Here is a 55,475-nt window from a genome sequence, read left to right as displayed (position 1 = left end):
TTCCCGGCCTGGCCCAGGCCTTTCTGCATTGGCGCAGCTGTATCTAGTCTGCCTGCTCCAGCGCCGCCAGCGCCTGCTTGATGTAGCCCATGCCCTTATCCGAATAAGTCAGCGTCATGGCCTGCTGATGCCCCGCGCCGTCCATCTTCAGCAGGGACTTGCGCAGGATCTCGACGATCTTGTCTTCGTGGGCCGGATAAAAAGCCTCGTACTGGTATTGCAGGAACACGAGGCAAAGCGCGTTCTCCATGACCTGCACGTCTGCATCCTGCTTGATGCCCTGCTTCATCAGGATCGCCGCCACGCGCTCGCCATCCGCTTGCGGGTAGCCCGCTTCTTTCATGATCTGTTGTGCGATGCCAGCGTGATGCCGTGCCAGCGCCTTGCGCCACGTCAGGTAGCCAATGCGCCCTTCAGGATAGCTGGCGCGCGTGATTTCCCAGCGGCCGATGTGCTGGCACCGGGATGCCAACATCAGCGGCTCGGACGCGTCGGGCGCCAGCTTCATGACCCAGTCGTGCAGCTTTTGCGCCAGAAACAGTTCCTGCGGACAGGATTGGCCTTCCCACGTAAACGTGTTGGGGTCCTTGGCGTTGTAGTCGTCGAAACGGCGCAGGGTCTGCTGCAGGCGGTCGTTCATGGGGTAGCGTCTTCGGAAAGACCGGCGCGCGAGGGCCGGAGATTGACAGGCGGGATGGAGCCCATCATACCTGCGGCACCCGGCGTCGTGCGCCGTCTATGCCGTTTCGCGCTATCTGCTTGGCCCGCCGTATCATTGAAGCCGCCCTTGCGGTGTGCGACCGTAAAAGGCGTCGGGTCGGTCGACGAGTCTGACCCGACGCGGGCCGGCGCCATCGCTCTCCCGCCATTAAAAATAATGACTGGAGAGACGACAGATGCGACACGCAAGATTACTGGCCGTCACGCTGGCCGCCACGCTGTGGGCCGCGGGCGGCGCCGCGCAGGCGCAGGACGAGCCCTATCCCGGCAAGCCGGTCACCATCCTGGTGGGCTTTCCGCCGGGCACGGCGACCGACACGGTGGCGCGCATGCTGGGAGAGCGCCTCGCGCAGCGCATGGGCCAGCAGTTCATCGTGGAAAACAAGCCGGGTGCGGGCGGCTCCATCGCTGCGGGCCTGGGCGCGCGCGCCAAGCCTGACGGCTACACGCTGATGATCGGCGCGTCCGCGCCGCAGGCGATCAATCCGCACGTCTATCCCAACCTGAACTACGACGCTCGCAAGGACTTTGCCCCGATCGGGTTGATTACCTGGCTGCCGTACCTGTTTGTGGTCAGCGCCGATAACCCGGCCCGCAACCTGACCGACTTCCTGAACACCGTGAAGGCCAAACCGGGGCAATACACCTACGGCACCACCGGCGTCGGCACGACAAGCCACTTGGTGACGTCCGTGCTGCTGTCCAAGGCCGGCGCGACGATGGTGCATGTGCCATACAAGGGCAGCAGCCAGGCGCAGACCGACATCGTGGGCGGACGCACGTACGCGACCTTCGACACGATGGTGTCGTCGCTGGCAATGGTGAAGGCGGGCCGCCTGAAGGCACTGGCCGTCAGCACGCCGGAGCGCGTGCCCACGCTGCCCAACGTGCCAACCGTCGCGGAGCAAGGCTTTCCGGGCTTTGACATGGGCGCCTGGCTGGGGCTGATTGCGCCCGCCGGCATACCGCCCGCCATTCAGGAAAAGCTGGCACGCGAAATGAACGCCGTACTGGGCGATGCCGCCGTGCGCGACAAGCTCGCGGACCTGGGCGCGCAGGTGCGCACCACCGAATCGCCGGCGCGGTTCGGCGCGATGATGAAATCCGAGTACGAATCGTGGGGCAGCGTGGTCCGCGAATTCAACGTAAAAGGCGCGGACTGACAGGAGGAACGGCAACCATGAACACAAAAGCAGAAATGAGCCCCCAGGAATGGGACACTCGCGTCCAACTGGCCGCATGCTACCGGCTGGTCGCGCACTTTGGCATGAGCGACCTGATCTACAACCACATCACCGCCCGCATCCCGGACACCGACGACCATTTGCTCATCAACCCCTACGGCATGATGTATGACGAGATCACCGCGTCCAGCCTGGTCAAGATCGACCTGGCCGGCAACATTCTCGATCAGCCGTCCGGTTATGGCATCAATGCCGCGGGCTACGTGATCCACAGCGCGGTTCATGGCGCGCGGCACGACGTGGCGTGTGTCATCCACACGCACACGCGGGCGGGCATGGCCGTATCGGCGCTGAAATGCGGCCTATTGCCCCTGACGCAGACCGCAATGCGGTTCGCCAGGATTCCGTATCACGACTACGAGAGCGTGGCCATCGACCTGGACGAACGCAAGCGCCTGGTCGCGGATCTGGGATCGTCCGACGCGATGATCCTGCGCAATCACGGGCTGCTGGCCGCGGGGCCGTCGATTGCGCAGGCGTTCAATACGCTTTATTGGCTGGAAATGGCCTGCAAGGCGCAGGTAGATGCGTTGAGCTCGGGGCGTGAGCTCTGCCTGCCGCCGCCCGAGGTCATCGAGAAGACATGGCTGCTGTACCAGCCCGGCACCCGCCGGCCGTTCGGCGAACTGGAATGGCCCGCCATGCTGCGCCTGATGGATCGCAAGGATCCCGGCTACAAGGCGTGAGAATCGCCGCGCGGCACAAGCTCGCTCCCTGCTGCGTGGCTCACGCTCGCCGGCAGGATGGCGCCCAGGCTGGTGCGCACCTCCAGCAGATACGGCGCGTCCGCTGCCAGGCCACGCGCGATCGCATCGTCCAGTTGATCGGCGCGCGTCACGTATTCGGCCTGCAGCCCGTACGCACGGGCCACCAGCGCAAAGTCGGGGCTGGCCAGGTCCGTTCCCACGTATCGCCCCGGGTACGTGCGGGCCTGGTGCAGGCGGATCGACCCGTAGCAATTGTTGTTGGCGACGATGAACAGGATGGGCAGACCGCGCTCGGCGGCTGCGGCCATCTCGTTGCCCGTCATCGCGAAGCCGCCGTCGCCTGCCATGCACACGACCTGCCGCTTCGGATCGCGCAACTGCACCGCGATGGCCGCCGGTGTGCCGTAGCCCATTGCGCCCGACTGCGACGCCAGCAGCCGTTGCGGAAATGCGAAGGGAAAGTGGCGGTACACCGGCGCGGCGAAGGTGCCGGCGTCCAGGCAGATTGCAACGTCCGCAGGCGCCTGCGCTTCCAACGCCTTGACCACTGCGACGAAAGGAATGCCGTCGTCCGCGGCCTGACCTGCCGCTTGTGGCCATGCCGCCGTCTGTTGCCGTATGGTGCGCAGCGTGGCGGCCCAGTCGTCGCGCGCCAGTCCGCCACCCGTGGCGGGCAACCCGGCCAGCGCCGCCGCCGTGGCTGCGGGATCGGCCACCAGCCCCACGTCGGCCGCGAAGTGCTGGTTCACGATATGCGCATCGGGATAGCAATGCACCAGCGTCTGCCGCGGCCGCGGATGCGCGGGAAAGGTGTAGCCCTGCGTCGTGATATCGCCCAGTCGCGTGCCAAGCGCCAGGATCAGATCACTGCCATCCAGCGCCGCCACCTGCGCGGCCGGCGTCGCCAGATCGAGATCGCCCGCATAGAGCGGATGCGTATTGGGAAACAGATCGTGCTGACGGAACGAGACCGCCACCGGAATGGTGTGGCGTTCCGCCAGGCGCATCAAGGCCTCGCGACCGCCCGGGACGTTGAATCCGCCGCCGGCGATGATGAGCGGCCTGTGTGCGCGCGACAGCAACGTGTGGATGCGTTCCAGCCCGTCGGGAGCCGGTTGAGATGGGCTCTCGGGCATCGCCGTCCAGTCGTGCTGGTCCACGATCGCCTGCTGCACATCCTCGGGCACCACCATCACCACGGGGCCCGGCGTGCCCGCCATCGCCACCCGCACGGCCTTGAAGGCGGCCGGCGCCAGTTCCTCGGGCGTGGTCACCTCGACCACCCACTTGGCCATCGAGCCAAACATCTTCTGATAGTCGATTTCCTGGAACGCTTCCTTGCGCACGTCCTTTTTCGGCACCTGACCGATCAGCAGAATCATCGGCGCCGCGTCCTGCTGCGCGGCATGCACGCCGATCGCGGCGTTGGCGGCGCCCGGGCCCCGCGAGACCATCACCACGCCGGGGCGCCCGGTCAGGCGGGCGTCGGCGCAGGCCATGAATGCGGCGCCGCCTTCGTGGCGGCAGGTCACCACGTCGATGCCGGGAAAGTCATGCAGCGCGTCCAGAACGCCCAGATAGCTTTCGCCGGGCACCACAAACACGCGGTCGATCGCGTTGGCGGCCAGCACCCGGATCAACGCGTGGGCGGAGGTGTTCGGTGTTGCGGATGCGGTCATGTGGGAACCCCCGGCAGGAAAAGGTCCAGGGCATTCTAGATTGGCATCCCACGCCCAACTAGGCATACTCTGGCAACCAGATATACAAGAATGAGACAGCGGCGCGCGCAGCGGCATGGGCGCCCCCCGCTCCGGAGACGATGGACCTACGCAAGATCGAAAACCTGATCCACGTCGCGGATCTGGGCAGCTTCTCACGCGCCGCATCGGTGCTCGGCATCGCTCAGTCGGCGCTTGGCCGGCAGGTGCGCAAGCTGGAAGACGAATGCGGCTGCGCCCTGCTCTACCGCAACGGGCGGGGCGTCTCGCTGACGCCCGACGGCGAAAAGCTGCTGGACAGGCTGCGTCCGCTCATGCGCCAGATGGACCACGTGGTGACCGAGTTCCACAACGACCAGAAGTCTCCGTCCGGCCAGGTGATGCTGGGGCTCACGCCCACGCTCTGTCACATGGTGGGCATGCGGCTGGTGGCCGAGGTCTGGCGGCGCCATCCGCGCATCCAGCTCAACGTCATCACGGGTTACAGCGGCTACGTGCATGAATGGCTGACCAATGCCCGCGTCGACATCGCCGTGCTGCACGACGCGCGGCGGTCGCAGCACATCGCCGTCTCACCGCTGGCCGAACTGGACCTTGCGCTGGTGTCCCCGCCGCAAGGCCTGTCGCCCGCCGCGCGTGCGATGCCGGCCATCCCGTTTTCGGCGCTGCGCGACCTGCCGCTGGCGCTGCCCACGCGCAATCACGGCCTGCGCCGCACGCTCGAACACGCCGCCACGCAGGCCGACATGCCACTGAGCGTGGCGTTCGAAATGGATGCGCTGGAGCTGATGAAGGACATCGTCGTCGAAGGCCTGGCGCACACCGTGCTGGCCCTGCCCGCGGTAATGAATGAAGTTGCGTCCGGCAAGCTGATCGCCCGCCGGATCGTGGAACCGGGCCTGTCCACGCGCCTGATGGTGGCGACGGCTTCAAGCCGTCCGTTGACGCAGGCCGTCAAGATCGTCCAGACAACGCTGCACGAGGTGTTGGCTGCCATGACGCAGGCCGAGCCGTATCGCGACAGCCTGCGGATGTGCGACGAGTAATGCGGCAGCGCCGCGCCTATCTCGGCAGTGCGGGTGCGGGCGTCAGCGGCCCTACGGGCATTTGCCCAGGCCGGGGCGGCATCGGCGGCAGCCATGTCCGGGTGGGCGCCTTCAGCCCGGGCTGATCCTGCGGCCGCGCGGGTGTTGCCGCGGGCGGCGGGTAGCGGGAACCCGGACACGAGGTGCCCACACAGTCCCGATTGATCTTGCCCGGGTCCACGATGCGCGGGCAGTCGGTGCCCAGGCAAGTATCCGGCAAGGTACGGGCGGATGCGGGCGGAGATGGCACAGCCGGAAGCGGATCGCGCGCCAGTACGGGCGCGGCGGCCAGCGCCGACAACGCACCAGATGCCCAAATCAGCGCTGCGGCGAACAAGGATTTCATTGACTGAGCCCCACGGAATCGGTCCAGGCCGAAGCCTGGACGCAATTCCAGTGTGCTCCCGAACCCCTACTCTGGCAAGGCGGGGCCGGACCCGATCAATCCAGGCGGATGTCGGTGCTGGCCACGACCTTGGCCCAGCGCGCGCGCTCGCTGCTGAAGAACTGCGCAAGTTCGGCCGGGCTCTTGGTGACGATCTCGGCGCCCTGCTCGTTCAACTGCGCCGTCACGTCCGGCTGGGTGACGATCTGCGCCATCAGCATCTGCAGGCGGGCCGCCACCGGGTCGGTCATGTTGGACGGGGCCATCACGCCTTGCCACGTGCCGGACTCAAAGCCCTTCACGCCCTGCTCGGAGATGGTGGGGATGTCCGGCACCAGCTTCATGCGTTCGCTCTTGGAAATCGCGATCGCGCGCAGCTTGCCGGACTTGATGTGCGGCAGCGTGGCCAGCAGCCCGTTCATGATGATCTGCGTCTGGCCGCCGATGGTGTCGGTGACGGCCTGCGAACCGCCCTTGTACGGCACGTATTCCCACTGCGCGCCGGTGGCCTGCTGAACCGCGACGGCCGCCAGGTGAGGCGCGCTGCCGATCGCGGTGACGGCGAAGTTGATGCGTTCTTTCTTGGACAGCTCGACCAGATCCTGCACAGTCTTGGCCTTCACGTCCGGGTGTACGGCCAGCACGTGCGGCGAATACGCCAGCATGCCGACGGCGCGCAGGTCCTTGGACGGATCAAAGGTCAGCTTCGTGTAGACGGACGGGCTGATCGCCAGCGCGCCGACGTCGCACAAGAGGACCGTGTGGCCTTCGTTAGCCGACTGCACCACCAAACCGGCGCCCAGGTTGCCGTTGGCGCCGGGCTTGTTCTCGACGACCACGGTCTGCTTGAGCACTTCGGCCAGCCGGGGCGCCAGGATGCGCGCGATGATGTCCGACGAGCCGCCGGGCGGGTAAGGCACGACGATGCGCACGGGCCGCGTCGGCCATTCCGCCGATTGGGCCCATGCCGGCACCAGGGGCGTCAGGCAAAGCGCCGCGGCGCTGCCCAGGAACTGTCTCTTGCTCGGGTTCATGCTGTCTCCACACTGTTTGGTATGTGTGTTGAAGTGTCCCGCGGCCTGGTGAGGCCGCGGTGGGGATGTGCCTATGCCGCGCCGCGGGTCTCCACGTACAGGGCATAGAGCGAATGGCTGCTCGCCATGAAGAGGCGGTTGCGCTTGGCGCCGCCAAAGCAAAGATTGGCGCAGCGTTCCGGCAGCCGGATGTGGCCGATGGCCTTGCCCGCGGGGTTGAACACCATCACGCCGTCCAGGTCCTCGGCTTTGGCGTCGGGCGAGCCGTTGCTGCCCCAGCCGCACCACAGGTTGCCGGCCTCGTCGCACTTGATGCCGTCGATGGCGCCGGGCCCTTGCGCGTCAACGTGCAGGCGCTTGTTGGACAACGCGCCGTCCGCGCCCACGTCAAAGGCCCAGATCACGCGATTGGGCTGGTGACGCGATTCGACGATGTACAGCACTTTCTCGTCGGGCGAAAAGCACAGGCCGTTGGGACCGGCCAGATCGGCAAGCGCCAGCGTCACACGGCCGTTGGCCGGATCGATGCGATAGACGGAATGCGGCAGCTCGGGCGTGGCCTTGTCGCCTTCCCAGTGCCCGCCGATGCCGAAGGGCGGATCGGTGAACCAGATGGCGCCATTGCGCTGGCACACGATGTCATTCGGCGAATTGAACGGCTTGCCGTCAAAGCGGTCCGCCAGCACCGTGATGCTGCCGTCGTACTCCGTGCGCGTGACGCGGCGCGTCAGGTGTTCGCAGGCCAGCAGGCGGCCCTGGCGATCCCGCGCGAGCCCGTTGCTGAAATTGGACGGATGGCGAAACACGCTGGTTTGGCCGGTGGTTTCGTCCCAGCGGATGATGCGGTTGTTGGGTATGTCCGAGGCGAGCAGATAACGCCCGTCGCCAAACCACACCGGACCTTCCAGCCAGCGGAAGCCGGTCGCAAGCTGCTCCACGCTGCTGCTGTAGATGCGGTACTTGGCGAATTCCGGGTCCAGGATCCGGACCGAGGGATCCGGGTAGCGCTGCTGCGGGGTGAAGCTGAAAGACTGCGCGTGCACCAGACTGGCAGGGGCCAGTGCAAGCGCGGCGCCCAGCATCCGGCGCCGGCCGGCCTGGACTTGCGGGTCAATTTCCATCGGCTGTCTCCTCTCAGTGGTTTTATTCTGCGATGGCGCTACGGACGGATTGGGTCCCCGATCAGGTCACGGGGCCCGGGTTGAACAGCGCCAGGGCGTTGTGCAGCTTGAGTTTTTCCGCACAGGTCTGCTTCTTGCCGCTGGCCACGTCCAGCATCATCTGAAAGAGCTGCCAGCCCACTTCCTCGATCGAGGCCTGGCCGGTGGCGATGACGCCGGCATCCACGTCCATCAGGTCGTGCCAGCGGCGCGCCAGCGCCGAGCGCGTGGCGACCTTGATGACCGGCACCTGCGCCAGCCCGTAGGGCGTGCCGCGGCCGGTGGTGAAGATGTGCAGGTTCATGCCGGCAGCCAGTTGCAGCGTGCCGCAGATGAAGTCGCTGGCGGGCGTGGCCGCAAAGATCAGGCCCTTGCGTGTCAGGCGGTCGCCGGGCGACAGCACGCCATGAATCGGCGAGGAACCCGACTTGACGATCGACCCCATGGCCTTTTCGACAATGTTGGACAGGCCGCCCTTCTTGTTGCCGGGACTGGTGTTGGCGCTGCGGTCGGCCATGCCGCGCTGCAGGTACGCGTCGTACCAGGCCATTTCACGGATCAGCGCGTCCGCGACTTCGGGCGTTTCGGCGCGGGCAGTCAACTGGTCGATGCCGTCGCGCACCTCGGTGTTCTCGGAGAACATCACCGTGCCGCCTGCGCGCACCAGCAGGTCGGTGGCAAAGCCCACGGCCGGGTTGGCCGTCACGCCGGAAAACGCATCGCTGCCGCCGCACTGCACGCCAACGGTCAGGTCCGACACCGGGCAGGTTTCGCGCTGGCGGGCGTTGAGCTTCTGCAAATGGCGCTCGGCGGTGCGCATGATGAGCTGGATCATCGAATCGAAGCCGATGTTCTCTTCGTCCTGCAGGACGATGGTGTCCACGCCGTCGCCGCCCATGCCCTCGCCGGCACGGATGGGAATGGCGGTGGGCGCCAGCAGGCGGTCCGGCTGCAGCTTTTCACAGCCCAGGCTGACGACCATGGACGTGCCGCCGAAATTCGGGTTGCGGGCGATGTTGTGCAGCGTGCGGATGGGAATGGCCGCGCCGGGCGCGTCGATGGCCACGCCGCAGCCGTAGGTGTGCTCGATGCCCACCACGTCGTCCACGTTCGGGTACAGCGGCAGCAGTTCGCGGCGGATGCGCGCGACCGCGTGCTCGACGACACCCTGCACACACTGCACCGTGGTGCTGATGGCAAGAATGTTGCGCGTGCCGACGGTGCCGTCCGCGTTGCGGTAGCCCTGAAAGGTGTAGCCCTCGAGCGGCGGCAGCGGCGCAATCCGCGTGGAGACCGGCAGGTCTTCCAGCGTGCGGGCCGTCGGCATCGTAGTGACGCGCTCGTTGATCCAGCTGCCGCGCGGCAGCGCCTTGGCGGCGTAGCCGACCACCACGTTGTAGCGCCGGACCTCGTCGCCCTCGGCCAGATCGGTCAGGGCAACCTTATGCCCTTGCGGCACGGCGTCGACCAATTGAAGCCCATCGGGCAGAACGGTTCCCGACGGCAATCCGCCATCGTTGGCCACGATGGCGACGTTGTCGTCGGGATGAATCTTGATGAGAACGGGCGCCTGCTCGACTGCAACCTGCATGATGAATCCTTTAGCCTGATGGATGCCCCGCTGCGGGCACCGTACGTTATCGTACAACCAAGAGAATATCGCTGAAAGGCTCTAGAAAGGAATTTCGGGTTTCCCCTTGTAAATGCTGCGCCACATGGGGACACGCCTTGAATCCGGCAAATTGATGTTGTACGATGACTCACCTTTTACCACCGCATCCCGTTCGCAAGCACCTACCTTTCGCCTGCGACGGCCATTTAGGGATGAGCGCAACATGACGACTCCGCAAGAACTCAAGGCCATTGTTTCGGAAGGTTTGCTTTCCTTCCCCGTGACCGACTTCGACCAGAACGGCGATTTCAACGCCAAGAGCTATGCGGCTCGTCTGGAATGGCTGGCTCCCTACGGCGCCACCGCCCTGTTCGCCGCCGGCGGCACCGGTGAGTTCTTCTCGCTGGCCCCCGACGAATACTCCGACGTCATCCGCACCGCCGTGCAGACCTGCAAGGGCAAGGTGCCGATTCTGGCCGGCGCCGGCGGCCCCACCCGCACCGCCATCGCCTACGCACAAGAAGCCGAGCGCCAAGGCGCCAAGGGCGTCCTGCTGTTGCCCCACTACCTGACCGAAGCCTCGCAGGACGGCATCGCCGCCCACGTCGAGCAGGTCTGCAAGTCGGTCAACATCGGCGTCATCGTCTACAACCGCGCCCAGTCGCGTCTGTCGGCCGACAGCCTGGCCCGCCTGGCCGACCGCTGCCCCAACCTGGTCGGCTTCAAGGACGGCATCGGCGACATCGAATCGATGGTCCGCATCCGCCGCAAGATGGGCGACCGCTTCTCGTACCTGGGCGGCCTGCCCACCGCTGAAGTCTATGCCGCCGCCTACCGCGCGCTGGGCGTGCCGGTCTACTCGTCGGCCGTCTTCAACTTCGTGCCCAAGATGGCCATGGAGTTCTACAACGCCATCGCGGCCGGCGACAGCGACACCACCAACCGCCTGCTGGACGATTTCTTCCTGCCGTATCTGGAAATCCGCAACCGCAAGGCTGGCTACGCCGTCAGCATCGTCAAGGCCGGCGCCAAGCTGGTCGGCCACGACGCGGGCCCGGTGCGCGCACCGCTGACCGACCTGACCGGCGAAGAAATGGAAATGCTTGCCGCCCTGATCAAGAAGTCCGGCGCCGAGTAATCGGTCCGCACTGACACCTGCTATCTGCCCCCGGTCCGGGGGCATTTTTTTCCCCGGACCCGTCGGGGGCGACAACGCCCATCCTTCGGATCGGCGCCTATTCTTGGAGATGACCATGAACCTGACCGGCCAGATGTTGATCGGCTCGACCGCCGTCCTGGGCGCGGGCGCCGCCCAGCACGCCATCAATCCCGCCACCGGCGAACGCCTGGAACCCGCCTACCCCGCCGGCTCCGCCGACGACGTGTCGCGCGCCGCCGAACTGGCCCGCGCCGCGTTCGACCCGTACCGCGCCCTGCCGCTGGAAACGCGCGCCCAATTCCTGGAAAGCATCGCTGAGAACATCGTTGCCATCGGCGACGCGCTGATCGAGCGCGCGCACCAGGAAACCGGCCTGCCCGTCGCCCGCCTGCAAGGCGAGCGCGGCCGCACGGTCGGCCAGCTGCGTCTGTTCGCCCGCGTCGTGCGCGACGGCTACTTCCTGGACGCCACGATCGACCCGGCCCAACCCGAGCGCCAGCCGTTGCCGCGCGCCGACCTGCGCCTGGCCAACGTTCCCCTGGGCCCCGTGGTGGTGTTCGGCGCCAGCAACTTCCCGCTCGCCTTCTCGGTTGCGGGCGGCGACACCGCGTCGGCATTGGCCGCCGGTTGCCCGGTGATCGTCAAGGCGCACAACGCCCACCCCGGCACGTCCGAGCTGGTCGGCCGCGCCATCCAGCAAGCCGTCGCCAAGCACGGTCTGCCGGAAGGCACGTTCTCGCTGCTGTTTGGCGCCGGCAATGAAATCGGCACCGCACTGGCAACGCACCCGGCCATCACGGCCATCGGCTTCACCGGCTCGCGCCGCGGCGGCCTGGCGCTGGTCGCCGCCGCCAACGCCCGCCCCGTGCCGATTCCCGTGTACGCGGAAATGTCCAGCATCAACCCCGTCTTCCTGCTGCCCGCCGCGCTGGAAGCGCGCGCCGAGGCCATCGCCAAGGGCTTCGTGGATTCGCTGTCGATGGGCGTGGGCCAGTTCTGCACGAACCCCGGCCTGGTGATCGGCATCGAAGGTCCGGCGCTGGACCGCTTCCGCCAGGCTGCCGCCGAGGCCGTCAAGGCCAAGGGCGCCGCCACCATGCTGACGCCGGGCATTTTCTCGGCCTACGAGCAAGGCGCGGATGCCCTCGCGCGCCACCCCAGCGTGTCGACGGTCGGCCGCGGGGAACCCTCGAACCCGGCATGCAACGCCGCCGGCGCCGTGGTGTTCGGCGCCAGCGCCGACCAATTCCTGGCCTCGCACGAGCTGGAAGCCGAAGTGTTCGGCCCCGCTTCGCTGGTTGTCGCGTGCAAGGACGCCGCGCAGGTCCGCGCCGTGGCAGAGCACCTGGAAGGCCAACTGACCGCGACGCTGTTCGTGGACGACGCCGACCTGGACGACGCCCGCGCCCTGCTGCCGGTACTGGAACGCAAGGCCGGCCGCATCCTGGCCAACGGCTACCCGACCGGTGTGGAAGTCAGCCACGCCATGGTTCACGGCGGCCCCTTCCCGGCCACGTCGAACCCGGCCTCGACGTCGGTGGGCGCCACGGCGATCCGTCGCTTCCTGCGTCCGGTCTGCTACCAGGACCTGCCCGACGGCCTGCTGCCGGAAGGCGTCCAGCGCGGTAACCCGCTGGGTCTGACGCGCATGGTGGACGGCACGCTGGTCAAGGCGTAATGGGTTGACGCCTGGATTTCGGGCGTCGCATCAACAAATAGGCCCCGGCGCCGCGTCACGCGGCCCGGGGCCTACGCCATTTCGCGCCGGTGTCAGACACCTACTGAGACGCCCATTGCGTACCCCGATTCACCCGTCAAAACTCCAGCCCGATAAAAAAACCTGGCGCGAGGATCGACTCCCCGCGCCAGGCTTTCATACCTGACAACGCAATTACTGCGCCTTCAGCTTTCCATCGGCAATGATCTTGGCCCACTTGGCCTGCTCGGCCGCCTGGAATGCCGTGAATTCCGCCGGCGTGTTCGGCGTGTAGGCCAGACCCAGGCCCTGCATCTTGGCGGTGACTTCTGGCTTGGCCACGATCTCGGCGATCGTCTTGTTCAGCTTTTCGACCACGGCCGGCGGCGTGTTGGCCGGGGCGTAGATGGCCTGCCAGCTGCTGACGTCAAAGCCCGGCACGCCGGCTTCCTGCATGGTGGGCACGTCCGGCAGCACGGCGGTGCGCTTGGCGGACGTGACCGCCAGCGCGCGGACCTTGCCGCTTTGCACATACGGCAACGCGACCAGGGCGGTTTCGAACGAGCTAGGGATCTGCCCGCCGATCAGGTCCGAAATGGCCGGCGCGCTGCCGCGGTACGGCACGTGCGTCAGGTGCGCGCCCGTCAGCTGCTTGAACACTTCGCCCGACAAATGCTGCGACGTGCCCTGCCCGGCCGAGCCGAAGGCGATCGTGTCGGGATTGGCCTTGGCGGCGGCAACGACATCCTGCACGCTCTTATAGGGCTGGTTCGCGCCCACCAGCAGCACATTGGAAATGCTGCCCAGCAGGATCACGGGCGAGAAATCCTTGGCCGCGTTGTAGTTGATGCTGGGCAGCAACGACGGGTTGATCGCGTGCGTGGCGATCGTGCCCAGCAGCAGCGTGTAGCCGTCCGGCTTGGCGCGCGCCACGGCGTCCGCGCCCAGTACGCCACCGGCGCCACCCTTGTTTTCAACGACGACGGTCTGCTTGAGCGTCGTGCCCAGTTCCTGGGCGATCAAGCGCCCCAGAATGTCGGACGTGCCGCCCGCCGCAAACGGAACCACCAGCGTGATGGCCTTCGCAGACGGCCAGTCATCAGCGGCGTGGACAGGTGCGGCAAAAGCGGTGGCGACGGCCAGGACGGCCGACAGGCGGCTCAACAGGGGGAATGCCTTCAAACTTGTCTCCTAGAGATTGGGAATTGTCGCCGTTCTTGTACGTTGTCGTACGACAATGAGCGCTGAGGATAGCGCGGCCGACTTCTCCGTTCAATATAGGGAAATTCCTAGATTCAAAAGATACCTTCGGCTTGTTGTACGACAACATTTATCCTGGGAAGTCGTTGTACGCCCAGCTTATATGTTGTACGATGACTGACATCGCGGATCGAACAACGCCGCGGCCACGGCATACCGCCTTTTTCAATACCCATTCCTCATATTTGGAAGACAGCCATGACGACTCCCCAGGAACTCAAAGCCATCGTCTCGGAAGGATTGCTCTCCTTCCCCGTGACCGACTTCGACCAGAACGGCGATTTCAACGCCAAGAGCTACGCGGCTCGTCTGGAATGGCTGGCTCCCTACGGCGCCACCGCCCTGTTCGCGGCTGGCGGCACCGGTGAGTTCTTCTCGCTGGCCCCCGATGAATACTCCGACGTCATTCGCACCGCCGTGCAGACCTGCAAGGGCAAGGTGCCGATCCTGGCCGGCGCCGGCGGCCCCACCCGCACCGCCATCGCCTACGCACAAGAAGCCGAGCGCCAAGGCGCCAAGGGCGTCCTGCTGCTGCCCCACTACCTGACCGAAGCCTCGCAGGACGGCATTGCCGCCCACGTCGAGCAGGTCTGCAAGTCGGTCAACATCGGCGTCATCGTCTACAACCGCGCCCAGTCGCGTCTGTCGGCCGACAGCCTGGCCCGCCTCGCTGACCGCTGCCCCAACCTGGTCGGCTTCAAGGACGGCATCGGCGACATCGAATCGATGGTCCGCATCCGCCGCAAGATGGGCGACCGCTTCTCGTACCTGGGCGGCCTGCCCACCGCTGAAGTCTACGCAGCCGCTTACCGCGCGCTGGGCGTGCCGGTCTACTCGTCGGCCGTCTTCAACTTCGTGCCCAAGATGGCCATGGAGTTCTATCACGCGATTGCCGCCGGCGACAGCGACACCACCAACCGCCTGCTGGACGATTTCTTCCTGCCGTATCTGGAAATCCGCAACCGCAAGGCCGGCTATGCCGTCAGCATCGTCAAGGCCGGCGCCAAGCTGGTCGGCCACGACGCGGGCCCGGTGCGCGCACCGCTGACCGACCTGACCGGCGAAGAAATGGAAATGCTTGCCGCCCTGATCAAGAAGTCCGGCGCCGAGTAAACCGTCCGCACTTGACCGTGCGTGACTAGCCGCCAGAACGCCCTCCGCTGGAGGGCGTTTTGCTTCTTGATGCAAAGAAAAGTTGGCGGATTTCGCCCCGTATGTTGTCATATGGCCCCCGTGCATCCTTGCGGTCGCGTTCGGTTGGCGCGGCCGATCCCATCGGGCCGGACACCCGTGCGGCATCAGAGGACCGCGTACACTTGCGGCTGCGCGCCAGGCTGCCAGCCTCGCCCGCAGCGATTTTCCCTATAAGAGAGACAATGCAAACTCCCGCCCGGCCTCCCCGCTCGCGCCTGACCGATTTCGTTATCGAGGAACTGACCAAGCGCCTTGATGGGCGTCAGTACCGCGCCGGCGACAAGCTGCCTTCGGAGCACGCGCTGTGCGACGAATTCGAAGTCAGCCGCACCGTCATCCGCGAAGCCGTGGCTTCCATGCGGCTGAGCGGCCGCCTGGTCAGCAAGCCCGGCATCGGCGTTTTCGTGACCGAAGACCGCGAAAAGCCCATCGATTTTGTCGTCGAACCCGCCACGGATCCGCGCTGGGCCCTGCACATCATGGAATTGCGCGCGGGCCTTGAGGTTGAAGCCTGTGGACTGGCGGCAGAGCGCCGCAGCGCGGCGGATCTGAGCGGCATCGTCGAAGCCTTTGACGCCTTCAACCGCGCTACGCGCGACATGGAAGCGGCCGTCAAGGCCGATTATGAATTCCACCTGTCGATCGCCCGCGCGTCGAACAACCCGCACTTTCCCGCGCTGCTCAAGGCGGCGGTGCGCGACGTCATGCTCGACCTGAACATCAAGCACGGCGGCAAGACGCCCCAAGAGCTTGAAATGTACGAGACGCGCAACGTGCGCGAGCACGAAGCGATCCTGACGGCCATCATGCGCCGCGACCCCGGCGCCGCGCGCGCCGCCATGGCCCGCCACCTGGGCGACAGCATCGCGCGGTACCGCAAGCTGCTGTCCCATCCCCCCGCGATTTAAGCCACGCTCGCGTGCCCTCCCGTAATGCCAATTACGGGAATCCCCTTACTTGTTTACTTGTATGACGGCTGCCATCATACGTCTTATTGCATAACGTAATACGACGCGGCTTCAGTACTGCCTGCGTCTTCCGCGATCCGTAAGACCTGCCGTACCAGTGCCGCCGATGAGCCCCATTCTTACCCTCCGCAGTACGTACCACCCCTACGCCACGCGCATTCACCGGCGCACCGCCTGACCGGCCACGAGCCGGCGCTTTTTCCCCCATTCCCGTACCCGTCCGCGTGCGCGACGCACCCTCCCCGGCTTGCCGGGGCGGACCCCGCACGCTTGGCCGTTTTCGCCCCCCCCGCTTTTCAATCACTTTCGATCCCCAGGAGAAATCTCCATGCGCAAGTTTCTGAGCTCCGCCGTTGCGGCAACCCTGCTGTGCGTCGCGTCTGGCGCACAGGCCGGCGTGACGTTTGACGCCGTCAAGAAAAAGGGCTTTCTGCAGTGCGGCTTTGCCGGCATTCCCGGTTTCTCGGTGCTCGACAGCAAGGGCGAATGGACCGGCCTGGACGTGGACATGTGCCGCGCCGTCGCGGCCGCCATGTTTGGCGATGCCTCCAAGGTCAAGGGCAACGTGCTGACCGCGCAGGCGAAGTTCACTGCGCTGCAGTCTGGCGAGATCGACATGCTCTCGCGCAACACTACGCAGACCCTGACCCGCGACACCACGCTGGGCCTGATCGGCGTGGGCGTAAACTTCTATGACGCCCAGGGCCTGATCGTGAAGAAGGCGATGAACGTCAAGAGCGTGAAGGAGCTGGACGGCGCCACCATCTGCGTGCAGCCCGGCACCACCACCGAACTGAACCTGGCCGACTACTTCCGTAGCCGCGGCCTGACGTTCAAGCCCGTGCTGGTCGAGAACTACGACGAAAACTTCCGTTTGCTGGAATCGGGCCGCTGCGACGCCTACACCAACGACAAGTCCAATACCGCCGCCAACATGCGCACGCGCCTGGCCAAGCCCGACGACTGGGAAATCCTGACCGAGAACCTGTCCAAGGAACCGCTCGGCCCCATGGTCCGCCAAGGCGACGAGCAGTGGTTCAACGTCGTGCGCTGGTCGCTGAACGCGATGCTGGAAGCCGAGGAATACGGCATCACGTCCAAGAACGTCGATGAAATGTTGAAGAGCACCAACCCGAACGTCCAGCGCATCCTGGGCGTGACGCCGGGCATGGGCAAGAACCTGGGCCTGGACGACAAGTGGGCCTACAACATCATCAAGCAAGTCGGCAATTACGGCGAAAGCTATGACCGCGCCATGGGCAAGGACAGCCCGCTGAAGCTGGACCGCGGCCTGAACAAGCTGTGGACGCAAGGCGGTCTGATGTACGGCTGGCCGGTGCGCTAAGCATCGCTCCCGCGGCTCCGCCCTGTGCGGGGCCGCGCTTCATTTCCCCGGCCTGCGGGCACGCCCGCGCCAGAACACTCTTTACGCAGCAACACCATGAACAGCATCGTCAACGCCCGACTCAAACAGATCAAACCCTCGCCCAGCATGGCCGCCAAGATCGTCGTGGACGAACTCCGCCGCCAAGGCCGCGAGATCGCCGACTACACGCTGGGCGAGCCCGACATGCCCACGCCCGCGCATATCGCGCGCGCCGGCCAGGAAGCCATCGCGGGCGGCGACATCCGCTACACCAGCCCGAACGGCACCGTGGGTCTGCGCAAAGCCATCGCCAATAGCCTCGAACAGACCGTGGGCGTGCGCTACGGCATGGACCAGATCACCGTGGGCGCCGGCGCCAAGCAGATCATCGCCGCCGCGCTGACCGCCAGCCTGGAGCCGGGTGACGAAGTGATCGTTTGCGCGCCGTACTGGGTTTCCTATCCGGACATGGTGCTGCTGGGCGAAGGCAAGCCTGTCGTCGTCACCGGCCCCGAGTCGCAAGGCTTCAAGCTGGACGCCGCCACGCTGGAAGCGGCCATCACGCCGCGCACGCGCTGGCTGATCCTGAATTCGCCCAGCAACCCCAGCGGCGCCGTCTACAGCGCCACCGAGCTGCGCGCGCTGACCGACGTGCTGCTGCGCCATCCGCACGTGTGGATTCTGAGCGACGAGATCTACGCGCCCTTCACGTACAGCGGCCAGGCCCACGCCTCGCCCGTCCAGGTCGAACCCAAGCTGGTTGAGCGCACGCTGATCGTCAACGGCATGTCCAAGTCCTACGCCATGACCGGCTGGCGCGTCGGCTACGGCGCCGGCCCTGCCGATTTGATCAAGGCCATGAGCACCGTGATGTCGCAAAGCACCTCGTGCCCCAGCGCGATCTCGCAAGCGGCGGCGCAGGCAGCCCTGGAAGGCGACCAGTCCAGCGTCACGGAAATGGTCGGGATCTTCAAGAAGCGCCGCGACCTCATCGTGAGCCGCCTGAACGCCATCCCCGGCATCTCGTGCGCCATGCCGGACGGCGCGTTCTATGTGTATGCCAACGTGCAGGGCCTGATCGGCAAGAAGGGTCCCGACGGCGAGTTGAAGACGGACCTGGACGTGAGCCTGTTCTTCCTGCGCGAAGCGGGCGTGGCCGTGATCGACGGCGGTTCGTATGGCCTGTCGCCGTATGTGCGCTTCTCGTTCGCGACCTCCACCGAGGTCATCGAGCAAGGCATGGACCGTCTGGCCGTCGCGGTCAGCGCCCTGATGGCGGGCTGAACCGTGGCGCAGCACACCGCTCAACACCCGGTGCAGCGGCCGCCGCGCCGGGTTTCCTGGAACGATCCGGCCACGCGGGCGCTGGTTTACCAGGCGCTGGCCCTGGCGCTCGTCGGGGCCGCCGTCTGGTTCCTGGTCCACAACACGCTGCACAACCTGTCGCTGCGCAACATCGCGACGGGTTTCGGCTTTCTCAACCGCGAGGCCGGCTTTGCCATCGGCGAATCCGTCATCGCCTACACCCCCGCCGACACCTACGGACGCGCCATCTTCGCCGGCATCCTGAACACGCTGCGCGTGGGCCTGCTGGCGCTGATCGCCGCGACCGTCCTGGGCGTCTTCATCGGCATCGGCCGCCTGTCCAAGAACTGGCTGGTCAACAAGATCACCTCGGTGTACGTCGAGGTGATGCGCAACGTGCCGCTGCTGCTGCAGTTGTTCTTCTGGTATGCGCTGATCACCGAGAACATGCCCGGCCCCCGGCAGGCGCATAACCCGCTGCCCGGTGTCTTCATCTCCAACCGCGGCCTCAAGGTGCCGGGACTGGAAGGCGCGTCGCTGGACTGGGTGCTGTGCGGACTGGGGCTGGCCATCCTGGCGATCATCGCCGTGGGCCATTGGGCCACCAGGCGCCAGGAAGCGACGGGACAGCCGTTCAAGCTGGGCCGCACGGCCATCGGCCTGCTCGTCGCCTTTCCGGTCGTCGGTTGGCTCGCCAGCGGCGCATCGCTGACGCTGGACATGCCCGCGCTCAAGGGCTTCAACTTCGTTGGCGGCCTGACGCTCTCGCCGGAGTTCGTCGCCCTCTTCCTGGGTCTGACCGTCTATACGTCTGCCTTCATCGCCGAAGTCGTGCGCTCGGGCATCCAGGCCGTCAACAACGGCCAGTGGGAAGCGGCCGGTTCGCTGGGTCTCCCGCGCCGGCTGGTGCTGCGCCTGGTGATCCTGCCGCAGGCGTTGCGCGTCATCATCCCGCCGATGACCAGCCAATACCTGAACCTGCTGAAGAACAGCTCGCTGGCGGTGGCCATCGGTTATCCGGACATCGTGTCGGTGGTGAACACCACGCTGAACCAGACGGGCCAGGCCATCGAGGGCATCCTCATCATCATGGCCGCCTATCTCACGGTCAGCCTGTCGATCTCGATATTCATGAACTGGTACAACAAGCGCATCGCGCTGGTGGAGCGTTGAGATGAGCAGCACTACGCAAACCCTGAGCGCAAACGTCGCGCCGCCCGGCGCGCAAACCGGCGCCTGGGCCTGGATGCGGTCGCGGCTGTTCTCGTCGCCGCTCAACATCCTCATCACCGTGCTGCTGGCGTGGTGCCTCTTGATGGCCGTGCCGGCGCTGGTGGAATGGGCCTTCATCAAGGCCAGCTTTGACGCCACCAACGCGCAGGAATGCCGCGCCGCGGGCGGCGCCTGCTGGGCGTTCATCGTTGAAAAGCACCGGCTCATCCTGTTCGGCACCTATCCGTTCGACGAGCAATGGCGTCCGCTGATCGCCACCGGCATCCTGATCGCGGTGATCGTGGCCAGCGGCATGCGCCGTTTCTGGAACGGCAAGCTGGCGCTCATCTGGACGCTGGGACTGGCGGCCGTGTCCGTGCTGATGTGGGGCGGCGTGTTTGGCCTGACCTACGTCGAGAACGCCCGTTGGGGCGGCCTGCCGCTCACCCTGATCCTGGCGACCTTCGGCATTGCCTTCGCGTTTCCGATCGGCGTGCTGCTGGCGCTGGGACGCCGATCGAAAATGCCGGCCATCAAGGCGCTGTGCGTCGTGTACATCGAGCTGATCCGAGGCGTGCCGCTCATCAGCCTGCTGTTCATGTCGTCGGTCATGCTGCCGCTTTTCCTGCCGGAAGGCTTCACCATCGACAAGCTGCTGCGCGCGCAGATCGCGATCATCATGTTTGCCGCGGCGTATATCGCGGAAACGGTGCGCGGCGGCCTGCAGGCGATTCCGAAGGGTCAGTATGAAGGCGCGGATTCGCTGGGCCTGAACTACTGGCAGCAGATGCGCAAGATCATCCTGCCGCAGGCGCTCAAGATCGTGATTCCGCCGCTGGTGGGCATCTTCATCAGCCTGTTCAAGGACACGTCGCTGGTCGTGATCATCGGCATTTTCGATCTGACGCTGGCGGCCAAGGCGGCTCTGTCCGACGCAGCATGGCGAGGTTTCGGGGTGGAGGCCTATCTCTTCATCTCGCTGATCTACTTCGTCTTCTGCTATTCCATGTCCAAATACAGCCGCGCGCTCGAGCAGCGCCTGGCCACCGGGCACGCCCGGTAAACCCGAAGGAGAACAGGCATGTCCGATGCCATCATTCGTCTGCAGGACGTGAACAAGTGGTACGGCCAGTTCCACGTGCTGCGCAACATCAATCTGAACGTCGCTCAGGGCGAGCGCATTGTGGTGTGCGGCCCGTCGGGCTCGGGCAAGTCCACGATGATCCGCTGCATCAACCGGCTGGAGGAACACCAGAAGGGCCAGATCATCGTCGACGGCACCGAGCTGACCAGCGACCTGAAGCACATCGAGACCATCCGCCGCGAAGTCGGCATGGTGTTCCAGCACTTCAATCTGTTCCCGCACCTGACGGTGCTGGAAAACCTGACGCTGGGCCCGATGTGGGTGCTGAAGCAGTCGCGCGCCCAGGCTGAGGCCACGGCCATGAAGTACCTGGAGCGCGTCCGCATTCCCGATCAGGCCGCCAAGTTCCCCGGCCAGCTGTCCGGCGGGCAGCAGCAGCGCGTAGCGATCGCACGGTCGCTGTGCATGAACCCGAAGGTCATGCTGTTCGACGAGCCCACGTCGGCGCTGGATCCGGAAATGGTCAAGGAAGTGCTGGACGTGATGGTGACGCTGGCGCAGGAAAGCGGCATGACGATGATCTGCGTGACCCATGAAATGGGTTTTGCGCGCAAGGTGGCGAATCGCGTGATCTTCATGGACCGCGGCGAGATCATCGAGGAAAACAATCCGGACGATTTCTTTGATCATCCGCAGAGCGAACGGACGAAGCTGTTCCTGAGCCAGATCCTGCATTGACGCGCTGAAAAACCGCCAAGCAGTGCTTCAAGCCGCCTTCCTGCAAGGCGGCTTTTTCTTTTGGGGATTGCCTGGCGTGTCTGTAGCAAGCGGCCGAAAGAACCAGAACGCGGCGCTGCCGCCCCGCATCCCCCCGGAATGCGTATTAGTGATTTGAATATGCCGCTGCAGCCCCGCTGCGGCCCAGGCGCGCCAAATCAGAAATCAGATATCGACATGAGAATTCAATCGTTCTAGCGCGACGGCGCATCGGCCAGACTGCGTCTTTCTTTTAGCGCATACAGGAATACCGATGTCCCTTCCTTCAGTCACGGGCCTGGACCACTACATCATCCGGGTCAACGGCCTGCAGGCGGCGACCGACCGCTACGTCAAGCTGGGTTTCAGCCTGGCCCCGCAGGGCCGGCACCATCGCGGCACGCGCAACCAGACAATCATTCTGGATGCCAACTATCTTGAACTGCTGACGTTCCCCGAAGAACTCAAGGCGCAGTCGCGCTTCGGCGGGTTTGATGATGCGTACGAAGGCCCGGTGGCCACTGCCTTGCAGACCACAGACAGCACGGCCGTGCACACGGAACTGGCGAAGTTGGGCATCGATGCCGAACCGCCCATCAGCGGCGGCCGCCCGGTACATCTGCCTGAGGGCAGTGAAGACGCGGCCTGGAACAACACCCAGTTTCCGGCTGGCCTGCTTGGCGTGCCCGACTTCTTCACCTGCGGCCATCTGACGCGCCATCTGGTTTACCGCCCCGAATGGCAGGACCACGCCAACGGCGCGCGCCGCATCGAGTCCTTGATCGTCGTGCATCCCGAGCCCCGTTCGCTGCGCGCAGGCTACGAGCGCGTCTTCGGCGCCATCGCGACCAGTGACCTGCCCGACGGCGGCCTGCAGGTGCGGCGCGGAAGCCTGCGCATCGACTTTCTTGCACCGGCCGCGTTCGAGCAGCGCTATCCGCAGGTTCGCGTGCCGATTGGCCTGCCCGCCGCGTCGCAAGGCGGATGGTTCGCGGGTTCCGTGATCGGCGTCCGGGATCTGGACAAGACACGCGCGCTGTTCGACGCCAACCAGGTGAAGTACCGCGCCAACGCACGCGGCGAACTGGTCGTGGCGCCGGACGACGCCGGCGGCGCGTTGCAGGTCTTCGTGCAGGAGACGTGACATGAGCCAGCCCCTGCCCGATTACTGGGACTGCTTTGCCAACGACTATTCCTCCGCGCGGCAGGCTTTCGTCGACGACGCGGCCGCGCGCGGGGCCGCGCTGTTCCGCTATGAACACCCCACGCTCAAGGACCCGCAGGGCAACGCGTTGAGCGTGGACGTCGCGGTCCTGGGCCGCCGCGATGCGCCGCGCACACACCTCGCGATCAGCGGCACCCATGGGCTGGAAGGCGCGGCAGGGTCCGCGGTGCAGCGCGCATGGCTGGCCGCCGACGGCGCGAATCTCCTGCCCGACGACGTGAACGTCGTCCTGGTGCACGCGCTGAACCCGTACGGCTACGCCCACGACACCCGCACCACTGAAAACAACGTCGACCTGAATCGCAACTTCGTCGACCACACGCGGCCCTATCCCGCCAATCCGCATTACGCGACGCTGCATCCGCACCTGATCCCGGCGCAATGGACCGAGGCCACGCACGAGGCCGCCGCGCAGGCGCTGGACACGTTCAAGGCCACACATGGCGCGGATACCCCGTTCAACGTGACAGCCAGCGGCCAGTACACGCATCCGGACGGCCTCGTCTACGGCGGCCAGGGGCCGGAATGGTCCAACCGCACGCTGCGGCGCATTGTGGACGAGCACCTGGCGGCCAGCGAGCGTGTCGCGTTCATCGACTGGCACACCGGCATCGGCGAATACGGCGAGCCCTTCTTCCTGTGCTTCAACGACGAAGACAGCGCCGAGCAAACGCAGGCCGCACGCTGGTGGGGTGCTGAACGCGTGCGCGACCAGCGCCCGCACGGCCTGGCACGCCCCGACTATCAGGGCCTGGTGTTCCGCGGCGTGCAGCAGGCCCTGGGCGATCGTCCGTTGGCCGGCGCGGTCGTCGAATTCGGCACGCGCGGTCTCCAGATGCGGCCCGCGCTGCGGCTGGACCAATGGCTGCGCTTCAAGGCGCCGCAGACGCTCGATGCCGCCCGCGATGCGCAACTGCGCGCGGACCTGGTGGACGCGTTTGTACCGATATCCAGCGTGTGGCGGCGCAGCGTCGTCGCGCATGGCCTGCACATCACCCGCCAGGCCATCGACGGCGTCGCGGGCTGGTGACTTCTTTTCTCTAATTCCCCTTCTAACTGGCATTCATGAAAGCGATTGTTTTGCGTGAGCACGGCGGCAACGAAAAGCTGCGCCTGGAAACCAACTTCCCCGATCCCGTGGCCGGCCCCGATGACGTGGTGATCCGCGTCAAGGCCTCGTCCCTGAACTACCACGACGTCTTCACCCGCCGCGGCATGCCCGGCATCAAGCTGCCCTTCCCCGTCATCATCGGCCTGGACGTGGCCGGCGAGATCGTCAAGACCGGCGAGAACGTGCGCGACTGGAAGGCCGGCGACCGCGTGCTGGTCGACCCGATCGACCGTGTGGATGGCGGGCTGGTCGGCGAGACCATCCACGGCGGACTGGCCGAGCTGTGCCGCGTGCCCGCGCATCAGCTCCTGCGCCTGCCCGATGAAGTCAGCTTCGAGCAGGCCGCGGCACTGCCGGTGGCCTATGGCACCGCGCTGCGCATGATGAACCGCATCGGGCAGGTGCAGGCCGGCGAAAAGGTGCTGATCCTGGGCGCCAGCGGCGGCGTGGGCGTGTGCGCGGTGCAGCTCGCCAAACTGGCGGGCGCCGAAGTCATCGCCTGCGCCGGCACGCCGGAGAAAGGCGAAGCGCTGCGCGCGCTAGGCGCCGACCACATCATCCTGTACACCGAGGAAGACTTCCTGAAGGCCGTGCAGGAACGCTTCGGCAAGCCCTCGCGCCGGCGCGGCGGCAAGCCGGGCGGCGTGGACGTGGTGGTGAACTTCACGGGCGGCGACACGTGGGTGAAGTCCCTGCGCTGCCTGCGCCTGGGCGGACGCCTCCTGACCTGCGGCGCGACGGCGGGCTTCGATCCCAAGGAAGACCTGCGCTACATCTGGACGTTCGAGCTGCAGATCCGCGGCTCCAACGGCTGGGACCGCGAGGACCTGCACGAGCTGCTGGCGCTGGTGCGCGATGGCCGCCTGCGCGTCGAAGTGGACCGCGTGTGGCCGCTGGAACAAGGCGCCGAGGCGCTGGCCTCGCTGGAAGATCGCAAGATCGTCGGCAAAGTGCTGGTGGCGTCATGAGCGCGCAGCTGAACGCCGTGGATATCCAGGCCAAGTTCGACGGATCGCCCTTCATTGCGTGGCTGGACCTGTCGGTACGCAACGTCGACCACGAACAGGGTGAACTGACCGTGGTTGCCCCCTTCCGTCCGGAGTTCGAACGCGGCGCGCAGAGCGGCCAATGGCATGGCGGTCCGCTGGCCGCCGTGATCGACACGGTCGGCGACTTTGCCGTCGGCATGCTGCTGGGACGCGGCCTGCCCACCATCAACTTCCGCGTCGACTATCTGCGCCCTGCCATCAATACGTCGCTGACCGCGGTGGCACGCGTGCGCCGCAACGGCCGCAGCGTGGGTGTGGCCGACGTCGACCTCTACAACGACCAGGGCGCGCTGGTGGCCATCGGCCGCGCCACCTACGCCACGCTCAGCCAGGGCTGAGCCGCGCATTCAAGACAAGGAATACCGTCATGACACAAGCAACCCGCGCCGGACGGCGCGCCTTTCTGACCCGCTCCGCCGCCGGCGGTCTGGCTGCGGCCGGCCTGGGCGTCACGCCGCGCACGCTGCTCGCTGCCACGGACCGCCCCGGGTCCGACGCCGGCCCCGCCCGCCGCGGGGGCACGCTCGTCGCCACGTGGGGCGGCCTGGAGCCACAAGCCCTGTTCGTACCGGGCGGCGGCGGTTCCAGCCCGTTCCAGACATCCACCAAGATCCTGGAACGCCTGCTCAAGCTGGACGCCGACCTGAAGTTCCAGCCCGCGCTGGCTTTGTCTGTCACGCCGGCCGCGGACTTTCGCAGCTACACGATCAAGCTGCGCGAGAACGTCACCTGGCACGACGGCACGCCGTTCACGTCGGCCGACGTCGTCTACAACGTGCTGCAGCACTGGAAGCCCATTTCCGCCGGCATCGCGCTCAAGTCGCTGACAGAAGCCTCGGCGCCGGATCCGCACACGGTCGTGCTGACCTTCAACGCCCCGGTGCCCGAGTTCTTCCTGAAGTCCACCCTGTCGGGCCAGTATCAGCTGCTGGTGCCCAAGCACCTGTACGACGGCAAGGACCTCATCACCAACCCGCTGAACAATACGCCGGTGGGCACCGGGCCGTGGAAGTACGGCAAGTGGGTGCGCGGCAGCCATGTCGAGTACCTGCGCAACGACAAGTACTGGAACGCCACGCAGCCGAACCTGGACAAGCTGGTGATCCGCTGGTGGGCGGACCCCGCCTCGCGCGGCGCTGCGCTGGAAACCGGCGAGCTGGGCCTGGCCTATTCCAACCCCGTGCCCGCGCGCGACATCGACCGGCTGGTCAAAACCGGCAAGGTCGTCGTGGACACGCGCGGCTACCAGAACACCGCGTGGACGGTCACCGTCGAGTTCAACCAGCGGCGCGACATCGTCAACCGCCGCGAGGTCCGCCAGGCCATCCTGCACGCCATCGACCGCCAGTTCATCGTCGACACCATCTACTACGGCCGCGGCAAGCCGGCGATTGCGCCCATCTTCAGCAGCAATCCGCTGTTCTTCACCGAGGACGTGCCCCGCTATGCCTTCGATCCGAAGAAGGCGGCCGCCCTGCTGGACGCGGCAGGCTTGCCGGCCAAGGACGGCAAGCGCTTCACCGTCAACCTGCTGGCCGCGGCCTGGTTCGAGGAAAACGCCAAGCTCGGCCAGTACCTGAAGCAGGCGCTGGAAGACGTGGGCATCGCCGTGAAGCTCGATTCCGTGGACCGCGCTACCGCGCTCAAGCGCATCTATGGCGAATACGACTACGACATCGCGGTGTCCAACTTCACGTCGCCGCTGGAGCTGGTGCCCACCGTGACGCAGTTCTTCACGACCGACGGCATCGTCAAAGGCGCCGCGTTCCGCAACGCCACGGGCTATTCCAGTTCAGAGATGGATGGCATCGTCGGCAAGCTGGCCGTCGAAACCGATCCGGAGGCCCGCCGCAAGCTGGCCGCGCAGTTCGCCCGCCTGGCGTCCACCGACGTGCCGATCGTGCCGCTGGTGGAAATCCAGTCCTTCACCCTGGCCGGCAAGAACGTGCGCAACTTCACGACCGGCGCCAACGTCCAGGGCGAGACGCTGGCCGACGTCTGGCTGCAGGCCTGAGGACGACATGGCTCTGCGCCTGATCTCGCGCCGGCTGCTTCAGGCCATCCCGCTGCTGCTGGGCGTGATGGTCCTGAACTTTGCCCTGATTCAGTCCGTGCCGGGGACCTTCCTGGATGTCATGACAGCCGAGCAGCAGGTCACCGACCCGGCGCTGATCGAGCGCCTGCGCGTGACCTACGGGCTGGACCAGCCACCGGCAGTGCAGTTGCTCAAGTACATCGGGTCGGTCGCGCAGCTGGACCTGGGCTATTCCTACCGGCATAACCTGCCGGTGCTGGACGTCATCCTGGCGCACTTGCCCGCCACGCTGGTGCTGATGCTGGCCAGCATTGCCATCGCCGTGCTGGTGGGCGTGGCGGCCGGCATCGTGTCGGCCGTCAAGGTCAACACATGGTGGGACAGCGCCGTGTCCGCCTTCGCCGTGCTGTGCTTTGCCGCGCCGAGCTTCTGGCTGGGCATCATGCTCATCATCATGTTCTCGGTGAAGCTGGGCTGGTTTCCGGTGGGCGGCATGGTCACCATCGGGCTGGACGGCGGGCTGTGGCGGCAGGCGCTGGACATCCTGCATCATCTGGCGTTGCCGGCGGTGGCACTGGGCTTGTTCTATTCGGCAGCCTATGCGCGTGTGATGCGCGCCTCGATGCTGGAAGTCAGCCGCATGGATTACGTGCGCACCGCCCACGCCAAGGGTCTGACGCGCGTCGCCGTGGTGCTGCGCCACGTGTTGCGCAACGCCGTCCTTCCCATCGTCACCCTGCTGGGCCTGCAACTGGGCGCCGTGTTGGGCGGCAGCATCGTGATCGAGTCGGTGTTCAGCTAGCCCGGCATCGGCGCCGTGCTGTTCGACAGCGTCATGAGCCGCAACTATCCCGTCGTGCTGGGCATCCTGGTGCTCAGTTCGGTCGTCGTCATCATCGCCAACATCTTCGTGGATCTGGCATATACGCGCCTGGATCCGCGCATCAAGGCCGCCTGACATGTCCGCACCTTCCGCTGCAACTGTTCCTGCTGGCGCGCCGGCCGCCCGCCGCCCGGACGCGTTCGCCGTTCGCTTTGCCCGCAACCGCGGCGCCGTGGCGGGCGCACTGGTCCTGCTGCTGGTCGCGCTGGTGGCGGCCGGCGCGGACTGGCTTTACCCCGTCAATCCGCTGCGCATCGTGGGCGCGCCCGAGATCTGGCCGTTCGAGTCCTGGCGTTATCCGCTGGGCACGGACTCGATGGGCCGCGACATCGCCGCACTCATCGCCCACGGCGCGCGCGCCACGCTGCTGATCGGCCTGGTGGCCGCCGCCACCGCCACGCTGATCGGCGTCACCGTCGGCGCGGCTGCTGCCTGGGCGGGCGGCTGGGTGGATGAAGGGTTGATGCGCCTGACCGAACTGTTCCAGATCATTCCCAACGTGGTCTTCGTGCTGACGGTCGTGTCGGTGCTCGGTCCACGCATCGAGCACATCACGCTGGCGGTGGGCCTGGTGTCCTGGCCGCCAATCGCCCGCCTGACCCGCGCGGAATTTCTGTCCTTCAAGGAGCGCGAGTTCGTTCAGGCCTGCCGCGCGGTCGGCATGAGCCCATGGCGCATCGCCGCCGCCGAAGTCCTGCCCAATGCGCTGCCGCCGGTCATCGTGATGTCGTCGCTGGTGGTGGCCGGGGCCATCCTGTACGAATCGGTGGTGTCCTTCCTGGGCCTGGGCGATCCCAACATCGCAAGCTGGGGCCGGCTGGTGGGCGAAGGCCGCAGCCTGATCCGATCCTCCTGGTACATCTGCGCCGTGCCCGGCGTGGCCATCATGCTTACCGTGCTGTCGCTGAACCTGGTCGGCGACGGCCTGAACGACGCGCTCAATCCCAAGCTGCAAAAGCGCTGAGCCGCCAACTTCTGGAACTCCTTCTTATGACGCATTCCCCCCGCAACCTTGGCGATCTTGCCGATCCGCGCCTGCCGGCCGAGCTGCCCGCGCTCATCGACCTGCGCCTGCCTGACGCGCCGTGGCAACTGACCCATGGCGAGGCCGACCGCCTGGCCGGCGGCGTGGCCGCGTGGCTGACCGAGCGCGGCCTGCCGCCCGGCTCGCGCATCGCCATCGCCGCGCTGAACCGCGCCGAATACTTGCTGGCGTACTTCGGCATCATGCGCGCCGGTTACGTGGCCGTGCCCATCAACATCAAGCAGTCGCAAGAAAATATCGACTACGTGCTGCGCGACGCGGACATTGCGCTCGCGTTCGTGGATGGCCCCCGCCGCGCCGGCTTCGAGGCTACCGTGCCGGTGCTGGATTTCGACGACGCGGGCCCGCAGGGATTTGCGGCGCAGATCGTCCCCACCGCGTTCACGAGTGTCACGCCCGCGCCTGAAGACATCGCACAGATGCTGTACACGTCAGGGTCCACCGGCAAACCCAAGGGCGTGCCGCTGACCCATGCCGGACAACTTTGGGCGCTGACCGCCACGTCCGGCCCCGCGAATCCGGACGCGCCGCAAGCGCGCTACCTGCTGGCGCAGCCGCTCTTTCACATGAATGGTCTCTTCATGTCCAAGCGCGCATTTGCCAGCAACAGCCTGCTGGTGATCCAGCCCGGGTTCGACGTGGCCGCCTACGCCGACGCGCTGGCGCGCTATCGCATCACCATCCTGACCGCCGTGCCCACGATGTTTGCGCGGCTGGTCAAGGATCCCGCCTTGCTGCAGGACCGCGACCTGTCGGCGCTGGAGCGCGTGATGCTGGGCTCTGCGCCGATGACGACGGCTCTGTTCGACCGCATCCAGCGCGCGCTGCCGCACGTGCGCATCACCCACGGCTATGGCACGACCGAGGCCGGTCCCGCCGTGTTCGGACCGCATCCTGATGGCCTGCCCACGCCGCCGCTGTCGGTCGGCTACCCGCTGGACGCCGCGCAGGTCCGGCTGACGGGCGGCGCCACCCCGGACGAAGGCGTGCTGGAAATGAAGAATCCCGCTGTGCTGGGCGGCTATCACAACCTGCCGGAGAAGAGCGCGCAGGTGCTGAACGACGGCTGGTACTACAGCGGCGACGTGATGCGCCGCGACCCTGACGGATTCCATTACTTTGTAGGCCGCGCGGACGACATGTTCGTCTGCGCGGGCGAGAACATCTATCCCGTTGAAGTCGAGAAGCTGCTGGAATCGCACCCCGACGTGCGACAGAGCTGCGTGGTGCCACTAGCCGACGAAGAGCGCGGCCACATCCCGGTCGCGTTCGTCGTACGGCGTGCCGGCAGCACGCTGGACGCCGACACGCTCAAGCAGCACGCCCTCGATAACGGCCCGGCTTATCAGCACCCGCGCCGCATCCGCTTCCTGGACGACCTGCCGTGGGCGGGCACCAACAAGGTCGATCGCAATGCCTTGCTGCTGCAGGCGCGGGCATTGGAAGCCCGGCAAGCCTGGACACAACCCGAAAAGGAGGCCGCATGAGCGCCACACCAGATTCCCTGGCGGGTAAGACCGCCCTCGTCACCGGCGCCAGCCGGGGCATTGGCCGCGCGATCGCGCTGGCGCTGGGCCGCCGCGGCGCGCTCGTCGCCGTGCACTACAACGCGCAGGCCGACGCCGCCGATGAAGTCGCCGGCCAGATCCAGGCGGCCGGCGGCCAGGCCTGGACGTTGCAAGCCGACCTGGCGGACCCCGAGGCGGCCGAGTGGTTGGCGCAGGAAGCACGCGCCAGTTTGCGCGAACGCACCGGCGACGAGGGCCTGGACATCCTGGTCAACAACGCGGGCGTAGGCCTGCGCGCCCGCCTGCCCGAGGTGACGCCGGCGGACTTCGACCGCGTGCTGCAGGTGAACCTGAAGACGCCGTTCTTTCTGATCCAGCATTGCCTGCCGTTCCTGCGCGATGGCGGCCGCATCATCAACATTTCGTCGATGGGCACGCGCGCCGCGTATCCCGAAATGAGCGTCTACGCGCCAGCCAAGGCGGGCCTGGAAGCGCTGACGCTGCTGCTGGCCAGCGAACTGGGCGCGCGCGGCATTACCGTGAATGCGGTCTTGCCCGGCGCCACCGCCACTGATCTGAACCAGCGCGCCCGCGACCCGGAACTGAGCCGCGTCATCGCACAGAGCATCGCGCTGGGCCGCGTGGGCCAGCCCGAAGACATCGCGGACATCGTGGCATTCCTGGCCTCCAACGAGGGGCGCTGGGTCACGGGACAGCGCATCGACGCGACGGGAGGACAGCGGCTGTGACAGGCGCGATGCTGGCGCGGCATGGCAGCGGAGCCGCCCGCCACGCCGGCATACCCATATACATATGTGATATCGGTATTTTTCACGCTGCCGCATGTCTCTTAGGATTTCAGCGTTCTTCTTTCCTACGCTGGAATTGCCTTGTCACGCCTCACTCCTTTGGATCCCGCCAAGCTCGATCCCGCGACCGCCCAACTCTTCAATCAGCTTCTGCAGGACTACGGCCCGTACGCGAACATGCTGAGCGCGTTCGCGCCCCGCCCGCCGGCCTTGAAGCACTTCTTTTCGTACCTGGTGCAGTCGCGCGAAGACGGGCTGATCTCGCCGCGCCACCTGGAAATCGCGCTGCTGACCGCGTCCAAGGCGCATGCCTGCCATTACTGCGTCACGCTGCACACGCCCAAGCTGGCGGCGCACGGCATCTCGCAGGAAGCCATCGACCGCCTGCTGGACCCGCAGGTGCCGGGCCTGGACGAGAAAGACCTGGTGGTGCGCGACTACGCGGTGCTGGTCACGCTGACGCCGGCGCAGGTCAGCGATGCGTTCTACGCAAAGCTGCAATCGTTCTTCAGCGAAGAACAGATCGTCGAGCTGACCATCCGCATCGCACTGTGCAGCTTCTTCAAGCGCTTCAACGAGGCGCTGGAAGTGCCGCATGAAGACGTGGTGGCCCTGGAACTGGAGCATGGCGCGGCTTGAGGCGGCGTGCAGTCGTTTCGCCATGAGCCCTACCCTGCCCCTGAAACTTGAGATCCGCAATCTCTCCAAGCGCTTCCACACCGACACCGGCCCGGTGCAGGTCCTGGACGACATCAGCCTGAACGCCGCCAGCGGCGAGTTCGTCAGCATCATCGGCCCGTCCGGCTGCGGCAAGTCCACGCTGTTCAACATCCTGACCGGTCTTCTGGAACACGACGCCGGCACCATCGCGCTGGACGGCCGCCCGCTGCCCAACCTGCGCGGGCGCGTCGGCTACATGCTGCAGCGCGACCTGCTGATGCCGTGGCGCACCGTGCTGGACAACGTCCTGGTCGGCCTGGAAATCCGGGGCGCGCCCAAGGCCGAATCCGTGGAACGCGCCCGCGAGTACCTGGACACCTTCGGCCTGCTGCCCTTTCAGGACAGCTATCCGAAGGCGCTGTCCGGCGGCATGCGCCAGCGCGTGGCCCTGGCGCGCACGCTGTTGCCCGATCCGGACGTGCTGCTGCTGGACGAACCCTTTTCGGCGCTGGATTACCAGACCCGCCTGTTCCTCGAATCCATGCTGGCCGACACCGTCAGCAAGCAGGGCAAGACCGTGGTGCTGGTGACCCACGACATCGACGAAGCCATCGCGCTGTCCGAGCGCATCTTCGTCCTGAGCGCCCGCCCCGGCCGCCTGAAAAGCGAGCACCGGATCGAGCTGGGTACACGCTCGCCGCTGCATGCGCGCCATGACAGCCGCTTTCCCGGCTACTTCGACCTGCTGTGCCAGGAACTCGACATACAGACCGCCCGCAAGGACGGCACCCACGCATGACCCAGACCTCCGCATCTCTTGCCCAGGGCGTCGCTTCGCCCGCACCCGCGCGCCCGCGTCCGGCCTTTCGCGTTCCTGTCCTGGCGACGCAGCTGTTCATTCTTGCCGTGCTGTTTGGCGCGTGGGAAGCCGCCGTGCGCACCGGCGCGGTGTCGGGCTTTCTGTTCGGATCCCCGGCCGGCGTGGTGCAGGCAGGCTGGAAGCTGATCGTGTCCGGCGAACTCTGGGAGCACGCCAACTACACACTGTGGGCGTCGGCGGCCGGATTCGTCGTCGGCACCGTGGTGGGCACCATTCCGGGCCTGGCGCTGTGGTATTCGCCCTATGGCGCCAAGGTGGTCGAACCCTTTCTGGTCGCGATCAACAGCGTCCCCAAGATCGCGTTCGCGCCGCTGGTCATCCTGTGGTTCGGCACGGGCCTGATTTCCAAGGTGGCGCTGTCGATCTCCCTGACATCCATCGTCGCGCTGCTGGCCACCTTTCAGGCCGCCAAGGACGCGGACCCGGACATCCAGAAGATGCTCGTATCGCTCGGCGCCACCAAGCGGCAAATCTTCGCCAAGGTCGTGGTGCCGTCGGCGCTGCCCGCCATCATCGCCACGTTCCGCATCAACATCGGCTTCGCGCTGGTGGGCACGGTCGTGGGCGAATTCATCTCGTCCAAGTACGGCCTGGGCCACATCATCTTCGTCGCCTCGTCGCTCTATGACCTGAACACGGTCTGGGTCGGCATCTTCTCGCTGATGGCGCTGGGCTTCGTCCTGTATGCCGGCGTGGACATCGCCGAAAAGCGCCTGCTGCGCTGGAAAGACCAGACCTACGCCACTCAATTCAAACTGTGAAGCGCACATTGCGCCGCTGCAAACCCATGAAAATCCGTACCACCCTGCGCATCGCCGCCGCCGCGGCTGCCTCCCTGCTGTCCGTGTCGGCGATGGCCAATGACAAGGCCGTCGTCTCGGCCGCGTTCAAGTCCGTGTTCTACCTGCCGGTGTATTTCGCCGAGGAACACGGCTACTTCAAGGACGAAGGCCTGGACGTGCGCATCGACGTTGCGTCGTCGTCTACCAACGCGCTGGCCGCCGTCATCTCCAAGAGTGCTGACTTCTCCCTGCACGGCCCCGAATGGACCGCAATCTCCTTCGGCCGCGGCGCGCCCGTCAAGGTGGTGGGCGGCACGCTGAACCGCCTGGGCGCGTGGCTGACTTGCAAGCCCGCCTTCGCGTTCGACGGCTTCAAGAGCCTGAAAGGCGCCACCATCGCCACCGGCGCCATGCCCACCACCAGTTCGTCCGCGTTCATCAAGCTGGTCAAGAACGCCGGCCTGGACGCCAAGCGCGACGTGAACCTGCTGGAAGTGCCGCTGGGCAACGAGATCGGCCCGCTCAGTTCCGGCCAGGCCGATTGCGCGGTGCTCTACGAGCCGGGCGCATCCCAAGCGCAGGCCCAGGGCTTCAAGGTGGTTTCCGCGTTTTCGCGCGAGATCGGTCCGTACACGTTCTCGGCCATTTCCACGCGCCAGGACATCGACCCTCAGGTCTCGCAGAAGCTCGTCTCCGGCATCGACCGCGCACTCAAGACGATCCGCAAGGACCCGGCCGCCGCCGTGGCCAGCGGCCTGAAGCTCTTTCCCAACCTGGACCCCGCCGTCGTGCGCGCGTCGGTGCAGCGCCTGATCGACGATGGCGTCTTCGCCGATTCCGTGGCGGTGCCCGAGCAGGCCTTGAAGGACGCGCTCCAGACCCAGATCGACCTGGGCAATCTGGACCGCATCCCTGCCGATGGCAAATGGCTGGATCTCGGTTATGCGGATTCGATTGCCGGGAAGGCCTACTGATACCCCGTCAGAAGCGGTGGCGCATGCCGACCGCGTACTGGGACTGATGCCAAGACGGATCGTCCCAGGCGCCCCGCATATAGCCGTAGATGGCGTACACGTTGGTGCGCTTGGACAGGTCATACACGTAGCCTGCCGAATTGATCTGCTGGGAATGCGTGGCGCCATCGCGCTCGAGCGCCCCACCGCCCGGCAGGCTGCCCTGCCACGACGCCATCACGGTGCTCGCGCCCGTGCGCCAGGCCGCGCCCGCCATCACGCCGTGCACCGTGCTGCCCGGAAAGTACACCCGCTGCCCGGGTGACGGCACCGCCGGAATGGTCGAGCCATTGCGCATCACCGACCAGCCGGCATAGAGCGTGAACGCGTCCACCGTCGCGCGGCCCGCCAGCGTGTACGCATATGGCTGGCGGTCGGCCCCGGCGTTCGCCATGGCGGCCGATTGCACCGTCCCGTCCGCCCAGCTCGCGCCTTCGTAGGTGGCGGCAATCGAATAGCCCGGCTGGTCAAACACAACGGCGGCGCTGTACAGCTTGTTGGTGGACGCGGTCTTGAATCCGCCGCCGCCGTCGTAATCCATGCTGGCATCCACACCCGCACGCAGGCCGCCCACGGATGGACTCCAATACGACACCGTGTTGTCGGCGCGATTGGCGTTGTACGGCAGCAGCGCGGTCTGCGCGCCGGTGATCAGGTACGACGCCAGGAACGCATCGTAGTCCGCCAGCGTGGCGGACGAGACCGAGGTCTGCCGCCCCAGCCGCAGATCGCCGAAACCGCCCGACACGCCCACCCACGCCGCGCGGCCGAACAGGCGTCTGCCTTGCGCCGAGTTGCCGTTGTTGGCCAGAAAGCCGCTTTCCAGCTGGAAGTTCGCGCGCAGGCCGTTGCCCAGGTCTTCGCTGCCGCGCAGCCCCCAGCGCGAGCCGGACTGAACGCCCGACTGCATGTTGATGGCCGTGCCGCGTTCCTGCGTGGAAAAGCCCGCGATGCTCAGGTCCACGACGCCATACAGCGTCACCGCATTCTGCTGCGCGTCAGCCGCCCATGGCGCCATCAATGCCGCGACGCCCACGGCAAACTTGCGTGCTGCCATCGCCCGCGTCACAGGTACTTGAGCCACGCGATATCGCGGCGCGCGGCCTTCAGGCGTCCGAACCAGCGCACGGGCCAGAACAGCGCCACGGCCAGCAGGATCGAAATCACCCACACCGACGCCATGCCATCAACGCCGAAGTATTTGCCCTGGTTCAGGCCCCAGATCGCTTCGCCGCCCAGGTACAGCGCCTTCAAGACATACAGGTGCAGCAGATAGAAGAACATGGGCGCCGCGCCAAACACGCACAACGCGCGGACCCAGGCCGCCGATTGCGCGCGTTCAATCAGGACCAGCAAGCACAGTCCCAATCCCAGCGTCAGCAGCAGGAACATCAGCGACGGCGGGTATTTGGTGATGTTCACAAAGCTCATGATGGTATGGAGCGTGTCATCCTGCACTGCCCACTTCTGCGATTGGCCGTAGCCATTGAGCGCACGCAGGACCACAAAGCCCGCCACCGCCGCCAGCCCGGCCGTCCACAAACGGCGCTGGCGCTCGGTGGCGTCCGAACCCGGCCGGAACCACGGGCCGGCCGCATACCCCAGCGCAATCACGCCGATCCACGGCAGCAACGGGTACGACGTGCGCAAGCGCAATGTGTCGCTAACTTCAATCCAGCCGCGATCATGCAGCACCGCCCACGGCACGTGCATCGCGTGGCCGGCAGCAAAGTGCACGGCATCCAGCGCGTTGTGGCCAGCGACCAGCACCACGCCCACGACGACCAGCGCCCAGCGCGGCAACCACAGCAAGGCCGCCAGCGACAGCATGGACAGGCCGATCACCCAGATCACCTGCAGGTACACGACGGACGGCGGAAACTGGAAGGTCCACGCGAAGTTCACGACGATGACTTCGAGCGCGATCAAGAATGCGCCCCGCTTCGCCAGAAACGCCGCCGTGGCGCTGCGGTCACCCGCCTTCGCGCCATACAGCCAGGCCGACAGGCCCGTCAAAAACACGAACACCGGCGCGCACACATGCGCCAGCAGGCGCGAGAAAAACAGGTCCGGCGGCGTGGCGGACACGTCCATCGGGTCGCCGACCTGGTGATGCAGGAAAAAGGTTTCGCGCACGTGGTCGAGCAGCATGATGACGATGACCAGGCCGCGCAGCGCGTCGATGGACCGCAGCCGGGTGGCGGCGGGAGGGGAAATGAGAGAAGCCATGGAGGAATGCGGGAGATGCTTGAAATGCTGGTGGCACGCCGGGCGGCGCGCCTCGCGAAAAAAGCCAGAATAGTAATGTAATAACATTACTATTCTAAGACAAATCGACGCGCTCGCACCCCACCCGACGGTTGGCCAACCTGCACGATCGTCCGTGCGGCCGCCGTTCCAGCGTCTTAACAGGATCTTGAGACAAGCCTCCCTAGAATCCGGAACGATTCTCATTGAGGCACTCAAGATCGCCATGGCGCAACAACAAAAAGCACCCTCCCAGGGCCCATTCGCCCTCAAAACCTTGGGCATGGCGCTGGGCGCCGCCGCCTCCACGCAGGCCCACGGCCAGACGCCCCCCGCGGACAACGCCGTACTGCTGGCGCCCGTCACCGTGCAGGCCGATGCCCCGCCCTTCAAGGCGGATCGCGTGCAGTCCGGCAAGTTCACCGAGCCGCTGCTCGACACCCCGCAAAGCATCACCGTCGTGCCGCGCGCGGTGCTCGAAGAACAGCAGGCCAAGAGCCTGCAGGATGTGCTGCGCAACGTGCCGGGCATCACGTTCAGTTCGGGCGAAGGCAACCTCGGCTGGGGCGACATGTTCACGATCCGCGGGTTTTCCGCGGAGCAAAGCATTACCGTGGACGGCATCCGCGATGCGGGCCTGTCCAGCCGCACTGACATCTTCAACCTGGAACAGGCCGAGGTCTTCAAGGGCACGGGCTCCATCGAATCCGGCATCTCGGCCGTCGGCGGGAGCGTCAACCTGGCCAGCAAGGAAGCGCGACTCGGCTCGATCTACAAGCTGTCCGGCGGACTGGGCACGGATCATTACCGGCGCATCACCGCGGACCTGAACCAGGAACTGTCTGACAGCGCCGCCCTGCGCGTCAACCTCATGCGCCATCACAACGGCGTGGCCGAGCGCGACGTGACGGAGTTTGACCGGTCTGGCGTCGCGGCCTCGCTGGCAATGGGCCTGGGTTCGCCCACTCGCGTCACGGTGAGCTACCTGCATCAGGAAGACGACAACATCCCCGACGGCGGCGTGCCGATCCAGCGCGGCACGGGCGGCAGGCGCATGCCCAACGTGGCACGCAATGCCTGGTACGGCGACCCCGGCCTGTACACGGAGCAGACCCGCACCGATCAGGCAACGATGAAGGTCGAGCATGACTTCACCCGTGCGGCGCGCGTGACCAACATCAGCCGTTGGCAGCAGACCGACCGCATCGGCGTGCTGGCCCCCGCGCGCTTCAATTCCACGTCGCGCACGTCGTACGGCTATGTGGGCGCCGGCCCGTTGGTGCAGAGCGCGGACGGCATTGCCTCGTACAGCGGTTTCACGCCGCTGCGCGATCCCTCGCCCTACGCCCAGTTGCGCGGCAACGACTTCGGCACGTCCAAGCGCTACACCATCCTGGCCAACCAGACCAACCTGAACCTCGACTTCCATACCGGCGGCATCAAGCATGCCGTGGTGACGGGCGTGGAGTTCTACAAGGAAACCTACGGCGACCATGCGCGCACGATCCGCGCCCCGTCCGTGAATCCCGTGCTCGACCTGCGCAACACCGGCGGCGTGGACATGGGCGGCGTGGATACGCTGAAGGGCGATTCGGGAAACAAGGCCGAAGTCTTCAATGCCGGCCTGTACGCCGCGGACACCGTGACCTTCAACCCGCAATGGATGCTGCAAGGCGCCTTGCGTTACGACCGCTACCGCGTCACGCAAACGGCGGGCGCCGCCACGCAACGGGTCACCGACGGCGCCTTCAGCGGCCGCGTCGGCCTGACGTACAAGCCCGTGGAGAACGGCAGCGTCTACGTGTCATACAGCCAGGCCGCGCAACCGTCGGCGATGGGCGCATCCACCAACAACAACATCTACGGCGCCACCGGTTCCGACACCTACAAGCCGGCCCTTGCCCGCACGTGGGAACTGGGCACGAAGTGGGACGTGGCGGGCGGTGACCTGTCGTTGACGGGCGCCATCTTCCGCACGGAACTGACGGACTCATGGGAATACGGCGACGACGCCACCGACGTCGTGCGCGCCCTGCCCGCCAAGCGCGTGGACGGCATCGAGCTGGGCTTGTCGGGCAACATCACGCCGCGCTGGTCCGCCTTTGCCGGCGTCAGCGCCATGAAGAGCCGCATCACCAAAGGCGCGAACCAGGGCGAAGAAGCCAAGAACGTGCCGGACATGACGTTCAACCTGTGGGCCACCTATGCGGCCACGGAAGACCTATCGCTGAGCTATGGCGCGCAGTACGTGGGCAAGCGGCGCTACACGGACAACAAGTACGTCGGCGGCAAGAACAACAACAGTTCCACCGTATCCGGTCCGTACGGCACGCATCCGGTCTGGGTCCGCGACAACGAGAAGGCGCCGTCCTACTGGCTGCATTCCGTGGCGGCGCGCTACCGGTTGGACAAGAACGTGACGCTGGGGGTGAACGTGGACAACCTGTTCAACAAGTTCTATTACAGCCGCATCGGGGCCTCGCTGGATGGCTTCCAGCTGTACGGGGTGCCGGGCGCGGGACGCACGGCATTGTTCACGGCCGACGTCGCGTTCTAACCCGCAGGGGCCGGCGCGGGGCCGGCCAGGTCCACCCGGAACTGGCTGCCCTGCCCGGGGCGCGACTGAAGCGACACGCGCCAGCCCTGGTGCTCGCAGATGCGCTGGACCAGCGACAAGCCCAGCCCCAGATTGCCGTCATCCGGCTGATCGCCACGTACGAAGGGGTTGAAGATGGAAGCCTGCCGTTCCACCGGAATGCCGGGACCGTTGTCGTTCACCTGAACGTAATCGGGTCCTGCCGTGACGACGATGCTGGCCTGCGGACCAGCGTACTGAAGCGAATTGCGGATCAGGTTGGACAGCACCGCGCGCAGCAGCGGCGCGGGAAACAGCAAGGCCGCTTCCGGCGCACCCGATGCGTTCAGCGTCAACTGCATGCCGCGCCGCTGCGCCACCGGCGACCAGGCGGCCAACTGACCGCGCGCGGTGTCCGTGGCGCTTTCGCGCGGAAACAGGCCGGCCGCGTCGCCGCCGCGCGCCAGCATCAGGTAGGTGTCCAGCCGCTCGCCCATGTCGGACGCCGCCGCCTCGATGCGGGCAAGACGCGCCTGTCCCGCCGCGTCCAGCGTCTGTTCCTCGCGCAGCAGTTCGCAGGAACTGGAGATCACCATCAGCGGCGTACGCAACTCGTGCCCCACGTCGGCCGTGAAGAGCTGCTCGCGCCTGAGCGCCTGTTCGAGCTGGTTGTAGGTCGAGTCGAAGGCCGCCGCAAGCTGGCCGATCTCGTCCGGCGGATAATCTTCGGCCAGCCGGGTCTGCGGCGGCTGCGCGCCGCGCGCATTGACCTGGGCGGCCAGCCGCGCGAGCGGACGCAGCAGGCGCCGCGTGGCCAGGATGCCCAGGACGAATGCCAACGCCAGGCTGGCCGCCAGTCCCGTCACTGCGGTCCAGTGCGACGCCGACTGGTTCTGCTCGTATTCGGTGTAGTCGCGCAGCAGCATGTAGCGCTGGCCCTCGAAGTCGTCGACCATCACATGCCACACACGATCGTTGCGCTCGATCTTGTGAAAGCCCGGTTTCAGCGGCCGCAGCCAATCGGGAAACGCCCTGCTTCCCGGATCGCCGTGAAAGAAGCGGTTGGGCCGGCCCGGGTCGATGCCCGCCAGGAAATCGCCTCGCACCCGCTCCACCGCCATGCCCATGTCGATGCGCTGAAGATGCGCCTCCAGCTTGCCGACGCTCCACACCGACAACCAGGTCAGCAGGCCCGCCACCAGCAGCGCCAGCGCGACATAGGTCAATACGAGATGGCGCGCCAGCCCGCGCCGCGCCGCGCGTTTGCCCTGGTTAACCATCGTTCGCGGCCCGCAGCTGGTAGCCGATGCCGTGCACCGTGTGCAGCAGCGGCGTGTCGTAGGGCTTGTCGACCACGTGGCGGATCTGGTGGATGTGGGTGCGCAGGCTATCGCTGTCAGGCGGCGAGTCGCGCCACAACGCCTCTTCCAGCCGGGCGCGATGCACCACCGACGGACTGGCGCGCATCAGCAGGGTCAGCAGTTGCAGCGGAGACGGCGGCAGGCGCAGCGGCTGGCCCGCGCGCGCTAGCGCCAAGGTGCCGGTGTCCAGCGTCAGGTCGCCCACGCGCAGCACGCGGGCCGCGCCCGCCCCGCTGGCCCGATGCAGCAGCGCCTTGACCCGCGCGGCCAGCTCGGCTAACGCAAAGGGCTTGACCAGGTAATCGTCAGCGCCCGCGTCAAAGCCGGTCAGCCGGTTGTCCAGCGTATCGCGGGCCGTGACCATGATGACGGGGGTGTTGCACGCGGCCTCGGTGCGCAGCCGGCGGCACAGCTCGTAGCCGTCCAGCCGCGGCAGCATCAGATCCAGCACGATCAGGTCGAACTCGCCGGAGGCCGCCATCGCGTAGCCGCGCTGGCCGTCCTCGGCGCAATCGACGATGTAGCCGCGCCGCGTCAGGTGATGGGTGATGTTGGCAAGAATGTCGGGGTCGTCTTCGATGACGAGAACGCGCATGGCGGGACCGCTCGGCGAATAACAATCAATCTCACATTGTAGGGGCGAGGCCAGGCGCGCGGCGGCGTTGCGGCGCCATTGCCACAGCCGCTGCGCGTCTTAACGAATTCTTGAGGAGGGTTGGCGGACACTGCCCGGCGATAAGAATGGTTCGCGTTACCTGCACCCCGCGGCCGACGCCCCTGAAGGATTCGCCATGCGTTCGATTGCCCTTTTCCGTGCGGCCGTGACCGCCGCCGCCCTGATCTGCGCCCTGCCCGGCGCCCATGCCCGCGAGGTCACCGACCTGGCCGGCCGCGTCGTGACAGTGCCCGACCACCCGAAACGCATTCTGCTGGGCGAAGGCCGCTTCGCGTTTGCGATGGCGCTGCTGGACCGGCACGATCCCGTGGCGCGTGTAGTCGGCTGGCAGGGAGAGCTGAAGCAACAGGATCCCTACTCCTGGAACCAGCTCGTCAAACGCTTTCCCAAGGCGGCCGACGTACCCCTGATCGGCAAGACGTCGGAAGCCAGCGTCAGTCCCGAAAAGATCGTCTCGCTGCGGCCCGACGTGGCGATTTTCAGCGTCAGCGGCCACGGCCCGGGCCGCAACAATCCGATGATCCCGGCGTTGCAGGAAGCCGGCATCCCGATCGTCTTCATCGACTTCCGCCAGCACCCCGTGCGCAACACGGTGCCCAGCATGCGCATCCTGGGCCAAGCGCTGGATCGCGAAGCCGAGGCGGAAAGCTACATCGCCTTCTATGAAGACCGCCTGGCCCGCGTGCGCAAGGTCGTGGAACCGGTGCCGCCCGCGCAGCGGCCGCGCGTCTTCGTGGAGATGCTGGCGGGCGTGTGGCCGGCCTGCTGCCACACCACCGGCAACGGCAGCTTCGGCGACCTGCTGGGAGCCGCGGGCGGCGTCAATGTCGCGGCCCCCGTGCTGCCCGGCGCGATCGGCGACGTGAGCCTGGAGTTCGTCATCGACGCCAAGCCGGATGTCTACATCGCCACCGGAAGCCGTTCCGAACCCGGCCGTCCGGGCCTCTTGGCCGGTCCCGGCGCCGATCCAAAGGTATCCGCCGACAGCCTGGCCACGCTGCTGGACCGCGACGGCATCCGCGATCTGGGCGCCGTCAAGCAGCATCGCGCCTACGGCATCTGGCACGCGTTCTACAACTCGCCCTATAACGTTGCCGCCATCGAGGCAATGGCGAAATGGCTGTATCCCGAACGCGCCGCCGCGCTGGATCCGCAAGGCACGCTGGACGCGCTGTACGGCCAGTTCCTGGATCTGGACAACGCGGGCGCCTTCTGGACGTCTCCGGCCGCACCTGCAAAGTAGTCCGCCATGACCGGATTCGCCCCCGCCGCCGCATCGCCCGCGGCGTCAGTGCCTGACGATCCCATCGCCGCGTACCGGCGCGCGGTGCGCAAGCGCCTGCTGCTGACCGTTGTACTGGTGCTGGCCATCGTGGCCAGCCTGCTGGCCGACATCGCCAGCGGACCGGCTTCGCTGTCCCTGCCCGAGCTGCTGCGCACGCTGCTGCACCCCGAGGTGTCAGACACCGGTACGCGCGTCATCGTCTGGCAGTTCCGCTTGCCCTATGCGCTGATGGCGTCGCTGGTCGGCGTGGCGCTGGGCCTGGGCGGCGCCGAGATGCAGACCATGCTGGACAACCCGCTCGCCAGCCCCTACACCCTGGGCGTCTCGGCCGCAGCGGCGTTCGGCGCGTCGCTTGCCATTACGTTGGACTGGCATCTGCCCGCGCTGCCGGCCGGCATGACGGTTTCCGTATCGGCTTTCGCCTGCACCCTGCTGTCCGTGCTGGTGCTGGAACGCGTGGCGCGCTGGCGCGGCGGCTCGACGCTGGGCGTAGTGCTGTTCGGCATCGCACTGGTGTATTCGTTCCAGGCGCTGGTGATGCTGCTGCAGTTCGTCGCCAGCGAGGAGGCCCTGCAAGGCATCGTCTTCTGGACGATGGGCAGCCTGGCGCGCGCCAACTGGACCACCGTCGGCGTCATGGCCGCGGCGCTGGTCCTGGCCATTCCGTTCTCCATGCGAGACGCCTGGAAGCTCACCGCCGTGCGGCTTGGCGAGGAACGCGCGGCCAGCTTCGGCATCGACGTCAAGCGGCTGCGGCTTGTCAGCCTGCTGCGCGTGAGCGCGCTGGCCGCGCTTGCCGTGTCGTTCGTCGGCACGATCGGCTTCGTCGGCCTGGTCGCGCCGCACATCGCCCGCCTGCTCTTGGGCGAAGACCACCGCTACTACCTGCCGGGCAGCGCGCTGGCCGGCGCGCTGATCCTGTCGCTGGCGTCCGTGGCGTCCAAGACCGTGCTGCCCGGCGCGCTCATCCCGGTCGGCATCGTGACCTCGTTGGTCGGCATTCCCTTCTTTCTCACCATCGTCGTGCGCGCCCTCAAGCGCGCCTGACGGCATCAACCGCAACAAGGAGACACCCCGATGAAATTCCGCCTGACGCTGACGCTCGCGGCCCTGATGATCGCCGGCACGGCCCACGCCGACCCCGCTTGCTCGATCGACGTCGAAGGCCGTCCCGGCAAGCAATTCGGCCCGGACCACATCGTCGTGCCCGCGACCTGCCAGGACTTCACCGTTCGCCTGATCCACACGGGCAAGAACAGCAAGGAAAAGGCGGGCCACAACTGGGTGCTGACCAAGACGGAAGACATCGATGCCGTGATGGTCGACGGCATCAAGGCCGGCGCCAGCAGCGACTTCCTGGCGCCGGGCGACGCCCGCATCCTTGCCAAGACGCCCATGCTGGGCGGCGGCGAAACGGCCACCGTCACCTTCCCCGTCAGCCGCCTGCGCGCGGGCCAGTCGTACACCTACTACTGCTCGTTCCCGGCGCACGGGCAGCACATGCGCGGCACGCTGGTGCTGCAACCCTGACGATGACGCAGCTACGCATCCAGGCCCTGTCCGCCGGCTATGGCGGGCGGCCGGTGCTGCGCAACGCCAGCGCCGGCCCCATGCCCGAAGGCGCCGTCACCGCGCTGCTGGGGCCGAACGGCAGCGGGAAATCGACGCTGCTCAAGACGCTGGCCGGTTTGCACCCGGTAATGCAAGGCGCGATCTGGCTGGACGGCGAGGACCTGGCCAACGCCAGCCCGGCCCGCCGTGCCGAATGCGCGATGTACATGCCACAGGCCCTGCCGAAGCGCGTGCACATGACCGTCTTCGAATCCGTGCTGGTAGCGGCGCGATCCGGCCGGCATGGGCAGCCGGGCCATGCGCTGATGGAAGACGCGATGGCGGTCATCACCGAGCTGGGCATCGCGCCGCTTGCCAGCCGCCACCTGGACGAACTGTCCGGCGGGCAGAAGCAGCTGGCCTCGCTGGCGCAGGCACTGGTGCGGCGTCCGCGTCTGCTGCTGCTTGATGAACCCTTGTCGGCGTTGGACCTGAACTATCAATTCCACGTCATGGACGTGCTGCGCCGCCAGACGCGGCTGCACCGCCTGATCACGTTGGTGGTGCTGCATGACCTGAACATCGCGCTGCGTCACGCTGACCACGCGCTGCTGCTGCACGCTGGCGCGATCGAAGCCGAGGGGCTGCCGGGCGATGTGGTGACGCCCGATACGCTGCGCCGCGTATACCGCGTGCGGGCGCGCGTCGAGCATTGTCCGCAAGGCCAGGCGCAGATCCACGTGGATGGGCTGGCTGATCGCTCAGCCTCCTGAGTGTCTGACGCCCGTCTCAGCATCGTAGGTGTCTGACACCCCTGCCGCAGCCCCGCAGGGTGCAGACCATCTCACACGGGTGTCAGACACCGGGCGAACGCGCACCGGCCTTCATCATCAATGTCAGACACCCAGCGTAAACACACCGGTATATAGTCACCCCTTGTGCCATTCAGGGAGTCCGTCGTGCCCAGCCGCCGCGCCCTCGCGTTTCTGCTCAGCCTGTTCGCCGCGCCCTCCGGCGCCGCCGTGGTCTACGACAATCACGGCCTCGTCGTCGACGTGGCGACCGGCAGCCGCAGCGACTGGAACACCGGTCAGCGCCAGACCACGCGCGCCACCACCATCACCTTCCAGGGCAAGACCCTGTGCGGCACCGACGTCGGCGCGCTGCTCTATCCCGGCAGCAATGCGCGGCACGCTCGTGCTTTCTTCTGCTCCGGCCCGGTCGCCGTCCTGGACACCGACGCAATACTGGCGTTCTTCACCAGTTCCAGCGCCGGCACCGTGCTCGCGCATCTGCAGGTCGTCAACGGCTCATTACGTGTGCAGCGCCTGCCGCTGTCCGACAAGCCGGACCGCGACAGCATCCACGGCACGCGGTTCGAGGACGCGCGCCTGCCTGGCTGGACGCGCGTGGACTCGGCCTGGAACGAAACCGTGATGATTCGCCATGCACCGCTCAAGGCGCTGAACCTCGGCCCAGGGAAACTGCTGGATGTCTCCGGCGACGTGGCCTATCTGGCGATTCCACCAGGCCGGAAGGTCGTCGTGCTGCAGCCGGCCACCCGCGTGAAAGACGCGCACGGCGACCTGCAATACGTGCCCGAAGTCACCAAGTTTGTGGACGCCCCGCTGGCGTTTAGAGCGGTCCGCCTGAGCGATGGCCGCGAGCTGGCGCGGCTGGACTTCGAGGACACGTGCGTGGGTCTGCCTGCCCTGCAGTTCGAACGGCCCGACATAAAGGCCGCGTTCAGCGCGTCGCCGGCCATCGCGTTCAACGATGTACCGGCGTGGCGCGCTAGCGCACTGGAACTGACCCAAACGCAGGGCCGCGCGGCGCTGCGCTTGAAGCCGGGCGTGCAATTGCCGCGCAAGCCGGGCTGCAAAGGTGGCGAAACGTCCAGTTAGACGTCGGGTTAGAAGCCCAGCTAGCACCAGGGTACACAGCGGGTTGGTCGCCCGCTTGGAAGCCCGGTATAGTCCCGCTGCTCGGCCAGCCAAACGTTCAAATCAGAAACTGCCGATAAGCCTCGTTATCCGTTTCCTCGGCGTGCGCATACCCAAGCTGCCGCAAGAACCCATCCAGCGCCGCATCATCGGCCACCGGCGCCTGAATGCCCACCAGCGCCGAGCTGAAGTCAGTGCCTTGATTGCGGTAATGGAACAGGCTGATGTTCCAGTTGGGCGCCATCGCCGACAGGAACTTCATCAGCGCGCCCGGCCGCTCCGGAAACTCAAAGCGGAAAAGGCGCTCGCCACCAGCCAGCGGTGAACGTCCCCCAACCATGTAGCGGATGTGCTGCTTGGACACCTCGTTATTCGTCAGGTCGGAGGCCGAGAATCCCTCTGCCTGCAGCGCGGCCAGGATTTCGGCGGCTTCACCGCGCCGCGCAATCTGCACGCTAACGAAGATGCGGGCTGTGCGCGCATCGGCAATGCGGTAATTGAACTCCGTCACGCTGCGCTGCCCAATCACCCGGCAGAACCGGCGGAAGCTGCCGCGCTCTTCGGGGATGGTGACCGCGAACACCGCCTCGCGCGCCTCGCCCACTTCGGCTCGGTCCGCCACAAAGCGCATGCGGTCAAAATTCATGTTCGCGCCCGACGTGATCGCCACCAGCGACTGCCCGCGCGCGCCTTCGCGCTCCACGTACTTCTTCAACCCCGCCACCGCCAACGCACCCGCGGGTTCCAGCACGCTGCGCGTATCCAGAAACACATCCTTGATCGCCGCGCAGACCGCATCCGTGTCCACCAGAATGACCTCGTCCAGATACTCGCGGCACAGACGGAAGGTTTCCTCGCCCACCAGCTTGACGGCCGTCCCGTCCGAAAACAGGCCGACATCGGCCAGGATGACCCGCTCGCCCACGCGCAGCGATTGCGCCATCGCGCAGGAATCCTCGGTCTGCACGCCGATGACCTTCACGCCGGGATGCACCGCCTTTACATAGGTCGACACGCCCGCCGCCAGACTGCCGCCGCCGATCGGCACGAAAATCGCGTGCAGCGGCTCGGGATGCTGGCGCAGGATCTCCATGCCCACCGTGCCCTGCCCCGCGATGACATAGGGATCGTCGAACGCGGGCACGAACGTCAGGCCCTGCTCCTGCGCCAGCGTCTGCGCATGCGCATAAGCGTCGTTGTACGAATCGCCGGCCTGCACCACCGTCACGGTCGGGCCACCGTGCGCGCGCACCGCGTCCACTTTCACCTGCGGCGCCGTCTGCGGCACGACGATGATGGCCCGCACACCCAGCTTGGCCGCCGAAATCGCAACGCCCTGCGCATGGTTGCCCGCCGACGCCGTGATGACTCCGCGCTCCAGCGCGGCGCGCGGCGTGTTGCGCATCTTGTTGTAGGCGCCGCGCACCTTGAACGAGAACACCGGCTGGTTGTCTTCTCGCTTGAAATGAACGGTGTTGCCCAGCCGGGCGGACAGCCCACGCGCCAGATCCAGCTCGGTTTCACGGGCAATGTCGTATACCCGGGCGGTCAGGATCTGCCGCAAGTACTCCATCGGCGTGGCGGCGCCGGCCTGGAATGCCGAGGGTGCGAGGGAGGATGAATCGGACATGGTTTCTCTGCTTTGAGTTGCTTGCCCGGCAGAGGCGGCCACAAAAAACCCGCCTCGTGGGGCGGGTGGCTTGTGACTGTTGCGGTCGCGCGCTAACCCACCATTCCAGGAATGATGGTAATAATCAGCGAAATGCGGACGGCGCGGAAATTCATGGGGCGTACTTTCCTCCTATCGCCCGGCTTTGTCAAACGACGATTGCGGAAGCTTTGAAGCCAAATTCCACCCAGCCATGCAATGCGTCCCCCAAAAACTGTCATAAGCATATTGCGTCGCCATCAAGAAACAGAACCATTTCCCGGCGCCATGCGTAGCACGGTATTACAATGGAAGGTTCGTGGCGGTCGCACCTTCCAAGGCGGACCCGGATACGGCTCATTTATCGGCCGGCCGGTCCAGCCAAACAATAGGACGGGCGGCAGTCATGTTGGTGGGACGGCTTGCCTGCGCGTCCCGCCATACGAACCCACTCTCGACAACATCTACCGGCGTACGCCGCATAGCATGTTCGGGTTTGCGCGTTAATCGCCTGAGCCGAACAGATTCAAGGATCATGTCTCTTACTCCGAAGATTATCTATACCCTCACCGACGAAGCTCCGGCACTGGCAACCCGTTCGCTGCTGCCCATCGTCCAGGCATTCGCCAAACCCGCAGGCATTACGGTCGAGACCCGCGACATTTCGCTGGCAGGCCGCATCATCGCCCTGTTCCCGGATTACCTCGACGACAGCCAGAAGCTGTCCGACGCCCTGGCTGAGCTGGGCGCCCTCGCGGTCAAGCCCGAAGCCAACATCATCAAGCTGCCCAACATCAGCGCCTCGATGCCCCAACTGAAGGCGGCCATCAAGGAACTGCAAGACCAAGGCTACAAGCTGCCGGACTACCCGGACGCCCCCGCCAACGACACCGAGCGCGACGTCAAGGCCCGCTACGACAAGGTCAAGGGCAGCGCCGTCAACCCGGTCCTGCGCGAAGGCAACTCCGACCGCCGCGCCCCGCTGTCGGTCAAGAACTACGCCCGCAAGCACCCGCACAAAATGGGCGCCTGGACGTCCGACTCCAAGTCGCACGTTGCCCACATGAGCGAAGGCGACTTCTACGGCACCGAAAAGTCGGCCCTCATCGCCGATGCCGGCGACGTCAAGATCGAACTGACCGCCGCTGACGGCACCAAGACCGTCCTGAAGGAAAAGACCCCGGTCAAGGCCGGCGAGATCATCGACGCCGCCGTGCTGTCGACCGCCAAGCTCAAGTCCTTCCTGCAGGCCCAGATCGACGATGCGCGCGCCAACGGCGTGCTGTTCTCGGTCCACCTGAAGGCCACCATGATGAAGGTCTCCGACCCCGTCATTTTCGGCCACGTGGTCTCCGTGTTCTACAAGGACGTCCTGGCCAAGCACGCCGACGCCCTCAAGCAGGCCGGTTTCGACCCCAACAACGGCATTGGCGACCTGTACGCCAAGATCCAGTCGCTGCCCGCTGACCAGCAGGCCGCGATCACCGCCGACATCGACGCCGCCTACAAGACGCTGCCGCAACTGGCCATGGTGAATTCCGACAAGGGCATCACCAACCTGCACGTGCCCAGCGACGTCATCGTCGACGCGTCCATGCCCGCCATGATCCGCGACTCCGGCAAGATGTGGAACGCCGAAGGCAAGCTGCAGGACACCAAGGCCGTCATCCCGGACCGCAGCTACGCCGGCGTCTACCAGGCCGTCATCGACGACTGCAAGCGCAACGGCGCCTTCAATCCGGTCACGATGGGCAGCGTGCCCAACGTCGGCCTGATGGCCCAGGCTGCTGAAGAATACGGTTCGCACAACAAGACCTTCGTCATCCCGGCTGCCGGCACCGTGCGTGTCACCGACGCTGCTGGCGCCGTGCTGCTGGAACAGGCCGTCGAAGCCGGCGACCTCTGGCGCATGTGCCAGACCAAGGACGCCGCGATCCAGGACTGGGTCAAGCTGGCCGTCACCCGCGCCCGCGCCACCAAGACGCCCGCCGTCTTCTGGCTGGACGAAAAGCGCGCCCACGACGCCCAGGTCATCGCCAAGGTCAAGCAGTACCTCAAGGACCACGACACCAGCGGCCTGGACCTGCGCATCCTCGACCCCGTCGAAGCCACCAAGTTCTCGGTCAAGCGCATCCGCGAAGGCCTGGACACCATCTCGGTCACCGGCAACGTGCTGCGCGACTACCTGACCGACCTGTTCCCCATCATGGAACTGGGCACCAGCGCCAAGATGCTGTCGATCGTCCCGCTGGTCGCCGGCGGCGGCCTGTTTGAAACGGGCGCGGGCGGTTCGGCCCCCAAGCACGTGCAACAGTTCCTGGAAGAAGGCTTCCTGCGCTGGGATTCGCTGGGCGAATTCATGGCGCTGGCCGAGTCCCTCGACCACCTGGGCCGCACGTACAAGAACCCCACCGCCCAGATCTTGGCCAAGACGCTGGATCAGGCCACGGCCAAGTTCCTGGACGAAAACAAGTCGCCCGAGCGCAAGGTCGGCGGCCTGGACAACCGCGGCAGCCATTTCTACCTGGCGATGTACTGGGCCCAAGCCCTGGCCGCCCAGACCGAAGACCGCGCCCTGGCCGCCCAGTTCGCCCCCGCCGCGATCGCTTTCTCCGAAGGCGAGAACAAGATCCTGGACGAACTTAAGGCAGCCCAAGGCAAGCCCGTGGACATCGGCGGCTACTACCAGCCGAACGAAGCCAAGGCCAGCCAGGCCATGCGCCCCAGCGCCACGCTGAACAAGGTGCTGGCCTCGATCGGCTAAGCCCCCTGCCCTTGCTGGCTGGCGTTAGCTGGCTGGCGGGCATGTCAAAAACCGGCAGTCCCGTTAGGGCTGCCGGTTTTTTTTGGCGGTTTGCGGTTGCCAAAATCCGACTTCCTTACCGCCCTCCGGCCGAACTACTTTTGCCCCTCCGAGCGTATCCTCTAGGCTGCAGCCGCACAAAAAGCCACTGCGACGACATACCTGCGTCAATGACGTTGCAACCCGGCGAACTACCCAAGAGGTGGAATATGACCAAACTCATTGAATCTTTGCGCGACGATCTCACGGCGCTTTACCGGGTCGGGTCGATAGACAAAGTCACGATGCGCGACTTTGACGCACTCTGTGCGGCGCCCGATCGGTCCAGCTTTGAAACTCCTGAGCATCCAGGCGGGTAAAGGTCTGCAAGCCATCGGGCAAGGTGTCTGACACCGTCTGGGTAGATCCAGGGACCTTACTCGGAAGTCACCTTACCGTTTCGCAACAGCTCCCGGCATCAGCCTGTCCAGCCGCAGCCTCCCCCGCTCATCCGTCAGACGGCGCATCGCGCCATAAGCTGCACCCATCGCCGCCATGCCGCTCGCGCCGCACAGCAGAAACATCAACAAGATCTGATACTTGGCCGCGTCCACCGGATCCATGCCCGCAATGATCTGCCCGGTCATGATGCCCGGCAACGTGATGATCCCGGCCGCCGACATCTGGTTGATGCTGGGCACGATGCCACGCCGAACCGATTCGCGCAGCAAGGCCGAAAACGCCTGATGCACGGTCGCGCCCAGCGCCAGGCGCGCTTCGATGCCCAGCCTTTCGCGGCGCACGCCCGACAGCATTCCGTCCAATGCCAGACTGGCCGCATTCAAGACGCTGCCCAGCACGATGCCAACCAGTGCAATCGTGTACCGCGGATCAAACCAAGGGTCCGGGCGCAGGGCCGTGTTCAAAATGAACATCGCAGTGACGAGCGTGGTGCTTACCACCGCCAACGTCCCGACCCAACCATTGCCATGCCCGGTCAAACGCGCCTTGGGTCGGGCCGCGACCTCGCGTGCGGCCAGCGCCATCATCACCGCCACCACCAGCGCCGTCAGCCACGGCGCGGCATGGGCGAACACAATGCGCAGGATCTGACCCACCAGCAGCAACTGCACTACCGTGCGCACCGCCGCCCACAGCACCTGCCGTTGCAGATTCAGGCGCAGCGCAAAGGAAATGCCGGCGCTCAGCAGCACCAGCAGCGACGCGATCACCAGATCCAGCGCCTGCAACTTGATCACGTCCATAGCGGCTCCAAGTGGCCTTGCGTCATCCGCCAACGCCGGCGCGCCAGGCGCTCGGCCTGTTCCGGGCTATGCGTAACCAGCAGAATGGCAGCGCCGGCAGCCAGGACGCGTGACAGTTCCGCCTCGACTAACGCTGTCGCCTCCTGATCCAGCGCGGCGGTCGGCTCATCCAGCAGCAGCACGCGCGGATTCTGCATCAGCGCGCGCACGAGGCCCATCCGCTGACGCTCGCCCGTCGACAACTCATGAACCAGCGCGTCGAACTTGGCCTCGGCCAATCCCAGCCGCGCCATGATGGCGATCGCGCCAGCGCGGTCCGCGTAGTGCGCAGACACATGGTCGTCCCACCAACCGGCCTCGGCCTGGCAATACACCACCAGACGCCGCCATTCGAAACCGCGCATGGCCGACCGGCGGCGCCCATCGAGTTCCGCTTCACCATGCCCGGGATCCAGATCCGCAATCTGCCGCAACAACAGCGACTTGCCCGATCCCGACGCGCCCACCACAGCCGCGCACTCACCCGCGGTCAGATCCAGACTCACGGGGGCCAGGCGCTCGCTGTACAGGCCTCGAAGCCTGAGCAGCGGCGGGGCGTCAGAAACAGCTAGTGGGGAAACCGGCGCGGATTGCATGGGTAGGCATCATATAGAAAAGCCCGCGGCAAGGCGGGCTTCACGGTATGCGGCGGCGGCTCGGATCAGAGCATATGCGCCAGGAACTCACGGCTGCGCGCATGCTGAGGCGCGGCAAAGAACTCGGCGGACGGCGCTTCCTCGACGATGCGGCCATCGTCCATGAAAATGACCCGGTGCGCCACTTCACGCGCAAACCCCATTTCATGCGTCACGACCAGCATCGTCATGCGCTCGTCAGCCAGCTGCTTCATGGTGCGCAGCACTTCGCCGGTCAGCTCCGGGTCCAGCGCCGACGTCGGCTCGTCAAACAGCATGATGTCCGGCTCCATCGCCAGCGCCCGCGCAATCGCTACACGCTGCTTCTGGCCGCCTGACAGACGCGTCGGATAGTTGTCACGCTTGTTCGACAGACCCACTTTGCGCAGCAGCTCTTCCGCCTTCGGCACGATCTCCGCGCGCGACATACCCTTCACGGTAATGGGCGCTTCGATGATGTTCTGCAGCACCGTCATGTGCGGGAACAGATTGAACGACTGAAACACCATGCCCATCTTGCGGCAGATGCGCCGCACGTCGCCGTCGCTTGCGTACTGGCTGCGGCCACCCGGTACGGACGCAGCCATCGTCTCGCCTTCGATCTGGATGCTGCCTTCGTCGATGGTCTCAAGATGATTCAAGCAGCGCAAAAACGTGCTTTTGCCAGACCCCGACGGGCCGATCACCGCCACGACTTCGCCCTGCTCCAGGTTCAGCGACACGTTGTCGAGCACGCGATTGGAACCGAACGATTTGACGATATTGCGGGCTTCGATCATGACCGGACGCTGGCTAAGCCCGGCCGGGGAATTATTGGTCATATTTTGCATAGCGCTTTTCCATGTGCTGGAAGAACCACGTCAGGAGCAGCGTCATCAACAGATAGAAGGCAGCGGCGACGAGGAACGGCGTGGTCGTGAAATCGCGCTGCACGATGCCCCGCGCCGTGCGCAGGATGTCGTTCAGCGCCAGCACGTAAATCAGCGAAGTATCCTTGACCAACGTAATGGTCTCGTTGCTCATGGGCGGCAACACGCGCTGCACCATCTGCGGCAGCACGATGCGGCGCAGGGTCTGCAGGTACGTCATGCCCAGCACCTTGCTGCCCTCGTACTGCCCCCGATCCACCGACTGGATACCGGCGCGGAAGATCTCGGCAAAATACGCCGCATAGTTCAGCGCAAACGCCACCACCGCCGCCGGAAAATCCGGCAGCCGGATGCCGATCACCGGCACGAACGGCAGCGCGAAGTAGATGAACAGCATCTGAAGCATCAACGGCGTGCCGCGCATCAGCCAGATATAGCCATTGACCGCGCGGCTCAGCAGCGGCCACTTCGAGATGCGAGCCAGGGCCAGCACCAGCCCCAACGGCACCGCCAGCGCCAGCGTGATGAAAAACAGCGTCAAGGTCACTTTCGCGCCTTCCGCCAAGGGCCCCAGAAGGGCGAGTACGTAGTCCATGCAGTGGGTTCGCGCCGCGAGGGCAAGAGAGAATCATGGGCAAGCCCGCCTGGCCTTGCGGCGCTGCGGCGGGCTGCGAACTGCAACGTCAAAAACGCCCCGGCCGGTTAGACCGCGGGCGCCCTTGCGCTTACTTGATGATGTTGGCGCCGAACCACTGGGTGGCGATGCGGCCGGCGGTGCCGTCCTGCTTCATCGAATCCAGCGTCTTATCCAGCTTGGCCAGCAACTCGGTGTCGTCCTTACGCACGCCGACGCCGTAATCTTCCGTACCGAAGTTCTCTTCAAGCACACGGTACTCGCCCGCACGCTTGCTGATCAGGTAACGGCCAACCACTTCATCCACCACGATGGCGTCCAGACGGCCAGCAGCCAGATCCATCAGCGCGGTGACGTTGTCGCCGAACTTCTTCACTTCCTTGATCTGCGCGGCAACCGGATCCTTGGCGATGGCGTCGGTGGCACTGCTGCCGTCCTGCGCGCCGATGACCTTGCCGGCCAGATCATTCTTGACCTTCACCGGCGACGTGTTGCCCACGATGATGATCTGGTGGTTGGCCATGTACGGCGCGGTGAAGCTGATGTTCTTCTTGCGCTCTTCGGTAATGGTCAGACCGTTCCACAGCACGTCGACGCGCTTGCCGTTCAATTCGGCTTCCTTGGCGCTCCAGTCGATCGGCTTAAATTCCACTTCAATGCCCAGACGCTTGCTGGCTTCCTTGGCCATGTCGATGTCAAAACCGACGATCTGGTTGCTGGCGTCGCGGAATCCCATCGGGGGGAAGTTGTCGTCCAGGCCAACGACGACCTTCTTGGGCGTGGCCGGCGCTTGGGCGCCAGCGGCAGGCGCGTTGTCGCTGGGACCGCAGGCCGTGAGCAGAGCGGTGGCGGACACAAGAAGTACAGCAGTCAGTTTTTTCATCGTTGTGAGGGCGCGAGGCGCAGGATTGAAGAAAGCCGGGAAAGCGGGCGGTATGCCGCGAGGCGGTATTTTAGCGTTGTTGGGGGGATTTGCTGGCGGGGGCAGGAATGGCAGTCTTGAGCCTCGAGGACCGCCGGACCGTATCGCTGGCCTTGGACCGTCTAAATGGCGACGGGATTGGCCTTAGAGGTGGCACGACCAGCGGCTTAGACTTTGCGTCTGGTGACTTTCCGCGACTTGCAGGCGTCCCCGAATGCCCCCGGCTACATCATGATGGAACTCAGGCGCGGTATTAGCAATGACCGCCATCGGTCGAGGCTGTGTGGAAACGCGTTTCGTCCTAACACCCACAGCGCAATAGCCTGGTCCGCATCACCTTGGGCGGTCTTCACTTCGATTTTTCGAAGCGGGGCTCAC

Annotated in this window: 48 protein-coding genes and 1 pseudogene; 33 read left to right on the top strand and 16 right to left on the bottom strand. The window is 66.0% G+C overall.

What is annotated here, in order from left to right; genetic code table 11:
• Positions 1 to 43 precede the first annotated feature (43 nt).
• Positions 44 to 640 carry a DUF4202 domain-containing protein gene (locus B3098_RS11430; RefSeq protein WP_279971011.1) on the bottom strand — a complete coding sequence of 199 codons (597 nt, stop codon included), beginning with the start codon at positions 638 to 640 and terminating at the stop codon, positions 44 to 46.
• Between the two features lie 256 nt (positions 641 to 896).
• Between B3098_RS11430 and B3098_RS11425 the strand changes: the two genes are divergently transcribed.
• Both B3098_RS11425 and B3098_RS11420 read left to right on the top strand, forming a co-directional pair.
• On the top strand, positions 897 to 1,883 hold the full coding sequence (locus tag B3098_RS11425; RefSeq protein WP_279971012.1) for a Bug family tripartite tricarboxylate transporter substrate binding protein: 987 nt from the start codon (positions 897 to 899) through the stop codon (positions 1,881 to 1,883).
• Between the two features lie 17 nt (positions 1,884 to 1,900).
• Positions 1,901 to 2,650, top strand: a complete 750-nt coding sequence (locus tag B3098_RS11420; RefSeq protein WP_279971013.1) for a class II aldolase/adducin family protein — start codon at positions 1,901 to 1,903, stop codon at positions 2,648 to 2,650.
• Here the strand turns inward: B3098_RS11420 and B3098_RS11415 are convergent.
• Entirely contained in the window at positions 2,638 to 4,350 is a 1,713-nt protein-coding gene (locus tag B3098_RS11415) for a thiamine pyrophosphate-dependent enzyme (RefSeq protein ID WP_279971014.1), read from the bottom strand. The two genes, B3098_RS11420 and B3098_RS11415, sit on opposite strands and share 13 nt — an antisense overlap.
• A 140-nt stretch (positions 4,351 to 4,490) precedes the next feature.
• Here B3098_RS11415 and B3098_RS11410 point away from each other — a divergent pair, with 140 nt between their 5' ends.
• Positions 4,491 to 5,435: a LysR family transcriptional regulator gene (locus tag B3098_RS11410; RefSeq protein WP_279971015.1), complete on the top strand. Its 945-nt coding sequence runs from the start codon at positions 4,491 to 4,493 to the stop codon at positions 5,433 to 5,435.
• A 480-nt stretch (positions 5,436 to 5,915) separates the two neighbouring features.
• Here B3098_RS11410 and B3098_RS11405 read toward each other — a convergent pair whose 3' ends face one another.
• The 3 genes from B3098_RS11405 to garD all read right to left on the bottom strand — a co-directional run bounded on the left by B3098_RS11405 (position 5,916) and on the right by garD (position 9,644).
• A complete protein-coding gene (locus B3098_RS11405; RefSeq protein WP_175121465.1) occupies positions 5,916 to 6,893 on the bottom strand; it encodes a Bug family tripartite tricarboxylate transporter substrate binding protein in 978 nt (325 codons plus the stop codon).
• 71 nt (positions 6,894 to 6,964) lie between these two features.
• A complete protein-coding gene (locus B3098_RS11400; protein ID WP_279971016.1) occupies positions 6,965 to 8,014 on the bottom strand; it encodes an SMP-30/gluconolactonase/LRE family protein in 1,050 nt (349 codons plus the stop codon).
• Between the two features lie 61 nt (positions 8,015 to 8,075).
• On the bottom strand, positions 8,076 to 9,644 hold the full coding sequence (gene garD, locus B3098_RS11395) for a galactarate dehydratase (RefSeq protein ID WP_175121463.1): 1,569 nt from the start codon (positions 9,642 to 9,644) through the stop codon (positions 8,076 to 8,078).
• 244 nt (positions 9,645 to 9,888) lie between these two features.
• On the opposite strand from garD, the gene kdgD (B3098_RS11390) reads away from it, so the two are divergent.
• Both kdgD (B3098_RS11390) and B3098_RS11385 read left to right on the top strand, forming a co-directional pair.
• Entirely contained in the window at positions 9,889 to 10,803 is a 915-nt protein-coding gene (gene kdgD, locus B3098_RS11390) for a 5-dehydro-4-deoxyglucarate dehydratase (RefSeq protein ID WP_175136457.1), read from the top strand.
• A 115-nt stretch (positions 10,804 to 10,918) separates the two neighbouring features.
• Positions 10,919 to 12,502 carry an aldehyde dehydrogenase (NADP(+)) gene (locus tag B3098_RS11385; protein ID WP_279971017.1) on the top strand — a complete coding sequence of 528 codons (1,584 nt, stop codon included), beginning with the start codon at positions 10,919 to 10,921 and terminating at the stop codon, positions 12,500 to 12,502.
• Between the two features lie 213 nt (positions 12,503 to 12,715).
• On the opposite strand, the gene B3098_RS11380 is transcribed toward B3098_RS11385, so the two are convergent.
• Positions 12,716 to 13,702 (bottom strand): Bug family tripartite tricarboxylate transporter substrate binding protein, encoded by a 987-nt coding sequence (locus B3098_RS11380; RefSeq protein WP_175121460.1) that lies wholly within the window; start codon positions 13,700 to 13,702, stop codon positions 12,716 to 12,718.
• A gap of 276 nt (positions 13,703 to 13,978) precedes the next feature.
• On the opposite strand from B3098_RS11380, the gene kdgD (B3098_RS11375) reads away from it, so the two are divergent.
• The 20 genes and pseudogenes from kdgD (B3098_RS11375) to B3098_RS11280 all read left to right on the top strand — a co-directional run bounded on the left by kdgD (B3098_RS11375) (position 13,979) and on the right by B3098_RS11280 (position 34,626).
• Complete coding sequence (gene kdgD, locus B3098_RS11375) at positions 13,979 to 14,893, top strand: 5-dehydro-4-deoxyglucarate dehydratase (protein WP_286896166.1); 915 nt, start codon at positions 13,979 to 13,981, stop codon at positions 14,891 to 14,893.
• 263 nt (positions 14,894 to 15,156) lie between these two features.
• Positions 15,157 to 15,882, top strand: coding sequence for a FadR/GntR family transcriptional regulator (locus B3098_RS11370; RefSeq protein WP_286896162.1), 726 nt, complete (start codon positions 15,157 to 15,159; stop codon positions 15,880 to 15,882).
• A gap of 388 nt (positions 15,883 to 16,270) precedes the next feature.
• Complete coding sequence (locus B3098_RS11365) at positions 16,271 to 17,287, top strand: amino acid ABC transporter substrate-binding protein (protein WP_175121457.1); 1,017 nt, start codon at positions 16,271 to 16,273, stop codon at positions 17,285 to 17,287.
• Between the two features lie 96 nt (positions 17,288 to 17,383).
• Positions 17,384 to 18,592, top strand: a complete 1,209-nt coding sequence (locus B3098_RS11360) for an aminotransferase class I/II-fold pyridoxal phosphate-dependent enzyme (RefSeq protein ID WP_191577216.1) — start codon at positions 17,384 to 17,386, stop codon at positions 18,590 to 18,592.
• A gap of 3 nt (positions 18,593 to 18,595) precedes the next feature.
• Positions 18,596 to 19,786, top strand: coding sequence for an amino acid ABC transporter permease (locus B3098_RS11355; RefSeq protein WP_286896158.1), 1,191 nt, complete (start codon positions 18,596 to 18,598; stop codon positions 19,784 to 19,786).
• 1 nt (position 19,787) lies between these two features.
• Complete coding sequence (locus B3098_RS11350) at positions 19,788 to 20,888, top strand: amino acid ABC transporter permease (RefSeq protein WP_239213708.1); 1,101 nt, start codon at positions 19,788 to 19,790, stop codon at positions 20,886 to 20,888.
• A gap of 18 nt (positions 20,889 to 20,906) precedes the next feature.
• Positions 20,907 to 21,647 carry an amino acid ABC transporter ATP-binding protein gene (locus B3098_RS11345; RefSeq protein WP_056318048.1) on the top strand — a complete coding sequence of 247 codons (741 nt, stop codon included), beginning with the start codon at positions 20,907 to 20,909 and terminating at the stop codon, positions 21,645 to 21,647.
• 292 nt (positions 21,648 to 21,939) lie between these two features.
• On the top strand, positions 21,940 to 22,809 hold the full coding sequence (locus B3098_RS11340) for a VOC family protein (RefSeq protein WP_286896148.1): 870 nt from the start codon (positions 21,940 to 21,942) through the stop codon (positions 22,807 to 22,809).
• A 1-nt stretch (position 22,810) separates the two neighbouring features.
• Positions 22,811 to 23,920, top strand: coding sequence for a M14 family metallopeptidase (locus tag B3098_RS11335; RefSeq protein ID WP_286896145.1), 1,110 nt, complete (start codon positions 22,811 to 22,813; stop codon positions 23,918 to 23,920).
• Positions 23,921 to 23,955: 35 nt separating this feature from the next.
• Positions 23,956 to 24,969, top strand: a complete 1,014-nt coding sequence (locus B3098_RS11330; RefSeq protein ID WP_175136450.1) for a quinone oxidoreductase family protein — start codon at positions 23,956 to 23,958, stop codon at positions 24,967 to 24,969.
• On the top strand, positions 24,966 to 25,388 hold the full coding sequence (locus tag B3098_RS11325; RefSeq protein WP_175121451.1) for a PaaI family thioesterase: 423 nt from the start codon (positions 24,966 to 24,968) through the stop codon (positions 25,386 to 25,388). Before B3098_RS11330 ends, B3098_RS11325 begins: the two co-directional genes overlap by 4 nt.
• Before the next feature lie 29 nt (positions 25,389 to 25,417).
• Positions 25,418 to 27,064 carry an ABC transporter substrate-binding protein gene (locus tag B3098_RS11320; RefSeq protein WP_286896138.1) on the top strand — a complete coding sequence of 549 codons (1,647 nt, stop codon included), beginning with the start codon at positions 25,418 to 25,420 and terminating at the stop codon, positions 27,062 to 27,064.
• Positions 27,065 to 27,071: 7 nt separating this feature from the next.
• Positions 27,072 to 28,043, top strand: a pseudogene (locus tag B3098_RS11315) (ABC transporter permease).
• A gap of 1 nt (position 28,044) precedes the next feature.
• Positions 28,045 to 28,932 (top strand): ABC transporter permease, encoded by an 888-nt coding sequence (locus B3098_RS11310; protein ID WP_286896135.1) that lies wholly within the window; start codon positions 28,045 to 28,047, stop codon positions 28,930 to 28,932.
• 26 nt (positions 28,933 to 28,958) lie between these two features.
• Positions 28,959 to 30,500, top strand: a complete 1,542-nt coding sequence (locus B3098_RS11305; protein ID WP_286896133.1) for a class I adenylate-forming enzyme family protein — start codon at positions 28,959 to 28,961, stop codon at positions 30,498 to 30,500.
• Positions 30,497 to 31,270: an SDR family oxidoreductase gene (locus tag B3098_RS11300; protein ID WP_286896130.1), complete on the top strand. Its 774-nt coding sequence runs from the start codon at positions 30,497 to 30,499 to the stop codon at positions 31,268 to 31,270. The genes B3098_RS11305 and B3098_RS11300 overlap by 4 nt, the downstream gene beginning before the upstream one ends.
• 141 nt (positions 31,271 to 31,411) lie before the next feature.
• Complete coding sequence (locus tag B3098_RS11295) at positions 31,412 to 31,969, top strand: carboxymuconolactone decarboxylase family protein (protein WP_286896128.1); 558 nt, start codon at positions 31,412 to 31,414, stop codon at positions 31,967 to 31,969.
• 22 nt (positions 31,970 to 31,991) lie between these two features.
• Positions 31,992 to 32,789: an ABC transporter ATP-binding protein gene (locus B3098_RS11290; protein ID WP_286896126.1), complete on the top strand. Its 798-nt coding sequence runs from the start codon at positions 31,992 to 31,994 to the stop codon at positions 32,787 to 32,789.
• The gene (locus B3098_RS11285) at positions 32,786 to 33,631 is read left to right on the top strand and encodes an ABC transporter permease (RefSeq protein ID WP_286896124.1); all 846 of its coding nucleotides are present in this window, start codon (positions 32,786 to 32,788) and stop codon (positions 33,629 to 33,631) included. Before B3098_RS11290 ends, B3098_RS11285 begins: the two co-directional genes overlap by 4 nt.
• Positions 33,632 to 33,657: 26 nt before the next feature.
• The gene (locus B3098_RS11280; RefSeq protein WP_286896121.1) at positions 33,658 to 34,626 is read left to right on the top strand and encodes an ABC transporter substrate-binding protein; all 969 of its coding nucleotides are present in this window, start codon (positions 33,658 to 33,660) and stop codon (positions 34,624 to 34,626) included.
• Between the two features lie 7 nt (positions 34,627 to 34,633).
• On the opposite strand, the gene B3098_RS11275 is transcribed toward B3098_RS11280, so the two are convergent.
• Entirely contained in the window at positions 34,634 to 35,749 is a 1,116-nt protein-coding gene (locus B3098_RS11275) for a porin (protein WP_286896117.1), read from the bottom strand.
• Positions 35,731 to 36,894 (bottom strand): DUF1624 domain-containing protein, encoded by a 1,164-nt coding sequence (locus B3098_RS11270; RefSeq protein WP_286896116.1) that lies wholly within the window; start codon positions 36,892 to 36,894, stop codon positions 35,731 to 35,733. Before B3098_RS11270 ends, B3098_RS11275 begins: the two co-directional genes overlap by 19 nt.
• Positions 36,895 to 37,138: 244 nt before the next feature.
• Here B3098_RS11270 and B3098_RS11265 point away from each other — a divergent pair, with 244 nt between their 5' ends.
• Positions 37,139 to 39,469 (top strand): TonB-dependent receptor, encoded by a 2,331-nt coding sequence (locus B3098_RS11265; RefSeq protein WP_286896114.1) that lies wholly within the window; start codon positions 37,139 to 37,141, stop codon positions 39,467 to 39,469.
• Here the strand turns inward: B3098_RS11265 and B3098_RS11260 are convergent.
• Positions 39,466 to 40,767 (bottom strand): sensor histidine kinase, encoded by a 1,302-nt coding sequence (locus B3098_RS11260; RefSeq protein ID WP_286896111.1) that lies wholly within the window; start codon positions 40,765 to 40,767, stop codon positions 39,466 to 39,468. The two genes, B3098_RS11265 and B3098_RS11260, sit on opposite strands and share 4 nt — an antisense overlap.
• The gene (locus B3098_RS11255; RefSeq protein WP_175136440.1) at positions 40,760 to 41,443 is read right to left on the bottom strand and encodes a response regulator transcription factor; all 684 of its coding nucleotides are present in this window, start codon (positions 41,441 to 41,443) and stop codon (positions 40,760 to 40,762) included. Before B3098_RS11255 ends, B3098_RS11260 begins: the two co-directional genes overlap by 8 nt.
• A 196-nt stretch (positions 41,444 to 41,639) precedes the next feature.
• Between B3098_RS11255 and B3098_RS11250 the strand changes: the two genes are divergently transcribed.
• The 5 genes from B3098_RS11250 to B3098_RS11230 all read left to right on the top strand — a co-directional run bounded on the left by B3098_RS11250 (position 41,640) and on the right by B3098_RS11230 (position 46,264).
• Positions 41,640 to 42,767 carry an ABC transporter substrate-binding protein gene (locus tag B3098_RS11250; RefSeq protein ID WP_286896107.1) on the top strand — a complete coding sequence of 376 codons (1,128 nt, stop codon included), beginning with the start codon at positions 41,640 to 41,642 and terminating at the stop codon, positions 42,765 to 42,767.
• Between the two features lie 6 nt (positions 42,768 to 42,773).
• Positions 42,774 to 43,856, top strand: a complete 1,083-nt coding sequence (locus tag B3098_RS11245) for a FecCD family ABC transporter permease (RefSeq protein ID WP_286896104.1) — start codon at positions 42,774 to 42,776, stop codon at positions 43,854 to 43,856.
• 30 nt (positions 43,857 to 43,886) lie between these two features.
• Positions 43,887 to 44,339 carry an azurin gene (gene azu / locus B3098_RS11240; RefSeq protein ID WP_286896100.1) on the top strand — a complete coding sequence of 151 codons (453 nt, stop codon included), beginning with the start codon at positions 43,887 to 43,889 and terminating at the stop codon, positions 44,337 to 44,339.
• Between the two features lie 2 nt (positions 44,340 to 44,341).
• A complete protein-coding gene (locus B3098_RS11235) occupies positions 44,342 to 45,133 on the top strand; it encodes an ABC transporter ATP-binding protein (protein WP_286896098.1) in 792 nt (263 codons plus the stop codon).
• A gap of 186 nt (positions 45,134 to 45,319) precedes the next feature.
• Complete coding sequence (locus B3098_RS11230) at positions 45,320 to 46,264, top strand: hypothetical protein (RefSeq protein ID WP_286896095.1); 945 nt, start codon at positions 45,320 to 45,322, stop codon at positions 46,262 to 46,264.
• A 97-nt stretch (positions 46,265 to 46,361) separates the two neighbouring features.
• Here B3098_RS11230 and ilvA read toward each other — a convergent pair whose 3' ends face one another.
• Positions 46,362 to 47,933: a threonine ammonia-lyase, biosynthetic gene (gene ilvA, locus B3098_RS11225; protein WP_286896093.1), complete on the bottom strand. Its 1,572-nt coding sequence runs from the start codon at positions 47,931 to 47,933 to the stop codon at positions 46,362 to 46,364.
• Between the two features lie 553 nt (positions 47,934 to 48,486).
• On the opposite strand from ilvA, the gene B3098_RS11220 reads away from it, so the two are divergent.
• Positions 48,487 to 50,715 (top strand): NADP-dependent isocitrate dehydrogenase, encoded by a 2,229-nt coding sequence (locus B3098_RS11220; protein ID WP_175136433.1) that lies wholly within the window; start codon positions 48,487 to 48,489, stop codon positions 50,713 to 50,715.
• A gap of 248 nt (positions 50,716 to 50,963) precedes the next feature.
• Complete coding sequence (locus B3098_RS11215) at positions 50,964 to 51,113, top strand: hypothetical protein (protein WP_279971038.1); 150 nt, start codon at positions 50,964 to 50,966, stop codon at positions 51,111 to 51,113.
• Between the two features lie 72 nt (positions 51,114 to 51,185).
• Here B3098_RS11215 and B3098_RS11210 read toward each other — a convergent pair whose 3' ends face one another.
• From B3098_RS11210 to B3098_RS11190, 5 genes are all read right to left on the bottom strand, one after another.
• Entirely contained in the window at positions 51,186 to 51,998 is an 813-nt protein-coding gene (locus tag B3098_RS11210; protein ID WP_279971039.1) for an ABC transporter permease, read from the bottom strand.
• Positions 51,989 to 52,633 carry an ABC transporter ATP-binding protein gene (locus B3098_RS11205; protein WP_286896086.1) on the bottom strand — a complete coding sequence of 215 codons (645 nt, stop codon included), beginning with the start codon at positions 52,631 to 52,633 and terminating at the stop codon, positions 51,989 to 51,991. The genes B3098_RS11210 and B3098_RS11205 overlap by 10 nt, the downstream gene beginning before the upstream one ends.
• Positions 52,634 to 52,698: 65 nt before the next feature.
• Entirely contained in the window at positions 52,699 to 53,451 is a 753-nt protein-coding gene (locus B3098_RS11200; RefSeq protein ID WP_175121977.1) for an amino acid ABC transporter ATP-binding protein, read from the bottom strand.
• Between the two features lie 31 nt (positions 53,452 to 53,482).
• On the bottom strand, positions 53,483 to 54,136 hold the full coding sequence (locus B3098_RS11195) for an amino acid ABC transporter permease (protein WP_286896083.1): 654 nt from the start codon (positions 54,134 to 54,136) through the stop codon (positions 53,483 to 53,485).
• A gap of 130 nt (positions 54,137 to 54,266) precedes the next feature.
• The gene (locus B3098_RS11190; protein ID WP_056561484.1) at positions 54,267 to 55,058 is read right to left on the bottom strand and encodes an amino acid ABC transporter substrate-binding protein; all 792 of its coding nucleotides are present in this window, start codon (positions 55,056 to 55,058) and stop codon (positions 54,267 to 54,269) included.
• Positions 55,059 to 55,475: the final 417 nt, after the last annotated feature.

The sequence above is a fragment of the Achromobacter sp. UBA2119 genome (assembly GCF_002331005.1).
Classification (GTDB): Bacteria; Pseudomonadota; Gammaproteobacteria; order Burkholderiales; family Burkholderiaceae_B; genus Achromobacter; species Achromobacter animicus.
The sequence above is the reverse complement of the archived record's forward strand: the minus strand, read 5'-3'. Positions and strand labels throughout refer to the sequence as shown.

Coding starts and splice junctions, on each gene's coding strand:
- B3098_RS11430 (WP_279971011.1), bottom strand. CDS start 640: ATGAACGACCGCCTGCAGCAGACCCTGCGCCGTTTCGACGACTACAAC.
- B3098_RS11425 (WP_279971012.1), top strand. CDS start 897: ATGCGACACGCAAGATTACTGGCCGTCACGCTGGCCGCCACGCTGTGG.
- B3098_RS11420 (WP_279971013.1), top strand. CDS start 1,901: ATGAACACAAAAGCAGAAATGAGCCCCCAGGAATGGGACACTCGCGTC.
- B3098_RS11415 (WP_279971014.1), bottom strand. CDS start 4,350: ATGACCGCATCCGCAACACCGAACACCTCCGCCCACGCGTTGATCCGG.
- B3098_RS11410 (WP_279971015.1), top strand. CDS start 4,491: ATGGACCTACGCAAGATCGAAAACCTGATCCACGTCGCGGATCTGGGC.
- B3098_RS11405 (WP_175121465.1), bottom strand. CDS start 6,893: ATGAACCCGAGCAAGAGACAGTTCCTGGGCAGCGCCGCGGCGCTTTGC.
- B3098_RS11400 (WP_279971016.1), bottom strand. CDS start 8,014: ATGGAAATTGACCCGCAAGTCCAGGCCGGCCGGCGCCGGATGCTGGGC.
- garD (WP_175121463.1), bottom strand. CDS start 9,644: ATGCAGGTTGCAGTCGAGCAGGCGCCCGTTCTCATCAAGATTCATCCC.
- kdgD (WP_175136457.1), top strand. CDS start 9,889: ATGACGACTCCGCAAGAACTCAAGGCCATTGTTTCGGAAGGTTTGCTT.
- B3098_RS11385 (WP_279971017.1), top strand. CDS start 10,919: ATGAACCTGACCGGCCAGATGTTGATCGGCTCGACCGCCGTCCTGGGC.
- kdgD (WP_286896166.1), top strand. CDS start 13,979: ATGACGACTCCCCAGGAACTCAAAGCCATCGTCTCGGAAGGATTGCTC.
- B3098_RS11370 (WP_286896162.1), top strand. CDS start 15,157: ATGCAAACTCCCGCCCGGCCTCCCCGCTCGCGCCTGACCGATTTCGTT.
- B3098_RS11365 (WP_175121457.1), top strand. CDS start 16,271: ATGCGCAAGTTTCTGAGCTCCGCCGTTGCGGCAACCCTGCTGTGCGTC.
- B3098_RS11360 (WP_191577216.1), top strand. CDS start 17,384: ATGAACAGCATCGTCAACGCCCGACTCAAACAGATCAAACCCTCGCCC.
- B3098_RS11350 (WP_239213708.1), top strand. CDS start 19,788: ATGAGCAGCACTACGCAAACCCTGAGCGCAAACGTCGCGCCGCCCGGC.
- B3098_RS11345 (WP_056318048.1), top strand. CDS start 20,907: ATGTCCGATGCCATCATTCGTCTGCAGGACGTGAACAAGTGGTACGGC.
- B3098_RS11340 (WP_286896148.1), top strand. CDS start 21,940: ATGTCCCTTCCTTCAGTCACGGGCCTGGACCACTACATCATCCGGGTC.
- B3098_RS11335 (WP_286896145.1), top strand. CDS start 22,811: ATGAGCCAGCCCCTGCCCGATTACTGGGACTGCTTTGCCAACGACTAT.
- B3098_RS11330 (WP_175136450.1), top strand. CDS start 23,956: ATGAAAGCGATTGTTTTGCGTGAGCACGGCGGCAACGAAAAGCTGCGC.
- B3098_RS11325 (WP_175121451.1), top strand. CDS start 24,966: ATGAGCGCGCAGCTGAACGCCGTGGATATCCAGGCCAAGTTCGACGGA.
- B3098_RS11320 (WP_286896138.1), top strand. CDS start 25,418: ATGACACAAGCAACCCGCGCCGGACGGCGCGCCTTTCTGACCCGCTCC.
- B3098_RS11310 (WP_286896135.1), top strand. CDS start 28,045: ATGTCCGCACCTTCCGCTGCAACTGTTCCTGCTGGCGCGCCGGCCGCC.
- B3098_RS11305 (WP_286896133.1), top strand. CDS start 28,959: ATGACGCATTCCCCCCGCAACCTTGGCGATCTTGCCGATCCGCGCCTG.
- B3098_RS11300 (WP_286896130.1), top strand. CDS start 30,497: ATGAGCGCCACACCAGATTCCCTGGCGGGTAAGACCGCCCTCGTCACC.
- B3098_RS11290 (WP_286896126.1), top strand. CDS start 31,992: ATGAGCCCTACCCTGCCCCTGAAACTTGAGATCCGCAATCTCTCCAAG.
- B3098_RS11285 (WP_286896124.1), top strand. CDS start 32,786: ATGACCCAGACCTCCGCATCTCTTGCCCAGGGCGTCGCTTCGCCCGCA.
- B3098_RS11280 (WP_286896121.1), top strand. CDS start 33,658: ATGAAAATCCGTACCACCCTGCGCATCGCCGCCGCCGCGGCTGCCTCC.
- B3098_RS11270 (WP_286896116.1), bottom strand. CDS start 36,894: ATGGCTTCTCTCATTTCCCCTCCCGCCGCCACCCGGCTGCGGTCCATC.
- B3098_RS11265 (WP_286896114.1), top strand. CDS start 37,139: ATGGCGCAACAACAAAAAGCACCCTCCCAGGGCCCATTCGCCCTCAAA.
- B3098_RS11260 (WP_286896111.1), bottom strand. CDS start 40,767: ATGGTTAACCAGGGCAAACGCGCGGCGCGGCGCGGGCTGGCGCGCCAT.
- B3098_RS11255 (WP_175136440.1), bottom strand. CDS start 41,443: ATGCGCGTTCTCGTCATCGAAGACGACCCCGACATTCTTGCCAACATC.
- B3098_RS11250 (WP_286896107.1), top strand. CDS start 41,640: ATGCGTTCGATTGCCCTTTTCCGTGCGGCCGTGACCGCCGCCGCCCTG.
- B3098_RS11245 (WP_286896104.1), top strand. CDS start 42,774: ATGACCGGATTCGCCCCCGCCGCCGCATCGCCCGCGGCGTCAGTGCCT.
- azu (WP_286896100.1), top strand. CDS start 43,887: ATGAAATTCCGCCTGACGCTGACGCTCGCGGCCCTGATGATCGCCGGC.
- B3098_RS11235 (WP_286896098.1), top strand. CDS start 44,342: ATGACGCAGCTACGCATCCAGGCCCTGTCCGCCGGCTATGGCGGGCGG.
- ilvA (WP_286896093.1), bottom strand. CDS start 47,933: ATGTCCGATTCATCCTCCCTCGCACCCTCGGCATTCCAGGCCGGCGCC.
- B3098_RS11220 (WP_175136433.1), top strand. CDS start 48,487: ATGTCTCTTACTCCGAAGATTATCTATACCCTCACCGACGAAGCTCCG.
- B3098_RS11215 (WP_279971038.1), top strand. CDS start 50,964: ATGACCAAACTCATTGAATCTTTGCGCGACGATCTCACGGCGCTTTAC.
- B3098_RS11210 (WP_279971039.1), bottom strand. CDS start 51,998: ATGGACGTGATCAAGTTGCAGGCGCTGGATCTGGTGATCGCGTCGCTG.
- B3098_RS11205 (WP_286896086.1), bottom strand. CDS start 52,633: ATGCAATCCGCGCCGGTTTCCCCACTAGCTGTTTCTGACGCCCCGCCG.
- B3098_RS11200 (WP_175121977.1), bottom strand. CDS start 53,451: ATGATCGAAGCCCGCAATATCGTCAAATCGTTCGGTTCCAATCGCGTG.
- B3098_RS11195 (WP_286896083.1), bottom strand. CDS start 54,136: ATGGACTACGTACTCGCCCTTCTGGGGCCCTTGGCGGAAGGCGCGAAA.
- B3098_RS11190 (WP_056561484.1), bottom strand. CDS start 55,058: ATGAAAAAACTGACTGCTGTACTTCTTGTGTCCGCCACCGCTCTGCTC.